49 protein-coding genes, 4 tRNA genes, 2 pseudogenes and 1 riboswitch (2 of these 56 running past the window's edge) are annotated in these 57,671 nt (G+C 71.6%); of the genes and pseudogenes, 22 read left to right on the top strand and 33 right to left on the bottom strand.

Annotated features, from left to right (window positions below; all coding sequences use genetic code 11):
• On the top strand, positions 1-913 hold the 3' portion of the coding sequence (gene pstA / locus H7A72_RS01405; RefSeq protein ID WP_185221396.1) for a phosphate ABC transporter permease PstA. The gene continues 152 nt to the left of window position 1, outside the view; the window shows 913 of its 1,065 coding nt (coding positions 153-1,065); the start codon falls outside the window, past its left edge; it ends in the stop codon at positions 911-913.
• Positions 914-936: 23 nt separating this feature from the next.
• A complete protein-coding gene (pstB, locus tag H7A72_RS01400) occupies positions 937-1,716 on the top strand; it encodes a phosphate ABC transporter ATP-binding protein PstB (protein ID WP_072623531.1) in 780 nt (259 codons plus the stop codon).
• A gap of 100 nt (positions 1,717-1,816) precedes the next feature.
• Here pstB and H7A72_RS01395 read toward each other — a convergent pair whose 3' ends face one another.
• The 7 genes from H7A72_RS01395 to H7A72_RS01365 all read right to left on the bottom strand — a co-directional run bounded on the left by H7A72_RS01395 (position 1,817) and on the right by H7A72_RS01365 (position 7,947).
• Entirely contained in the window at positions 1,817-2,818 is a 1,002-nt protein-coding gene (locus H7A72_RS01395; RefSeq protein WP_305066840.1) for an inorganic phosphate transporter, read from the bottom strand.
• 5 nt (positions 2,819-2,823) lie between these two features.
• A complete protein-coding gene (locus H7A72_RS01390) occupies positions 2,824-3,453 on the bottom strand; it encodes a DUF47 domain-containing protein (RefSeq protein WP_084451491.1) in 630 nt (209 codons plus the stop codon).
• A 231-nt stretch (positions 3,454-3,684) separates the two neighbouring features.
• Entirely contained in the window at positions 3,685-4,287 is a 603-nt protein-coding gene (locus H7A72_RS01385) for a hypothetical protein (protein WP_185221395.1), read from the bottom strand.
• Between the two features lie 2 nt (positions 4,288-4,289).
• Entirely contained in the window at positions 4,290-5,012 is a 723-nt protein-coding gene (locus H7A72_RS01380; protein ID WP_159451198.1) for an enoyl-CoA hydratase/isomerase family protein, read from the bottom strand.
• A gap of 24 nt (positions 5,013-5,036) precedes the next feature.
• Positions 5,037-6,095, bottom strand: coding sequence for an ABC transporter substrate-binding protein (locus H7A72_RS01375; protein ID WP_185221394.1), 1,059 nt, complete (start codon positions 6,093-6,095; stop codon positions 5,037-5,039).
• On the bottom strand, positions 6,092-6,892 hold the full coding sequence (locus H7A72_RS01370; RefSeq protein WP_185221393.1) for an ABC transporter ATP-binding protein: 801 nt from the start codon (positions 6,890-6,892) through the stop codon (positions 6,092-6,094). Before H7A72_RS01370 ends, H7A72_RS01375 begins: the two co-directional genes overlap by 4 nt.
• The gene (locus H7A72_RS01365) at positions 6,889-7,947 is read right to left on the bottom strand and encodes an iron ABC transporter permease (RefSeq protein ID WP_223277729.1); all 1,059 of its coding nucleotides are present in this window, start codon (positions 7,945-7,947) and stop codon (positions 6,889-6,891) included. The genes H7A72_RS01370 and H7A72_RS01365 overlap by 4 nt, the downstream gene beginning before the upstream one ends.
• Positions 7,948-7,986: 39 nt before the next feature.
• Positions 7,987-8,165, bottom strand: a riboswitch (cobalamin riboswitch).
• 71 nt (positions 8,166-8,236) lie between these two features.
• On the opposite strand from H7A72_RS01365, the gene H7A72_RS01360 reads away from it, so the two are divergent.
• On the top strand, positions 8,237-9,931 hold the full coding sequence (locus tag H7A72_RS01360; protein ID WP_185221392.1) for a S8 family serine peptidase: 1,695 nt from the start codon (positions 8,237-8,239) through the stop codon (positions 9,929-9,931).
• Between the two features lie 61 nt (positions 9,932-9,992).
• Here H7A72_RS01360 and H7A72_RS01355 read toward each other — a convergent pair whose 3' ends face one another.
• The 6 genes and pseudogenes from H7A72_RS01355 to H7A72_RS01330 form a co-directional block, all read right to left on the bottom strand.
• Entirely contained in the window at positions 9,993-10,292 is a 300-nt protein-coding gene (locus H7A72_RS01355; protein ID WP_084451238.1) for a hypothetical protein, read from the bottom strand.
• A pseudogene (locus H7A72_RS01350) lies at positions 10,289-11,192 on the bottom strand (IS5 family transposase). The gene H7A72_RS01355 and the pseudogene H7A72_RS01350 overlap by 4 nt, the downstream one beginning before the upstream one ends.
• A 47-nt stretch (positions 11,193-11,239) precedes the next feature.
• Positions 11,240-12,433: a MarP family serine protease gene (locus H7A72_RS01345; protein WP_185221391.1), complete on the bottom strand. Its 1,194-nt coding sequence runs from the start codon at positions 12,431-12,433 to the stop codon at positions 11,240-11,242.
• 24 nt (positions 12,434-12,457) lie between these two features.
• Positions 12,458-12,530: transfer RNA gene (locus H7A72_RS01340), tRNA-Lys, on the bottom strand.
• A 305-nt stretch (positions 12,531-12,835) separates the two neighbouring features.
• On the bottom strand, positions 12,836-14,098 hold the full coding sequence (locus H7A72_RS01335; protein WP_223277728.1) for an IS110 family transposase: 1,263 nt from the start codon (positions 14,096-14,098) through the stop codon (positions 12,836-12,838).
• A gap of 373 nt (positions 14,099-14,471) precedes the next feature.
• A protein-coding gene (locus tag H7A72_RS01330) for an IS3 family transposase (RefSeq protein ID WP_223277727.1) occupies positions 14,472-15,661 on the bottom strand; the annotation gives its coding sequence in 2 pieces (ribosomal slippage) (positions 14,472-15,380 and positions 15,383-15,661; 1,188 coding nt in all).
• 41 nt (positions 15,662-15,702) lie between these two features.
• Between H7A72_RS01330 and H7A72_RS01325 the strand changes: the two genes are divergently transcribed.
• Entirely contained in the window at positions 15,703-15,855 is a 153-nt protein-coding gene (locus H7A72_RS01325) for a hypothetical protein (protein WP_185222433.1), read from the top strand.
• Between the two features lie 5 nt (positions 15,856-15,860).
• Here the strand turns inward: H7A72_RS01325 and H7A72_RS01320 are convergent, their stop codons facing one another.
• Entirely contained in the window at positions 15,861-16,391 is a 531-nt protein-coding gene (locus H7A72_RS01320) for a glyoxalase superfamily protein (protein ID WP_185221390.1), read from the bottom strand.
• 595 nt (positions 16,392-16,986) lie between these two features.
• Here H7A72_RS01320 and H7A72_RS01315 point away from each other — a divergent pair.
• On the top strand, positions 16,987-18,243 hold the full coding sequence (locus H7A72_RS01315) for an FAD-binding oxidoreductase (protein WP_185221389.1): 1,257 nt from the start codon (positions 16,987-16,989) through the stop codon (positions 18,241-18,243).
• A 65-nt stretch (positions 18,244-18,308) separates the two neighbouring features.
• On the opposite strand, the gene H7A72_RS01310 is transcribed toward H7A72_RS01315, so the two are convergent.
• Entirely contained in the window at positions 18,309-19,565 is a 1,257-nt protein-coding gene (locus H7A72_RS01310) for a DUF445 domain-containing protein (protein WP_185221388.1), read from the bottom strand.
• Between the two features lie 41 nt (positions 19,566-19,606).
• Between H7A72_RS01310 and H7A72_RS01305 the strand changes: the two genes are divergently transcribed.
• The 8 genes from H7A72_RS01305 (at position 19,607) to H7A72_RS01270 (ending at position 27,117) form a co-directional block, all read left to right on the top strand.
• Positions 19,607-21,043 carry a GuaB1 family IMP dehydrogenase-related protein gene (locus tag H7A72_RS01305; protein WP_185221387.1) on the top strand — a complete coding sequence of 479 codons (1,437 nt, stop codon included), beginning with the start codon at positions 19,607-19,609 and terminating at the stop codon, positions 21,041-21,043.
• Between the two features lie 4 nt (positions 21,044-21,047).
• The gene (locus H7A72_RS01300) at positions 21,048-22,097 is read left to right on the top strand and encodes a PHP domain-containing protein (RefSeq protein ID WP_223277726.1); all 1,050 of its coding nucleotides are present in this window, start codon (positions 21,048-21,050) and stop codon (positions 22,095-22,097) included.
• A 97-nt stretch (positions 22,098-22,194) separates the two neighbouring features.
• Positions 22,195-22,267 (top strand) — tRNA-Glu (locus H7A72_RS01295).
• Between the two features lie 36 nt (positions 22,268-22,303).
• Positions 22,304-22,377: transfer RNA gene (locus H7A72_RS01290), tRNA-Asp, on the top strand.
• Positions 22,378-22,403: 26 nt separating this feature from the next.
• A tRNA-Phe gene (locus tag H7A72_RS01285) sits at positions 22,404-22,477 on the top strand.
• 36 nt (positions 22,478-22,513) lie between these two features.
• Positions 22,514-22,918, top strand: a complete 405-nt coding sequence (locus H7A72_RS01280; protein WP_185221385.1) for a hypothetical protein — start codon at positions 22,514-22,516, stop codon at positions 22,916-22,918.
• Between the two features lie 183 nt (positions 22,919-23,101).
• The gene (locus H7A72_RS16845) at positions 23,102-24,919 is read left to right on the top strand and encodes a glycosyltransferase (RefSeq protein WP_185221384.1); all 1,818 of its coding nucleotides are present in this window, start codon (positions 23,102-23,104) and stop codon (positions 24,917-24,919) included.
• Positions 24,920-24,960: 41 nt separating this feature from the next.
• Complete coding sequence (locus tag H7A72_RS01270; protein ID WP_223277725.1) at positions 24,961-27,117, top strand: glycosyltransferase family 4 protein; 2,157 nt, start codon at positions 24,961-24,963, stop codon at positions 27,115-27,117.
• Positions 27,118-27,187: 70 nt separating this feature from the next.
• Here H7A72_RS01270 and H7A72_RS01265 read toward each other — a convergent pair whose 3' ends face one another.
• From H7A72_RS01265 to H7A72_RS01255, 3 genes are all read right to left on the bottom strand, one after another.
• The gene (locus H7A72_RS01265; protein WP_185221383.1) at positions 27,188-29,305 is read right to left on the bottom strand and encodes an acyltransferase family protein; all 2,118 of its coding nucleotides are present in this window, start codon (positions 29,303-29,305) and stop codon (positions 27,188-27,190) included.
• A complete protein-coding gene (gene wecB, locus H7A72_RS01260; protein ID WP_185221382.1) occupies positions 29,302-30,402 on the bottom strand; it encodes a non-hydrolyzing UDP-N-acetylglucosamine 2-epimerase in 1,101 nt (366 codons plus the stop codon). The genes H7A72_RS01265 and wecB overlap by 4 nt, the downstream gene beginning before the upstream one ends.
• Before the next feature lie 86 nt (positions 30,403-30,488).
• Positions 30,489-31,625, bottom strand: a complete 1,137-nt coding sequence (locus H7A72_RS01255; protein WP_185221381.1) for a hypothetical protein — start codon at positions 31,623-31,625, stop codon at positions 30,489-30,491.
• A gap of 33 nt (positions 31,626-31,658) precedes the next feature.
• On the opposite strand from H7A72_RS01255, the gene H7A72_RS01250 reads away from it, so the two are divergent.
• The gene (locus tag H7A72_RS01250) at positions 31,659-32,201 is read left to right on the top strand and encodes a hypothetical protein (protein ID WP_185221380.1); all 543 of its coding nucleotides are present in this window, start codon (positions 31,659-31,661) and stop codon (positions 32,199-32,201) included.
• Here H7A72_RS01250 and H7A72_RS01245 read toward each other — a convergent pair.
• Positions 32,183-33,607 (bottom strand): hypothetical protein, encoded by a 1,425-nt coding sequence (locus H7A72_RS01245; protein ID WP_185221379.1) that lies wholly within the window; start codon positions 33,605-33,607, stop codon positions 32,183-32,185. The two genes, H7A72_RS01250 and H7A72_RS01245, sit on opposite strands and share 19 nt — an antisense overlap.
• A gap of 125 nt (positions 33,608-33,732) precedes the next feature.
• Here H7A72_RS01245 and H7A72_RS01240 point away from each other — a divergent pair, with 125 nt between their 5' ends.
• Genes H7A72_RS01240 through H7A72_RS17035 form a run of 3 tightly spaced genes read left to right on the top strand, consistent with a single transcriptional unit; the run spans position 33,733 to position 37,632 of the window.
• Positions 33,733-34,989 (top strand): nucleotide sugar dehydrogenase, encoded by a 1,257-nt coding sequence (locus tag H7A72_RS01240; protein ID WP_072623495.1) that lies wholly within the window; start codon positions 33,733-33,735, stop codon positions 34,987-34,989.
• Positions 34,986-35,891: an ABC transporter permease gene (locus H7A72_RS01235; protein ID WP_072623494.1), complete on the top strand. Its 906-nt coding sequence runs from the start codon at positions 34,986-34,988 to the stop codon at positions 35,889-35,891. Before H7A72_RS01240 ends, H7A72_RS01235 begins: the two co-directional genes overlap by 4 nt.
• Positions 35,884-37,632 carry an ATP-binding cassette domain-containing protein gene (locus H7A72_RS17035; protein WP_370543548.1) on the top strand — a complete coding sequence of 583 codons (1,749 nt, stop codon included), beginning with the start codon at positions 35,884-35,886 and terminating at the stop codon, positions 37,630-37,632. The genes H7A72_RS01235 and H7A72_RS17035 overlap by 8 nt, the downstream gene beginning before the upstream one ends.
• 75 nt (positions 37,633-37,707) lie before the next feature.
• Here H7A72_RS17035 and H7A72_RS01225 read toward each other — a convergent pair whose 3' ends face one another.
• Positions 37,708-38,850: a glycosyltransferase gene (locus tag H7A72_RS01225; protein WP_223277724.1), complete on the bottom strand. Its 1,143-nt coding sequence runs from the start codon at positions 38,848-38,850 to the stop codon at positions 37,708-37,710.
• 202 nt (positions 38,851-39,052) lie between these two features.
• Here H7A72_RS01225 and H7A72_RS01220 point away from each other — a divergent pair, with 202 nt between their 5' ends.
• Complete coding sequence (locus H7A72_RS01220) at positions 39,053-39,250, top strand: DUF3073 domain-containing protein (protein ID WP_185221378.1); 198 nt, start codon at positions 39,053-39,055, stop codon at positions 39,248-39,250.
• Positions 39,251-39,272: 22 nt separating this feature from the next.
• On the opposite strand, the gene H7A72_RS01215 is transcribed toward H7A72_RS01220, so the two are convergent.
• From H7A72_RS01215 to H7A72_RS01200, 4 genes are all read right to left on the bottom strand, one after another.
• Positions 39,273-39,872 (bottom strand): response regulator transcription factor, encoded by a 600-nt coding sequence (locus tag H7A72_RS01215; RefSeq protein ID WP_185221377.1) that lies wholly within the window; start codon positions 39,870-39,872, stop codon positions 39,273-39,275.
• An 8-nt stretch (positions 39,873-39,880) separates the two neighbouring features.
• On the bottom strand, positions 39,881-41,011 hold the full coding sequence (gene purM / locus H7A72_RS01210) for a phosphoribosylformylglycinamidine cyclo-ligase (protein ID WP_185221376.1): 1,131 nt from the start codon (positions 41,009-41,011) through the stop codon (positions 39,881-39,883).
• Positions 41,008-42,531, bottom strand: coding sequence for an amidophosphoribosyltransferase (purF, locus tag H7A72_RS01205; RefSeq protein ID WP_185221375.1), 1,524 nt, complete (start codon positions 42,529-42,531; stop codon positions 41,008-41,010). The genes purM and purF overlap by 4 nt, the downstream gene beginning before the upstream one ends.
• 85 nt (positions 42,532-42,616) lie before the next feature.
• Complete coding sequence (locus H7A72_RS01200; RefSeq protein WP_072623489.1) at positions 42,617-42,850, bottom strand: hypothetical protein; 234 nt, start codon at positions 42,848-42,850, stop codon at positions 42,617-42,619.
• Between the two features lie 22 nt (positions 42,851-42,872).
• On the opposite strand from H7A72_RS01200, the gene H7A72_RS01195 reads away from it, so the two are divergent.
• Positions 42,873-43,931, top strand: coding sequence for a Gfo/Idh/MocA family protein (locus H7A72_RS01195; RefSeq protein WP_223277723.1), 1,059 nt, complete (start codon positions 42,873-42,875; stop codon positions 43,929-43,931).
• A 58-nt stretch (positions 43,932-43,989) separates the two neighbouring features.
• Here the strand turns inward: H7A72_RS01195 and H7A72_RS01190 are convergent.
• Positions 43,990-44,368: pseudogene (locus H7A72_RS01190) on the bottom strand (sterol carrier family protein).
• A gap of 146 nt (positions 44,369-44,514) precedes the next feature.
• On the opposite strand from H7A72_RS01190, the gene H7A72_RS01185 reads away from it, so the two are divergent.
• Positions 44,515-46,869 carry a bifunctional UDP-sugar hydrolase/5'-nucleotidase gene (locus tag H7A72_RS01185; protein ID WP_185221374.1) on the top strand — a complete coding sequence of 785 codons (2,355 nt, stop codon included), beginning with the start codon at positions 44,515-44,517 and terminating at the stop codon, positions 46,867-46,869.
• A gap of 125 nt (positions 46,870-46,994) precedes the next feature.
• The gene (locus H7A72_RS01180) at positions 46,995-47,810 is read left to right on the top strand and encodes a spermidine synthase (RefSeq protein ID WP_185221373.1); all 816 of its coding nucleotides are present in this window, start codon (positions 46,995-46,997) and stop codon (positions 47,808-47,810) included.
• Positions 47,811-47,858: 48 nt separating this feature from the next.
• On the opposite strand, the gene purL is transcribed toward H7A72_RS01180, so the two are convergent.
• The 5 genes from purL to H7A72_RS01155 form a co-directional block, all read right to left on the bottom strand.
• Positions 47,859-50,132, bottom strand: a complete 2,274-nt coding sequence (gene purL / locus H7A72_RS01175) for a phosphoribosylformylglycinamidine synthase subunit PurL (protein ID WP_185221372.1) — start codon at positions 50,130-50,132, stop codon at positions 47,859-47,861.
• Positions 50,129-50,800, bottom strand: a complete 672-nt coding sequence (purQ, locus tag H7A72_RS01170) for a phosphoribosylformylglycinamidine synthase subunit PurQ (protein ID WP_185221371.1) — start codon at positions 50,798-50,800, stop codon at positions 50,129-50,131. The genes purL and purQ overlap by 4 nt, the downstream gene beginning before the upstream one ends.
• Positions 50,797-51,087, bottom strand: coding sequence for a phosphoribosylformylglycinamidine synthase subunit PurS (gene purS / locus H7A72_RS01165; protein WP_084452897.1), 291 nt, complete (start codon positions 51,085-51,087; stop codon positions 50,797-50,799). Before purS ends, purQ begins: the two co-directional genes overlap by 4 nt.
• Positions 51,088-51,601: 514 nt before the next feature.
• Positions 51,602-52,141 carry a DUF1697 domain-containing protein gene (locus H7A72_RS01160; RefSeq protein ID WP_084452895.1) on the bottom strand — a complete coding sequence of 180 codons (540 nt, stop codon included), beginning with the start codon at positions 52,139-52,141 and terminating at the stop codon, positions 51,602-51,604.
• Between the two features lie 185 nt (positions 52,142-52,326).
• A complete protein-coding gene (locus H7A72_RS01155; protein ID WP_185221370.1) occupies positions 52,327-53,889 on the bottom strand; it encodes a fatty acyl-CoA synthetase in 1,563 nt (520 codons plus the stop codon).
• Positions 53,890-53,991: 102 nt separating this feature from the next.
• On the opposite strand from H7A72_RS01155, the gene H7A72_RS01150 reads away from it, so the two are divergent.
• Positions 53,992-55,764: an alpha/beta hydrolase gene (locus H7A72_RS01150; protein ID WP_185221369.1), complete on the top strand. Its 1,773-nt coding sequence runs from the start codon at positions 53,992-53,994 to the stop codon at positions 55,762-55,764.
• 93 nt (positions 55,765-55,857) lie between these two features.
• On the opposite strand, the gene H7A72_RS01145 is transcribed toward H7A72_RS01150, so the two are convergent.
• From H7A72_RS01145 to soxR, 3 genes are all read right to left on the bottom strand, one after another.
• Positions 55,858-56,754 carry a phosphoribosylaminoimidazolesuccinocarboxamide synthase gene (locus H7A72_RS01145; RefSeq protein WP_072623478.1) on the bottom strand — a complete coding sequence of 299 codons (897 nt, stop codon included), beginning with the start codon at positions 56,752-56,754 and terminating at the stop codon, positions 55,858-55,860.
• 92 nt (positions 56,755-56,846) lie between these two features.
• The gene (locus H7A72_RS01140; RefSeq protein WP_185221368.1) at positions 56,847-57,341 is read right to left on the bottom strand and encodes a hypothetical protein; all 495 of its coding nucleotides are present in this window, start codon (positions 57,339-57,341) and stop codon (positions 56,847-56,849) included.
• 38 nt (positions 57,342-57,379) lie between these two features.
• Positions 57,380-57,671: the 3' portion of a redox-sensitive transcriptional activator SoxR gene (gene soxR, locus H7A72_RS01135; protein ID WP_185221367.1), read on the bottom strand. 164 nt of this gene lie beyond the right edge of the window; 292 of the gene's 456 nt are visible here — the last part of the coding sequence; the start codon falls outside the window, past its right edge; it ends in the stop codon at positions 57,380-57,382.

The raw sequence follows: 57,671 nt of genomic DNA, 5'->3' as shown, positions 1-57,671 counted from the left end.
GCTCTTCTACTGCATGGCCATCTACCTCGTCTCGCGCAGCATCGAGGGCTCCCGGCACGCCATGGACCGTCTGGTCACGGGCGTCGTCACGACGACCTTCCTGCTCGCCATGGTGCCGCTCGTCTCGGTGCTGTGGACGATCCTGTCCAAGGGCTTCGCCCGCTTCGACGTCGAGTTCTTCACCTACTCGATGCGCGGCGTGGCCGCCGGCGACACCGGCGGCGCCTACCACGCGATCATGGGCACGCTCATCACGACCGGGATCGCGACGCTGATCTCCGTACCGATCGGCCTCTTCGCCGCGATCTACCTCGTCGAGTACGGCAACAAGGGCCCGATGGCCCGGGGCCTGACCTTCTTCGTCGACGTCATGACCGGCATCCCGTCGATCGTCGCCGGTCTCTTCGCCATCGGCTTCTTCACGATGATCCTCGACGACGAGGCCTACCAGGCCGGCATCGTCGGCGCCGTCGCCCTGTCGGTGCTGATGATCCCGACCGTGGTGCGCTCCAGCGAGGAGATGCTGCGTCTGGTGCCCAACGAGCTGCGCGAGGCCAGCTACGCCCTGGGCGTCTCCAAGTGGCTGACGATCGTCAAGGTCGTTCTGCCCACCGCCATCGCCGGGCTCGCCACGGGCATCACCCTGGCCATCGCCCGCGTCATGGGTGAGACTGCTCCCCTGCTCATCACGATGGGTGCGGCCAAGGCCGTGAACTTCAACCCCTTCGACGGCTCGATGTCCGCCCTGCCGCTCTTCGCGTACAGCTCCTACGCCAACAACGGCAGCGACCCGACCGGCGGTCTGCTGGACGCCGCCTGGACCGCCGCACTGGTCCTCATGGTGATCGTCATGGTGCTCAACATCGTCGCCCGCCTCATCTCCAAGTTCTTCGCCCCCAAGACCGGTCGCTGACGCGACAGACAAGGAACCACGACGTGTCCAAGCGCATCGACGTCAAGAACCTCGACATCTACTACGGCGACTTCCTCGCCGTGAAGGACGTCTCCGTCACCATCGAGCCCCGGTCGGTCACCGCCCTCATCGGCCCCTCGGGCTGCGGCAAGTCGACCTTCCTCCGGTCGCTCAACCGCATGCACGAGGTCATCCCGGGCGCCCACGTCCAGGGCGAGGTCGTCATCGACGGGGAGAACCTCTACGGCAAGGGTGTCGACCCGGTCATGGTCCGCCGCAAGGTCGGCATGGTCTTCCAGAAGCCCAACCCCTTCCCCACCATGTCCATCCGCGAGAACGTCCTCGCCGGCGTCAAGCTCAACAACAAGCGGATCAAGAAGTCCGACGCCGACGAGCTGGTCGAGACCAGCCTGCGCGGCGCCAACCTGTGGAACGAGGTCAAGGACCGCCTCGACAAGCCCGGCTCGGGCCTCTCGGGTGGTCAGCAGCAGCGGCTGTGCATCGCCCGCACCATCGCGGTCCGGCCCGAGGTCGTCCTCATGGACGAGCCGTGCTCGGCCCTCGACCCGATCTCCACGCTCGCCGTCGAGGACCTCATCGCCGAGCTCAAGGAGAACTACACGATCGTGATCGTGACCCACAACATGCAGCAGGCGGCCCGGTGCTCGGACCGGACCGGCTTCTTCAACATCGAGGGCACCGGCAAGCCCGGCCAGCTCGTGGAGTTCGACGACACCCAGAAGATCTTCAACAACCCGAGCGAGAAGGCGACCGAGGACTACATCTCCGGCCGCTTCGGGTGAGAGACCTCCCCTTCGTCGGGGAGCGAAGGGGGAAACGGCGAGGCCGGCGGATCCGACAGGGGGGATCCGCCGGCCTTCGTCGTCCCGGGAGGGTGGGGCGTCAGACCCCGGTGAGCGGCCGCAGGACCCACATGAAGAGGACGGCCGTCAGGCCCGCACCGGGGAAGGTGAAGATCCACGCACCGACGATGCTCTTGGCCACGCCCCAGCGCACCGCCTTGAGCGAACGGGTCGAGCCCACGCCCATGATGGCTGCGGTGATCGCGTGCGTCGTCGAGATCGGGGCCTTGAGCATCGTCGCGACGTAGAGGATCGAGGCGGCGGTCAGCTCGGCCGCGAAGCCCTGCGGCGGGTCCAGGTGGATGATGCCGCGCCCGAGGGTGCGCATGATCCGCCAGCCGCCGGAGTAGGTGCCCATCGAGATGACGACGGCCGACATGACGAGGACCCACATCGGGATGTGGTGGTCGTCGGAGGACTGGTAGCCCGAGACCGTCAGGGCCAGGACGACGACGCCCGCGGTCTTGGCGGCGTCCTGCATGCCGTGGCCGAAGGCCATGGCGGCCGCCGAGGCGGTCTGCGCCATGCGGAAGCCGCGCTTGGTCCGGCCGGGGTTGGAGTCACGGAAGATCCGCAGGATGAGCTTCATGACGAGGTAGCCGACGAAGATGCCGACGATCGGCGAGACGACCATCGGCACGACGACCTTCTCGAGGATGCCCGTCCACTTCACCGTCGCGCCGGCCGCCAGCGCCGCCCCGCCCAGACCGCCGATCAGGGCGTGCGAGGACGAGGACGGCAGACCGAACCACCAGGTGAGCATGTTCCACCCGATGGCGCCGAGCAGGGCCGCGGCGCACAGGACGAGACCGAGGTGGCCGTCGGGCGCCTCGATGATGCCCTTGCCGACCGTCTCGGCGACCTTGGCACCGAAGAAGGCACCGACGAGGTTGGCCACGGCCGCCATGAGGAGCGCCGCCCGCGGCGTCAGGGCGCGGGTCGAGACCGACGTGGCGATCGCATTGGCCGCGTCGTGGAAGCCGTTGGTGTAGTTGAAGCCCATCGCCAGGAGGGTGACGACGGCCACGGGGAGCCACTCCACGAGGGTCAGGACTCCTTGATGGCGATGCTCTCGACGCGGTGCGCGACACCCTCGAAGGCGTCGGCCCCCTGCTCGAGGCGCTCGATGATGTCCTTGTGCTTGATGACCTCGATCGGGTCGGTCACCGCCCCGTCGAAGAGGTCACCGAGGAGGGTGCGGTAGATGACGTCGCCCTCGTTCTCGAGCCGGTTGATCTCGACCCAGTACTCGGGCAGGGACTTCATGCCGGCCAGCCGGGGCATCGCGTCGGCGGTCAGCTCGGCCATGCGCACGATGACGCCCATCTGCCGGGAGACGTCGGGCATCAGCCCCTCCATCCGGTAGAGGACGATGTGCTGCCCGACCGACTCGAGGATGTCGGTGCAGTCGTCGAGGGCTGCCGCCAGCTCGAGGATGTCGACGTGGTCGAAGGGGGTGACGAAGCTCGAGTTGACCTTGTGGATGATCGCGTGGGTCGCCTCGTCGGCCTCGTGCTCGATGTCCTTGAGCCGCGGGAGCATCTCGGCACGATCGGCCGGCGGTGCAGCGATGAGCTGGGTGAGCAGCTCGGCAGCGGTCACCGCATGGCGGGCGCTGTCGGCGAGGAGCTGGAAGAAGGCATCGTCCCGGGCAGAAGCCGGTCTGAAGAAGGCCACGGTGTGGGTCTCCGGATCAGGGGATGGAGTCAGTGGTCGGTGCACAGCCTAGAACCGACTCGCCACCTGTGCGTCATCGGGAGTTCACACGGCACCGTGGGGAGTGCGCCGGGTCGGGAGCGCCTCACGGCGCACGGCCGCTCGTAGCGGCGAATTTTGGGACCCGGGGCTACCGCGACCCGGCGCACCGACACAGCGTAACGGCGATGAAGGTCACGATGTTCCCGCGGCTCAGTCCAGGCTGCCGGCGCGCCACAGCCGGGCGCTCGCCTCGAGGTCCTCGGCCGTGCCCACCATGGCCGCCGCGGCGGTGACGTCACCGTCGTCGAGGCTCGCCCGACCGGTGGCCACGACGCGGCAGAAGGCCGCGGCGCGCTCGAGCGCCACGGCGAGGTCGCCGTCGAAGATGCCTCCGAGGATCCGGTCGGACAGGTCGCGCACCTCGTCGGCACCCGGTGGGTCGACGACGCCGGCGATCGCGTGGTTGACCTGCGCCACGGCCATGCCGGCCGCGTACTCGCGCGCCGCCACCTCGGGCCCGCGCTGGATCCAGGCGCGCAGCACGTAGACCCGCCACAGTGCGCCGGGCAGCGAGCGAGCCGGGCGGTCGGCCCACAGCTGGGCCAGGGTGTCGATGCCGACGTCCTCGACGAGGCGCACGAGGCGCGCGGTCGTCTCCGGCGAGGCACCGCCGCGTCCGGCCTCGACGACCGTCTGCGCCGCTGCGTGGGCCGCGGCGGCCGTCTCGGCGGGGTCGGGCAGGGTGCCGCCGTGCGCCTCCATGGCGTCGGGACCGAAGTGGAGCGGCCGGCGGGGACGGCCCGGCTCGCCCACGGTCAGGCCCGGTTGCGGTTGAGCAGGGCGCGCACGAGGGTCACGGCCTCGGACTGCGAGAGCTCGGTGCGTGAGGTCTCCCAGGACGCGTGCAGCAGGCGACGCATCTCGGAGTTGGCCCACAGGTGCTTGCCGCCGAGGTTGTCGGCGGCGTCCTCGAGCGCGGCCGGCACGTCGCCCTCGGGCGCGAGCTCGGCGATGCCCCAGTCGTCGGCGGTCGCCGCGTCGAGGGTGCGTCCACCGAGGCCGAAACTCAGAGCGCGCTGCTGCCCGATGGCCCGGGGCAGCAGCCAGGCCAGGCCCGGGTCGGGCGCACCGGTGCCGCCCTTGGGGGCGACGCAGAAGGTCGCGTCGTCGGCGCAGAAGGCGAGGTCACCGGCGAGGACGAGGCCCAGACCGGACCCCATGGCGCGGCCGTGGACACCCACGAGGACGAGCTTGCTCGAGGAGTTGAGCAGGGCGAAGAGCTCCTCGAGGGCGGCCGCGAGCTCGAAGACCGCGGTCGTCGGGTCGTCCGCCGACTCGGCATCGATCGTGTCGGACCCCAGGCAGAAGTCCGCGCCGTTGGCCGTGAGCGTCATGATGTCGACATAGGGGTCCCCGAGCGCCCGCTCGACGGCCTCGCGCAGGGCGCGGGCCATCTCGAGGTCGAGCGCGTTGCCGGCCTCGGGCCGGTCGAGGACGATGCGGGCAAGGCGGTCGGATGCTTCGTACGTGACTCCCACACCACGCACCTTAGTCACCACGGCTCAGTTCTTCGATGCCCTCGGCACGAGGTCGTGCTCGGGCTCGATGTCGCTGGCGGGCACGAGGCCATGCTCCTCGAGGGCCTTGCGCAGCTGCTCGGCGGAGTTGATGTTGAGCGGGCTGCTCGTCCACGCCGGGATCGGCAGGTTGAGGAAGCGCTCCTCCGTGACCGCCGGCAGGTCCTTGGTCGCCGGGTTGCTCTTGAGCACCTCGACCTTGTCCTCGAAGCTCTGCCCGTCGTAGTCGACGAAGGCGAAGAAGTCCGGGTCGGAGGAGACGAGCTGCTCCCACGAGACCTCGGTCCAGGTGTCCTCGACCTCGGCCGTGGCATTGCGCGCTCCCGCGGCCTCGATGATCGCCTGCGGGCCGCCGAAGGAGCCGGAGGTGAAGATCTGCTTGGTGCCGGAGTCGAAGAGGAAGACCGTCGGGGCCTTCGTGGGCTGCGGCGCGGCCTCGAGGGCCTTGAGCCGCGCATCGATGTCGGCGTTGACCTCCTCGGCCTCCTCCTCGTGGCCGGTGATCTTGCCGAGGTTGTCGATGTCGGCCGACAGTGCCTCCCACGGCGGCATCGTCCCCCGCTTGCCGTCGGCCTGGCGGCAGCTCTCGGACAGGACGTACGGGGCGATGCCGCGCTGCTCGAGCAGGTCGGGGGTGAGGTTCTTCTCCTCGGAGTAGCCGTAGTTCCAGCCGGCGAGCATGACGTCCGGCTCCTGCGCGATGACGTTCTCCATCGTCGGGTAGTCCTTCGTCGCCACGGGGAGTGCGTCGACGACGTCCGCGCCGTAGGCGGTGGAGAGCGCGGCCTTGGTGTCGCTCAGCGCGCTGACGCCGGCCACCTGGTCCTGTGCGCCGAGCGAGAGCACCATGGCGAGCAGGTTGCCGTCACCGCCGACGTACATCCGCTCCGCAGGCGAAGGGAGGGTCACGTCGGTGTCGCAGTTGGAGATCGTCACCTCGCCGTCGGCGGCGGTGGTGTCGGTGCCGCTGTCACCGCCGCAGGCGGCGAGCAGGCCCGCCGCGAGGACCGCGACGGTGGCGTGGGCAGGGCGAAGGGGGATCATGCGTGGGCCTTCCGGTGGGCGGGGACGGGCGCTCCTGCGCCCACGACGAGGTGGACCCGACTGGTGGCCGGGTCGGTGAGGTGCCGCGCCTCGACGTCGAAGACCTCGCGCAGGACCTCTGGGGTGAGCACGTCGGCGGGGTGACCGACGCCGTGCAGGCGGCCGTCGTGCAGGACCGCGACGGCGTCGAAGTGGGCGGCCGCGAGCTGCAGGTCGTGCACGGCGGCGATCACCGTGCACCCGAGCGAGCGCACCGTCTCGAGCAGCTGGATCTGGTGGTGCACGTCGAGGTGGTTGGTCGGCTCGTCGAGGACGAGCAGGTCGCTGCCCTGCGCGATGCCGCGGGCGAGCATCGCCCGGCGGCGCTCGCCACCGGACAGGTGCTGGCAGGGGTGGTCGACCTTGTCCGCGAGGTCGACGTGCTCGAGGGCGGCGAGGACGAGGTGACGCTCCCCCTTCGCGTCGAGGGCCCACGGCGGCCGGTGCGGGATGCGGCCCATGGCGACCATCTCGCCGACGAGGAGGTCCTCGGGCGGTCCGTCCTCCTGCGCGACGTGGGCCAGTCGGGTCGCCCGCTGCCGCGGGGTCAGGTCGGCCAGGTCGACACCGTCGACCTGCACGGTCCCGGCGACGGGGCGGCGCAGGCCGGTGAGGGCCCGCAGGAGCGTCGACTTGCCGCTGCCGTTGCGCCCGACGATCGCGAGCATCGAGCCGCGCGGCACGTCGAGATCGACGCCGGAGACGATGGTGCGCCCGCCGATCGCGGCGGCGAGCCCGTGGCAGGTCAGGTGGCTCATTCGCCGCCTCCCGAGTAGGTGTAGTGACGGCGGCCGAGCAGCAGGAGGAAGACGGGTGCCCCGACCAGACCGGTGACCACGCTGAGCGGGATCTCCTGGGGCGCGACGACGGTCCGGGCAGCGACGTCGACCCAGAGCATGAAGAGGGCGCCACCGACCGCGGCGACCGGCAGGACGACGCGGTGCCGTGCCCCGACGACGATCCGGGCCAGGTGCGGGACGACGAGACCGACGAAGCCGATCCCCCCGGACACCGCGACGAGCACGCCGACGAGCACGGAGACGAGGACGAAGAGGGCGATGCGCAGGCCCTTGACCGGCACGCCGAGCGCGGAGGCCACGTCGGCGCCGGCGGCGAGCGCGTCGAGCCACGAGTGCAGCGCGACGAGCAGGAGCGTCGCGAGCACGACGACGATGACCGACGGCAGGATCTGCTCCCACACCGAGCCGGAGAGGCTGCCGAGCAGCCAGAAGAGCACCGACTGGGTCGCCCGCGGGTCGGCGCTGAAGAAGACGAGGAAGCTCGAGACGGAGGAAAAGGCGGCCGACATGACCACGCCCGTGAGGACGAGCCGAAGGGGGGTGATCCCGCCCTGGGCCATGGAGATCCCGAAGACGAGGGCGGTCGCGAGCAGCGCGCCGCCGAGGGCGCCGGCGGACAGCGCCCAGATGCCCAGACCGCTGAAGACCCCGAGGACGATGACGAGCGTGGCGCCGACGCCGGCGCCCGAGGAGACCCCGAGCAGGTAGGGGTCGGCGAGCGGGTTTCGCACGAGCGTCTGCATGCACGCACCGGCGATGGACAGCCCCGCGCCGACGACGACGGCCATGATGACGCGCGGCGCGCGCAACTCCCAGACGATCGTGTCGTAGGTCGGGTCGCTGCCCCGGCCGCCGGCGAGCCGCGCGCGCAGCACGTCGACGACGCCGGAGACGCTGAGCGGCTCGGAGCCGAAGGCGAGCGAGACCACCGCGCTCACCGCCGTCGCCACGACGAGCGCGACGAGGAGCGGGACGGCGGGGACACGTCGTCCGCCGGGACGGTCGTGGGACACCGGGGTCTCCAGATGCATCGGGGGCCTGATCGCGAGGCCGGTCGGATGTGACGAGCCAGCAGGTCTTCGGACTCGGGGTCATCCCGACGGGGCGCCTTCCCGGGCTGGTTGCCCAGTGGCGTCGTACCCCGCCAGTCACCCTCACCGCTGCGCGACAGTCCCGGACTTGCACCGGGTTCCCTCTGCACTGGTGTGCGTCTGGCTCGCCCCCGACCCTACGGCACCGCCTGCCGCGACCTCCCTTCGCCTCCTAGACTCGGGGCACACCGCACGCACAGAGGGGACCACCATGCGCGGACGCAGGACCTGGGGTGCGCTCGTCGCGCTGACGCTGACGGTGGGCGGCTGCTCGCTCATCGAGGGCGACGACGACGCGACCTCGTCGCCCACCTCGAGCAGCGCCACGAGCCGGCCGAGCTCGACGCCGGCGCAGTCGAGCTTCGAGCTCTTCGACCCGCCGCGCGAGGGCCGCGACTGGGTGGTCCTCGTCGAGGACCCGGGCGACACCGACAGGGTCGCCGACGAGCTCGAGGCCGAGGGCCTCTCGCTCACCTCCGTCAACACCGCGGTGGGCATGGTGACCCTGCGCAGCGAGGACGACGACGTCGCCGAGCGGGCGAAGGGGGTCGACGGCGTCACCGACGCGGTGACCGACCGCAGCGCCTCCTGGACCCCCGAGCCGCCTGCCGAGCCCGACCCGGGCGACACGACTCCCGCAGCGGACCTCCCTTCGCCCCCGGACGTGCCGGAGGGTGGCGACCCCCTCGACGGCTGGCTCTGGGGCATGGAGGCGGTCAATGCGCGCGGCGCCCACGAGGTGACTCCCGGGCGCCCCGAGGTGCGCGTCGGGGTCATGGACACCGGCATCGACGCCAGCCACCCCGACCTGGCGCCCGTGCTCGACAGGGGCCTGTCCAAGAGCTTCGTCAGCGACATCCCCGACATCGACGGCGAGTGCGAGCACGAGAACTGCATCGACCCCGTCGGCGAGGACGACGGCGGGCACGGCACCCACGTGGCCGGCACGATCGCCGCCGCGGCCAACGACCTCGGCGTCACCGGCGTGGCCCCGGGCGTGACGCTCGTCGACCTGCGGGCCGGGCAGGACGCCGGGCTCTTCTTCCTCGGCCCCACGGTCAACGCCCTGACCCACGCCGCCGACCAGCGGCTCGACGTGGTCAACATGAGCTTCTACGTCGACCCGTGGCTCTACGCCTGCGAGGGCGGGGCGCCGGGCGACAGCCCGGAGCAGGCCGCCTTCCAGGACGTCATGCTCGAGCTCGTCCACCGGTCGCTCGACCTCACCCACGAGGCCGGCGTGACCCTCGTGACCTCCGCTGGCAACGACGGCGCCGACATGGGCGACCCGAGCCGCGACAGCTCGAGCCCCAACTACGGCGGCGACCCGCGCAACCGGACCATCGACCCAAAGACCTGCGAGCGACTGCCGCTGGCCGGCGAGCACGTCATCTCGGTCGCCTCGGTGGACGAGGGCAATGTGCGCTCGACCTTCAGCAACTGGACCTCGACGCCCGACGACGGCCTCGTCGACGTCGCCGCCCCCGGCGGCGAGGAGACCTCGGGCCGCGGCGGCATCCTCTCCGCGGCCTCGCGCTCCGTGGTCACGGCCGAGGGCCTCGTCGACGCCGAGGGCCGGGTCACCGAGACCGGCGCCGACATCGTCGTGCGCAGCTGCCCCGAGTCGATCAGCGGCAACGACCCCGACCCCGACGGCCGGTGCGGCCTCTACGTCTGGAACCAGGGCACCTCGATGGCCTCGCCCCACGCCTCGGGCGTCGCCGCGCTGATCATCAGCGCCCACGGCGACCGGATGGCCCCGGACGACGTGGCCGAGCGGCTCGGCGAGAGCGCCACCGAGATCCCCTGCCCCGGTGACGAAGGGAGCGTGCGTTGCGTCGGCGACGACCAGCGCAACGGCATCTTCGGCGAGGGCGTCGTCAACGCCGACCGGGCGGTGCGCTGAGCCGCTAGGGCGTGTTGCTATATCCGAGTTGGCGATGGAGTGGCAGGGACAGCGCGGCCGGTCAGCGAAGCGACACGGGGAACAGTTCGGTTCGGGCGATGGCCTGGTCTCGGTCGTTTGCGAGGGCCAGGCGTGCGGGATCGGCGAGGTACGCGTCAAGCGCGGTCTGATTCGGGAAGCGGTAGAGCTGGACCTCGTGCGGTCGACCATTCGATCCATCGCTCACAGCGCGGCGGATGACCTCTCCACCATGGGCGGGAACAAGGGCGAGCACCCGGTCCTCATAGGCAGAAAGGCTGAGGGCCTCGCCTTCGTGCGCCCATAGAAAGCAGCAGAGCTCGATCTCGATGTCGTTGGTCATTTGCCGATCCTAGGGTGCGACCCCCTGCCAGTGCAGATCCAGTGGAGCGTCGCGGCGAGGCAGAGTCCGGCGTGGTAGTTGCGGGCGGTCTTGTCTGAGCGCATCGCGATTCCGCGCCACTGCTTGAGTTTGTTGAAGCATCTCTCGACGACGTTGCGATCACGGTAGCGGTCCCGTTGCTGCTCGCCGAAGTCGATCGGTCGCCCGCGGCGCTTGCGGCGGCGAGCGATCTGATCGTCGCGCTCGGGTATTGTCGCCGCGATCCCGCGCTGACGCAGCCACGCCCGGTTCGCCTTGGACGGGTAGCCCTTATCCGCGAGCACCCGGTCCGGCCTTGACCGTGGCCTGCCCCTCGCGCCTGGGACGCGGATCTCGCTCAGCGTCGCGCTCAGCATGCTGGTGTCCGCAGCCTGCCCGGGAGTGAGGATGAACGCGAGGGCTCGGCCCTTCCCGTCGCAGACCAGGTGATTCTTCGTCGTCAGCCCACCGCGGGATCGGCCGATTGCGTGGTCGGGCGGTTCCTCACCGAACTTTTTGTAGTTCGACTGATCCCCCTGTGGTGCGCGGAAGTGTCGCACCGTGCTGGTGTACGCGCACGATCGTCGAATCGATCGACGCGACCCAGTCCAGATCCCCGGACTCGCGTGCGAGGGATTGCGTCTTCTCCAACACCCGCGCCCACACCCCCTGCTCGGACCACCGGTTGAAGTTCTTGTAGATCGTGTTCCAGTTGCCGAACCGTTCCGGCAGGTCCCGCCACGGAGCCCCTGTCCGGAACCGCCACGCCACCGCCTCCACCACGACCCGACGATCCGCCGGCGGACGCCCTCTCGGCTTCGCTCGCGGGAAGAGCGGCTCGATCTCAGCCCATGCATCATCGGAGACCACGTCACGCGACATGCCTCAAGCGTGACCGATCACTGCGATCGGACCTTTAGCAACACGCCCTAGGCCACGCACTCCCCCGTGTCGACGGCCGCCCCGGCCCGCAGGCCGGCCTCGACCACCGGGCGGGTCTCCTCGAGGGTGAGCACGTAGGCGGTGCGCTCGTCGGTGGGTGACTTCGCGAAGACCGTGCCCACGACCTGGCCCGTCGGGGACAGGAGCGGGCCACCCGAGTTGCCCTGCTGGACCTGCGCATTGATCGAGTAGATGTCGCGGGTGACGCCGAGGGACCCGTCGATGCCGGCCCCGCGGGCCTGCAGGACGTCGCGGACCCGGCCGGCCTCGAGGTCGTAGGGGCCGCCGAGCGGGAACCCGGCGACGACGACGTCGTCGCCGTGGGCCTGCCGCTCGCCGGTGGGCAGGGCCGGCGCCTCGAGGTCGGGCACGGCGAGGACCGCGACATCGCGCTTGGGGTCGAAGGCGACGGTCGTCGCGGCATAGGAGCGCCCGGTACCGCCGACCTGGACCCGGGGTCGGTCGACGCCGGCGACGACGTGCGCATTGGTCACCACCCGCTGGTCGGCGGCCACCCACCCGCTGCCGGTCTGGGTGCGACCGCAGGCGCCGCCGGCGACCCGGACGACCGACTGGCCGGCCGCCTCGATGCCGCGCCCCTGCGTCACCCCCTCGGCCGGGGCCTCGACGGGCCGGATCTCCTCGGGGGCCACGCCCGCGAAGACCCGCGGCAGCCCGCTGTCGAGCGAGCGGTAGGCGCCCGCGACGGCCCGGTCGGCCGACGCCGGCATCACGCGGTCGATGCCCTGCAGGACCCGGGAGTCGGAGACGGCCTGCGGCGTCGACGAGAGCCCGCCGACGACCGCGGACGCGGCCAGCCACACGAGCCCCGCCCCGACGACGAGGGCGCCGGCCGCACCGAGGAGGGAGTCGGTCACGCGCGCCGAGCGGCTCTCGAGCCGCGATCGCCAGCGCGCTCCCATCGCGGCCCCGAGCTGCTGGCCGAGCACCGCGGCGACGGCAGTACCGCCGACGAGGAGGGCGATCCGGGCGGCCGGGTCACCGTCGGCCGGCGACCACCGGTCGAGCAGGGTCGGCAGGCCCCAGAGGGCGAGCAGCCCACCGCCGAGCAGCCCCACCAAAGCCAGCGCCCCGGCGACCAGCCCGGCGCGGTACATGCCGATGACGTAGAGGCCGAGCGCGAGCACGAGGACCAGGTCGAGTGCGAGGGCTGAGGTCACAGTGCGCTCCCGGGTGCAGGTGGGTGGGCCCCGTGGGACTCGAACCCACAACCTACGGATTAAAAGTCCGCAGCTCTGCCAATTGAGCTAGAGGCCCGGGGGATGGGGACTTTAGTCGGGACATCCCTGGGAACTTTCATGGGGAGAATACGCGGATGTAGATGGTGGATCGCGACAGGGCGGCCCTTGGTCTCGCCTGGGACCGCCCTGTTGCTGCATTCCAACCGTGAAGCATCAGCTTCGCCGTGATCGGACTCCGACTGGCATCGTCAGGGATGTCTGCTCCGCTCACGCTGCAGCGACCGCATCAGAGGAGTCCCCAGCAACCAGTCCGCTGAGGTCAGTTCCGCAACTGGGGTCGCACCGAAGTTGAGTCCCGCATAGTGGATGCTCCTATTGCTGTCAAGCGTCCTGTGGTGGGCTGATCTTGTCCAGAGCGAGGGTGGCTAGGCGTTCGAGTTCGGGGTCGGCGCGGGTGCCGATCTCGAGTCGTCGTAGGCGCTGGTAGGGGACGCCAAGGCTTTGAGCCAGGACGCTGATCGGGGTGCCGATCGCCTGTCGCCGGGCTCGGAGCTCGTGTCCGGCCGGGTGGTCCTTGGCAGGGTTGAGCAGGGCGGCGTAGACCTCGTTCGCGACATGTCGTTTCAGGCACCGCATGATGTCGCGGTCCGTGAGTTGCTCTGCGCGACGCCGTTCGAAGTAGACCGTCGTGCGCGGCTCGCGGTGCCGCATGCGCAGCAGCACGATGCGGTGCAGGGCGGCGTTCGCGTGCCGGTTCCCGCCGCGAGAGAGCCGGTGCCGTGTGCGTTGCCCGGACGAGGCGGGGATCGGGGCGACGCCGGCGAGAGCGGCGAAGCTCGCCCGGGTGCCGAGCCGCTCGGGGTTGTCGCCGGCGGCGACCAGGAGCGTCGCGGCGGTGACCGGGCCGACTCCGCTCAGTGACAGCAGCGTGGGGTTGACTTGCCGGGCGAGGAAGTCCAGCTGCTGTTCAATGAGGTCGATCTCAGCTTGCATCGTGAGGTAGCGAAGCGCGAACCGCCGCAGTGTCTGCCGGGCGACCACGTCCGGGTCAGGAGACGGGATCGTCCCGGGCCTGGTCTTTGCGAGCGTGTTCACCAGTCGCTGCCCGCTGAGGTGTCGGAATGCTTGTCGCACCAGCTCGGGCGCGGTGATCAGCAGTGCATGGATCTGGTTCATTACCTGTGCTCGCGCCTTCGCTGCGGAGCGTCGCTCTGCCAGCAGGATCCGCATCGACTCGACTGCTCCGTCACCAGACTTCGGGATCGCGGTGTCGGTGCCGGCTAGGACCGCGACGGCTGCCTGGTGCGCGTCGAGCGGGTCGGACTTGCCTCGACGCCGTCGTGTTTGCCGGTCCTGGCGTGCGACTTCAATGACGGTCAGACCGGCGGCGTTCAGCGCTCGGACGAGACCGGCCCCGTAGGAACCAGTCCCCTCAACACCAACCCGTGCGACATCGCCGTGCTCGTGGAGGAACGCGATGACCTGCGCGTAGCCGCGGCCGTCTGCGCGGAACTCTCGGTCGGCGACAGGTCTGCCGACGAGATCGAGGATTGCGACGTGATGCGTGTTCTTGTGCGTGTCGACGCCTGCGACCAGCCCGGACGGTGGCGGTAGCGGGTTGGTGAGCGGCGCGTCGGGTGTCATGCTCGTCATTGACGGGAATCCCTTCCAACGGTGGGTGAACGTCACCGCGGGTCGGGTGAGTGCAGACAGCACAAAGGTGAGACGACTTCCCGGTCAGGCTCCTATCAAGTCATGTACCCGCCCGGCCCGCAGCGACCCCGGCGTCGACGGACAGATCCACAAAAAGACAGCCGCGAACGGCGTCCGTGTAATTTCGGGTCACGCCGGCGCCGGAGCCGAATCCATCATCTCTGTGTAGCGCATGGTGGCCACGTCGTCCGTTACGGACGTAGGCGCGGTCACCGTGTGATCCTTCGAGTGAACCTCTCACAGCACCCTCGAACGGAGTCATGGGTCTGCCCCCGATCTGGTTGACACTCGGGGTTTGCAGTAATCACGCCGCTTCTGCGGTCGCGTAGATCATCTCAAACTCGACAGGGGTGAGCTTCCCGAGGGCGCGTTGGCGCCGGCGTCGGTTGTACTTGGTCTCGATCCAGGTGACGATCGCGAGGCGGAGGTCTTCGCGGGTGTCCCAGCGCTGGGTGTCGAGGACGTTCTTCTGCAGCAGGGAGAAGAAGCTCTCCATGCTGGCGTTGTCGCCGGCGCCGTAGGAGCGGCCCATCGAGCCGATCAGGTCGTTGTTCGCGAGCAGCCGCTGGGTCTTCTTGGCCCTGAATTGACCGCCCCTGTCCGAGTGACAGATCGTCCCGGTCGGCGATCGGAGCGCGACGGCGTTGCGCATCGCGGCCCGGGCGAGCGATGACTTCATCCGTGAGTCGATGGAGTAGCCCACGATCCTGTTCGACCAGACGTCTTTGATCGCGCAGATGTAGAGCTTCCCCTCCCGCGTGGGGTGCTCCGAGATGTCCCACAGCCACACCTTGTTCGGCCCATCGGCCACGAACTCGTGACGGACCACGCCGTGCTCGTCGACCACTGCGAGGAGGTCGTCGTGCGGCGCCGGCCCGGTGGAGCCCGCCTTGCTGCGCTTCTTGTGGTGTGACGCGGTGATGCCCGCGATGCGGCAGAGCCGGTGCACGCGGTTCTCGCCGACTCTGATGCCGTGCTCGAGGTCGAGCTCGTCGGTGAGGAACCTGTAGCCGAGGGTGGCGTCGTCCTCATGAAGGTCGTAGAGAACGTCGATGAGGTGCGCGTCGTCCCAGTCCCGCTGACAGACCGGGTCTTTGAGCCACTTGTAGTACCCCTGGGTCGACAAGCCCAGGACCCTGCACGCCACCGCGACCGGCACCCTGATCAGGGCACCGGCCGCGGCCATCTCACGGACGAGCGGGAAGACTATTTTCCCGGCAGGTTGGCCTGCGACAGGTAGGCAGCTGCCCTGCGCAGGACCTCGTTCTCCTGCTCGAGGAGCCGGATCCTCTTGTTCGCCTCACGCAGCTGCTTGCGCTCGTCGTCGGTCAGGCCGGTGCGCTTGCCGTCCTCGATGTCGGCCTGCTTCATCCAGTTCGCCAGCGAGCCTTCGGAGATGCCGAAGTCCTTCGCGATCTGCGACAAGGGCGCCTGACCCTTGCGGGCCACGGCCACGACGTCGTCACGGAACTCTTTGGGGTAGGGCTTTGCCACGGGGACATCCTTCCGCCTAAGGCCGAAACCTCAGAGATCAGGTGTCAACCGAACTCGGGGCAGACCCCATCACGATGACCGCACCACACATTGTCGACCCTGCCGGCCTGCTTGGTGAAGCCCTGAGCGAAGCCAGTCCTGATCTGATGCGGCATCTGCTGCAGACGATGATCAACACCGCACGCTTGATCTGAGGGTCCTACTGAAGCGGCTGGCAGAGCCGCAACGTGTTGCCGAACGGGTCCGGGACCACGATGGTTGGGCCGCCCGGGAAGGATGGGTCAATGCCCGGGCGGAGCTTGGGGTGTGGGCGTGATCGAAGGTCAGCCAGCAGGGCGTCGATGTCGAGTACCGGTATCCAGGTCACGGATCCGGGCACTCCATCACCGTGGTGCTCCGAGAGGTCTATGACTGCGTCGTCGCGACGTGCCCTGACGTACAGGGGAAACCCCGGTTCGAACCGGTGCTCCCACTCTGGCGTGAAGCCGAGGTAGTTGAGGTAGAACTCCCGCGCGAGTTGCTCGTCTTGCACTCGGATCACGGGTATTGCCCCGCCAAGGCCAGCTGAAGAGGGCGTAAGTGCGGCGTGCGCGGTGTTCCAGTCTCTGTACCCAAGTTGTTGGGCGACCACCTCGAGCGCCTGGCTGTACGTGACCGACACGTCCAGCGTGGCGAGTGAGGTGCGCAGCGCCCGGGCGGAAGCCTTGGCCTGGTCGAGGGTCGTCGTCATGTCGAGTCGCTCTCTGGGTGTGCAGTACAGCCGGTGCTCGCGTTACCGACCAAGACACCCTTGGAGGGAGCGCACGGACGGAAAGGATGTCCCGATCACTTCACCTCACCGATGACCGGCGCGAGCGGCGGGCGTGATCGTCAGCCCCCAGCAATGTACCGGGAGCTGATCCGCCAGCGCCGGTCGCAGCTGAGCATCGAATGAGATACGCCAGCAGCACTGTGCGGAATCGCTCCATCGTCTTATGGGAGGAGCGCCACCATCGAACTGGCCCCGGCTGATACGGCGGCGGTGATGACGGCTCAACGCTCGCATGTCGTTCCGCTCCACGACCTTGGGCGTCCGAGGGTTGATGCCGATCGCGTCCCAAACGGACGCGACCTCGCCCCCAGCAAACCTGGGACTTTCCGCGCCACCAGCTAAAGTCCCCATCCCCCAGAGGCCCGGCGCGCACAGCGTAGTGGCCCGGACGAGGGCCGGCGGCGGCGCTCCCTTCGCCCCGCCCTCAGGTGCCCCTTTGCCCATCCGACGTGATCTGCGGCACAGTGACCTGATGCCCCGCGGAGACCCTGCGGGCCGAGCCCGAGAGGACGCGATGAGCACCCTGGATCCCGCGCCGAAGAAGGTCGCCGTCATCGGCGCCGGCATGGTCGGACTGTCCACCGCCTGGTTCCTGCAGGAGCACGGTGTCGAGGTCGAGGTCCTCGACCGGGACGGCGTCGCCGCCGGCTCCTCGTGGGGCAATGCCGGCTGGATCACCCCCGGCATCTCCACGCCGCTGCCGGACCCGGCCGTCCTCTCCTACGGGATCAAGGCGGTCATCTCCCCCGCGTCCCCGGTCTACGTGCCGGTGACGGCCGACCCGCGGCTGCTGCGCTTCCTCGCGACCTTCACCCGCAACAGCACGATGCGGCGGTGGAGCCGCTCGATGCGTGCCCTCGTGCCGATCAACGGTCACGCGATCAGTGCCTTCGAGGACCTCGCCGCTGGCGGCGTGGACTCCCCTGCGCGAGAGGCGCGCTCGTTCATCGCGGGCTACGAGACCAAGGAGCAGACCGAGTTCCTGCTCACCGAGCTCGAGCACATCGCCGCCTCCGGTCAGGACGTCGGCTTCGAGGAGCTCACCGGCGACGAGGTCCGCGCCGCCGAGCCGACCTTCTCCGACCGGATCGGCGCCGGCATCCGACTGCTCGGCCAGCGTTACCTCAACCCCGGCGAGTACGTCGCGGCCCTCGCCGACTCGGTGCGGGCGCGTGGCGGCACGATACGCGAGGGCGCCGAGGTCACCGGCATCACCGACGAGACGAAGGGAGTGCGCCTGGCCGTCCGCGGCGGCGGCGACGAGCGCTTCGACCGGGTCGCCGTCGCCACCGGCACCTGGCTCGACCACCTCGCCCGCCCCTTCGGCGTGCGCATGCACGTCCAGGCCGGCCGCGGCTACAGCTTCAGCGTCCCGATCGACCACACCCCGCAGGGCCCGGTCTACCTGCCCGCCCAGCGCGTCGCCTGCACGCCTCTGGGCGACCGGCTCCGGGTCGCCGGGATGATGGAGTTCCGCAAGCCCGACGCGGCGCTCGACCCGCGCCGGATCACCGCGATCGTCGACGCGGCCCGCCCCTACCTCACCGGCGTCGACCTCGACGACCGGCAGGACGAGTGGGTCGGCTCGCGCCCGTGCACCTCCGACGGGCTGCCGCTCATCGGCGTGACGAGCTCCCCGCGGGTGTGCGTCGCCGGCGGCCACGGCATGTGGGGCATCACGCTCGGCCCGGCCACCGGCCGCCTGCTCGCCGAGGCGATGGTCACCGGTCGTCCGGCGGCGGAGCTGACCCCCTTCGACCCCCTGCGCTGAGCGACGGGTCGGTGTACGAGGGTGAGCCCCGGCGCACCGCGATACATCAACTCGGCTGCGAGAGGTCAGGCGATGAGCACCGCGACGGTGTGAATCGCCAGACCGGCGAGCGCGCCGACGACGGTGCCGTTGATCCGGATGAACTGCAGGTCCCGACCGACGAAGAGCTCGATCCGCTCGCTCGCCTCGTCGGCGTCCCAGCGCTCGACGGTCACCGAGATGACCTCGGCGAGCTCGTCGCCGTAGGTGTTGACGAAGAAGGCCACGATCTCGCCGAGGTGAGCCTCGAGGCGCTGCTGCCAGGCCTCGTCGTGCGCGAGGTGGTCCCCCAGGTGGGCGAGCAGCTCGTCGCCGCGCCGCCAGAAGTAGGAGTCGCGGTCGGCCATCGCGCCCATGAGCGAGGTGCGCAGCGACTGCCACACGGCCACCGCGCTCGTCGAGACCTGCGGGTGGGCGAGCAGCCGCTCCTTGAGCGCCTCGGCGCTCGCCATGACCTCGGGGTCGTGCTGCAGGTCGGCGGCGAGTCGGCGGAGCAGGTCGTCGAGGGCGGAGCGGGCTGGGTGCCGCGCGTCGGAGCGCATCTCGTCGAGCCAGGTCAGCGCCTGACGGTAGGTCCAGTCGATGACCTTGTCGTCGACCCACTCGGGGGTCCACCACGGCGCCTTGTCGCCGACGACCTGCTTGAAGAGCTCGGGGTTGTCCCGCAGCCAGCGGCTGATCTCGTCGATGCCGAGGTCGACGAGCCCGGTGTGGCTGCCCCCGTCGACGACGCCCTCGAGGAGCGATCCCGCGATCGGGCTGATCGGCTCCTGCGACAGCCGCGGCAGGAGGAGCTGCTCGAGGAAGTCACGGACGTCGTCGTCGTCGACCCGCTCGAGCGCACGCGTGCCCCCACGCGCGACCTCCGTGAGCACCCGCTGCCGGTGGTCGGCACCGCCGAGCCAGGCGCCGAGGCGCTGCGCGACGTGCGCCGAGGCCAGGCGGTCGCGGGCGATCTCCTCGGTGAGGAAGTTGTCGGCGACGAACTCCTGCAGGCTGCGCCCGAGCTCGTCCTTGCGCTTCTTGACGAGCGCCGTGTGCGGCACGGGCAGACCGAGCGGGTGGCGGAAGAGCGCGGTCACGGCGAACCAGTCGGCGAGGGCGCCGACCATCGCCGCCTCGGCGGCGGTGTTGACGAAGCCCCACACCCCGCCGTGGTCGAGGCGCAGGGTGGCGACGAAGACGATCGCAGCGAGGAAGAGCAGGCCGGTGGCGACGAGGCGCATGCGGCGCAGGCCGGCCCGGCGCCGCTCGTCCGCCGGGGACTCTTGGAGGAAGCTCACGCCCCGATGATCCCCCATCGCGCGGCCTACACTGGACTCCCGTGGAGTTCCTCAACGGCCTGATGCCTCAGTTCGACCTGACCTACGACGACGTCTTCATGGTGCCGCGGCGCAGCGAGATCGCCAGCCGCCACGAGGTCGGCCTGACCACTGCCGACGGCACCGGCACGACCATCCCGCTCGTCGTCGCCAACATGACGGCCATCGCCGGGCGCCGCATGGCCGAGACGACCGCCCGCCGCGGCGGCCTGACGGTCATCCCCCAGGACATCCCCGTCGAGGTCGTCGCCGAGGTCATCTCCTGGGTCAAGAGCCGTGACCTCGTCCACGACACCGCGATCACCTTCGAGCCGACGGTGACCGCCGGCGAGGCGCTGGCGCTCATCACCAAGCGCGCACACGGCGCCGGCATCGTCGTCGAGGACGGTCGCCCGGTGGGCGTCGTCACCGAGCGCGACCTCGACCGCGTCGACCGCTTCACCCAGGTCCGTGACGTCATGTCGCCCGAGCCGATGACACTGCCGGCCGACGCCGACCCGCGCGCCGCCTACGAGGAGCTGCACCGGGCCCGCCGCCGCGTGGCGCCTGTCGTCGACGCCGACGGCCGCCTCGTCGGCATCCAGACGAGGAAGGGGGCGGTCCGCGCGAGCATGTACACCCCCGCCGTCGACGCACAGGGCCGGCTGCGCGTCGCCGCAGCCGTCGGCATCAACGGCGACGTCGGCGGCAAGGCCGCCGCGCTGCTCGACGCGGGCGCCGACGTCCTCGTCGTCGACACCGCCCACGGGCACCAGACCAAGATGCTGGACGCGCTCGCCGCGGTCCGCGCCCTCGACCCGCAGGTCCCCGTCGTCGCGGGCAACATCGTCTCGGCCGCCGGCACCCGCGAGCTCATCGAGGCGGGCGCCGACATCGTCAAGGTCGGCGTGGGCCCGGGGGCGATGTGCACGACGCGGATGATGACCGCCGTCGGCCGCCCGCAGTTCTCCGCGGTCCTCGAGTGCGCGGGCGCTGCCCGCGAGCTCGGCAAGCACGTGTGGGCCGACGGTGGCGTCCGCCACCCCCGCGACGTCGCCCTCGCCCTGGCCGCCGGCGCGAGCAATGTCATGATCGGCTCGTGGTTCGCCGGGACCCTCGAGTCCCCCGGCGAGCTCGTCACCGACCCCGACGGGCGCAGCTACAAGGAGTCCTTCGGCATGGCCTCCGCGCGGGCGGTGCAGAACCGCACGGCGAGCGATTCCCCCTTCGACCGCGCCCGCAAGTCCCTCTTCGAAGAGGGCATCTCCAACTCCCGGATGTACATCGACCCGGCCGGGCCCGGCGTCGAGGACGTCATCGACGAGATCATCGGCGGCGTGCGCAGCTCGTGCACCTATGCCGGCGCCACGTCGCTCGAGGAGTTCCGCGAACGGGCGCTCGTCGGGCTCCAGTCGACGGCCGGCTTCGCCGAGGGCCGACCGCTGCACACCTCCTGGTGACGTCGTGAGGTCCCTCGAGCCGCTGCAGGCGCCCGTCGACCCGGTCGAGGCGCTGCGCCGGGTCGGCTTCCTCCTCGAGCGCTCCCGGCAGCACAGCCGGCGGGTCGAGGCCTTCCGCGGGGCCGTGGCCGTCCTGCGCGACCTCGACGAAGGGGAGGTCCGCCAGCGGGTCGAGGACGGCACCGTCACCGAGCTCGCCGGCATCGGTAAGTCCACCGCCGGCGTCATCGAGCAGGCCGTGCGCGGCGAGCTGCCCGACTACCTCGCCCGGCAGCAGGAGGAGCACGGCGGGCCGCTCGTCGAGGGCGGCGAGGACTACGCCGCGGCGATCATCGGCGACTGCCACCTGCACTCCGACTGGTCCGACGGCGGCAGCCCGATCGACGAGATGGTCCTCACCGCCGTCGAGCTGGGCCAGGAGTGGATGGTGCTCACCGACCACTCGCCGCGGCTGCGGATTGCGGGCGGCCTGTCGGCGCAGCGCCTCGGTCAGCAGCTGCAGCTCCTCGCGGCGATCGACGACTCGCTCGGCGACTCCTTCACCCTCATGTCCGGCATCGAGGTCGACATCCTCGACGACGGCGACCTCGACCAGACGCCCGAGATGCTCGACCGGCTCGACCTCGTCACCGCCTCGGTCCACTCGAAGCTCAAGATGGCCAGGGCCCCGATGACCCGGCGCATGGTCGCGGCCGTGAGCAACCCGCGGGTCAACGTCCTCGGCCACTGCACCGGCCGCCTCGTCACCGGTTCCCGGGGGACGCGGCCGCAGAGCGACTTCGACGCCCGCGCGGTCTTCGAGGCGTGCGCCGAGCACGACGTCGCCGTCGAGATCAACTCCCGGCCCGAGCGCTGCGACCCGCCGGACGAGCTCGTCGCCCTGGCCCTCGAGATCGGCTGCCTCTTCGCCGTCGACTCCGACGCGCACGCCCCCGGGCAGCTGGAGATGAAGGCCTACGGGGCCGAGCGCGCCGAGCGCCTCGGGGTGCCCCTGGACCGCATCGTCACGACGTGGGACGCCGACCGTCTGCGGGCCTGGGCACGGCCCGGATGACTCGTTTTGGCGATCCGGCTCGAGTCTGCGTATGCTTTCCGAGTCCTCGACGGATTCGGGTGCTGCCTGCTGCGTAGCGAGGGGTTCTCGGAGACGGGTCCCCATCGTCTAGCGGCCTAGGACCCCGCCCTTTCACGGCGGTAGCACGGGTTCGAATCCCGTTGGGGATACGCACAGCAGTATCGTGCACATGCCTTGCACACCAAGGCCCTGTAGCGCAGTTGGTTAGCGCGCCGCCCTGTCACGGCGGAGGTCGCGGGTTCGAGTCCCGTCAGGGTCGCTCGCTGGTCCGGTTCGGACCGGCTCGGCCAGGTAGCTCAGTTGGTACGAGCGTCCGACTGAAAATCGGAAGGTCGGCGGTTCGACCCCGCCCCTGGCCACCGGAGTTTCGTCTCGAAGGGCGCCACCGCACAGCGGTGGCGCCCTTCGACGTTCTCGGCCGCGGCCAACGAGTGCCCCCGACGTCATCACCGCCACCGCCGCGCCGACGCCCTCGGGCGACGGACTGCGACCGGCCCCAGAGGAGGCCTTCGACGACCGCCCGGACGCCTACGACCGGGGCTGCCACACGGAGCCTCGTCAGCCGGTGGGACGAGCTCGCCGACGCCGGGATCCCCGTCGCGGCCCTCACCGACACCCCCACCGTCGACCGGGGCGGCAACGCCCCCGAGTGCGTCGCGAAGCACCGCGACGACACCGACGCCTGCATCCTCGACTCGGCCGAGGGCATGGGGACACCGGCGATGCGCGTCGCGGCCGAGCGCGCCCGGGCCGCCACCCTCGTCGACCTCACCGACGTCGTGTGCCCCGGCGGTACCTGACGACCGGTCTTCGGCAACGTCCTCGTGCAGCGCGACGGGTCGCACCTCACCGACACCTTCGTGCGGGCCGCGGCACCTGCGCTCGAGGCACCGCTGCGCGACCTCGTCACCGGCTCGCGCTGACCACGCCGGGCCGTCGCGCCCTTCGTCGACCGGGCCGGTGACGTGGAAGACTGACCGCTCGTGACCCGATCGACGACAGCTGCCATCCCCCTCCGCGTGCGGCGGGCGGCACGTGCCGCACTGGCCGAGCTCCGCCCGGCCGCGTCACCGCAGACACCGACGGAGCCGGCCGCCGCACCGAAGCCCCGACCGAGCGCGCCGACGGCGACCGAGCCGGAGCCCGCCAGCGAGCCCGCGACCACCGCGACCGCGCCGCACTCCCCCGTGCCGACCCTCGCGCTCACCGTCGCCGTCGCCGCCAGCCCACGCCTGGCCGACCTGCTGGCGCCCGAGTGGGACCAGCGCCCCGTCGAGCGCCGCAGCCACGCCGAGGCGCTCGAGGGCGCCGACCTGCTCCTCCTCGAGGGCCTCGAGGGCTCCGTCCCCGGCTGGGGTGACGGCAGCGCCCTCACCGACCTGCTCACCGCGGCGAAGGGGGCCGGCGTCCCGTCGGTCCTGTGGGTCACCGACGACACCGCCCCCGGCCCGTGGGTCGCGGACGTCGACGTCGTCGGCACCTCCACGACCGCCGCCCGCGAAGCCTTGGCCGCCACCGGCCGCGAGGTCCACGACTGGGCCCCCGCAGCCCAGCCACGCGCCCTCGGCCCGGCCCGTGAGGACGCGACGACCCGCCGCCGCTCGGGCGCCCTCGTCGTCGTCGACGGTCTGTCCCGACTGGGTGACGACTCCTCCCTTCGTCTCGTGGCGGACGCCCTCACGCCGATGCAGCGCTCGGCCACGCACCTCACCCGCCGACCCGGCAAGTCCTCCGTCGTCACCCTTCCACCGGCCCTGGCCGAGCGCGCCGGCGACGACCACCCGCTCGGCGACGCCCGGGTGCTGCTCGACCTGTCGGCCACCACCCCGGCCGCCGCGTGGACCACCGTCGCCGCCGCCGCGGCGCAGACCCCCGTCGTCGGCACCACCACGCACGCCGACCTGCCCGCCGAGGTCGACGCGCTCGTCCCCCGCGTCGAGGACGCCAAGTCGCTGCGGAGCGAGCTCGTCGCCCGGGTCAACCAGGAGGAGCTCGTCGCCCGCGAGGGGCGGCGCCTGCAGCGCGCCGTCCTCGCCGGGCACACCGGCGCCCACCGCGCCCGTGCCCTCGCGAGCGCCGCCGGGCTCGACGTGCCCGCCATCGCCCCCGCGACCATCTCCGCGGTGGTGCCGACCAACCGCACCCACGAGCTCGACAACGTCTTCGCCAACCTCGGCCGTCAGGACCACCCGGCGACCGAGCTCGTCCTCGTGCTGCACGGCCTCGACACCGACGACGCCGAGCTGCGCCGCCGGGCCACCGAGGCGGGCGTGCGCGACCTGCAGATCGTCCACGCCGACGGCTCGCTCACCCTCGGCGCGTGCATGAACCTCGGCGTCGACGCCGCCGGCGGGCAGTACATCGCCAAGATGGACGACGACAACATCTACGGACCGCGCTACCTGTCGGACCTGCTCGCCGCCTTCGCCTACACCGACGCCGGGATCGTCGGGAAGTGGGCGCACTACGTGTGGCTGCGCTCCACCGGCGCCGTCGTCCTGCGCTACCCCGACTCCGAGCACCGCTACGAGCGGCGCATCCAGGGCGGCTCGATGCTCTTCGCCGGTGACGTCGCCCGCGAGGTGCGGTTCAGCGACATCCCGCGCGCCGTCGACTCCGACATCCTCGACCGCTCGATGGAGCAGGGCGTGCGCGTCTACTCCGGCGACCGCTACAACTACGTGTCGGTGCGCGGCGACGACCGGCACTCGCACACCTGGACGGTCACCGACTCGACCTTCCTCACCGCGACCGGGCGTCTGCTCTTCTACGGTGACCCGACGACCCACGTGAGCCTCTGACCCGCGGCGACCCCGCGCCCCGACGACGACAAGGACCCCCATTGGCCCCCATCGACAAGAATGCTGCGAAGTCCCAGGGCAAGCGCGCCGCCCGCGCGGTCGTGCGCCGGATGCGTCTCGACCCGCTGGCGACCCTGCCCAACCAGGGCGGCTCCGTCGGCAAGCGGGCGATCTTCGCCCAGGCCCGGTTGCTCGTGCTGTCGGGGCGGCAGTTCGAGCAGGGGCTGCGCCTGCTGGCCCGGGTCCCCGAGTCGGCCCTCGGCGCCACCGGGCACGGCCTGCGCGCCTGGTCGCACCTGTCCCTCGGCCAGCTCGACGAGGCCGTCGAGGAGGCCTGGGCGGCCGTGCGCCTGGAGCCCGACGCCGAGGCGATCGGCCTGTCGATGGCCGTGGCCCAGCGGGCCAACCACAAGGACCTCATCACCCGGGTCAACGAGCTCGCGGCGACGACGACCCCGCGCACGACCAAGGACGCCGAGCGGCTCCTCGGGTGGTACACCTCCAAGGACGTCGACCAGGCCGAGGCCTTCCTCGCCAATGTCGACAGGTGGAAGGTCAGCCACTCCTCGCACTCGCTGGAGCTGATCCGCACCGAGACCGCGATCCGTGCCGCGGGCGAGCCCGACGACCAGCGGGCCACGGCCCTCGAGGTCGGGCGCAGCGGCAAGGCCGGCTTCCGCTCGGCCACCCGCGCCCTGGGCAACCTCAAGGGCTGGGACGAGCTGCGCGAGCTCTACCGCGAGCACGACCTCGAGACCATCGCCGTCGTGCCCAACAAGACCTCGCTCTCGCTGGCCCAGCGGGCCGCCCGCGCCGGCTGGCTGGACACCGCCCAGGTCATCACCGGGCGGCTCATCGAGCTCGGCCACAAGAAATCGCGCGCCACCCACGACCAGGTCTCCGACCAGATCCACATCGGCCGCACCGGCTGGCCCGTCGACGAGGCCCACGAGCGCTCCTACGAGCCCCGCCCGCGCGCCGTCCTGTCGGTCCTGGCCCAGTCGCTGCCGCACCGCTCCGGCGGCTACGCCACCCGCAGCCACGGCATCCTCACCGGGCTGCAGGGCCTGGGCTGGGACATGCTCGCCGCGACCCGTCTGGGCTTCCCCTACGACTTCTGGGGCCAGGGCGACACCCGCGAGGTCGAGCCCTTCGACGTCGTCGACACGATGACCTACCGCCGCCTGCTCGAGCCGGGCGAGCGCGAGTACCGGACCACCCCGATGGCCGGCTACATCGAGCGCTTCGCCGAGCGCCTCGAGGAGGTCGCCCGCGAGCACCGCGCCGGCCTGATCCACGCGAGCAGCTTCCAGAACAACGGCCTCGCCGGGCTGCGGGCCGCCCGCCGGCTCGGCATCCCCTTCGTCTACGAGATGCGCGGTCTCGAGGACCTGATGAAGATCTCGCGCAACCCCGAGTTCGGCCGGACCGACGCCTACCGCTACATGACCGGCCTCGAGCTGCACATCGTGCAGCAGGCCGACCTCACCTTCGTCATCACCGAGGCGCTGCGCGAGGAGATGATCCGTCGTGGCGGCCCCGCCGACCGGATCGCCCTGCTGCCCAACGGCGTGCACACCGCGCAGTTCGAGCCCCGTGAGCCCGACCAGGAGCTGCTCGACGAGCTCGGCCTGCGCGACAAGACGGTCATCGGCTACGCCGGCGGGCTCGTCGACTACGAGGGCCTTGACCTGCTGCTGCTCGCCGCCGCGGAGCTGAAGAAGACCCGCGACGACTTCGCCGTGATCATCGTCGGCGACGGGCACTTCGAGGGGCAGCTGCACCGTATGGCCCGCGAGCTCGACGTCCTCGACGTCGTCACCTTCACCGGGCGCGTCCCGCACGAGCAGGTCGCCCGCTACCTGTCGATCTTCCAGATCACCCCCTTCCCGCGGCTGCCGCTGCCGGTGTGCGAGCTGATCAGCCCGATCAAGCCCTTCGAGTCGATGGCGATGGGCAAGGCCTGCATCTCCAGCTCGGTCGCGGCCCTCACCGAGATCGTCAAGCCCGACGAGCGCGGCCTGGTCTTCGCCAAGGGCGACGCCCAGGACTTCGCCCGGCAGATCGCGCGCTACCTCGACGACCCGGCGCTGCGTGAGCGGATGGGCCGGCAGGCCCGCGAGTGGGTCCTCGCCGAGCGCGACTGGAGCGATGTCACCAAGATCGCCGACGAGGCCTACCACCGCCTCCTCGGCTGACCGCCCGTGCCCATGACGAAGGGGGGCGCTCACCTCGCGGTGAGCGCCCCCCTTCGCCGTGCTGGTGCTGCTAGGGGATGTCGTCGACGGAGATCTCGCTCGAGTTCTTCGCCGTGAGGTCCTCGGCAGCGAGGGCCCGGTAGAGCATCGGGGTGAGCGTGCGGATGTAGGTCGCCGTCACGTGGCTGCCCTGGCGGTAGACGAGCGAGTCGCCGATGACCGGCGGGCAGGTCTCGCCCGGCGGGCAGATCCACTGGTTGAGGTCGACGAAGGGGGTGTCCGTCGACTCGGCGGCGGCCTCCAGCGGCTTGGAGCCGCGGCCCTTGCGGCCATTGCCCTCCGCGGGGAAGTCGCACGCCGAGTAGTCCTCGGGGTTGTCCTCCACGCAGGTGTAGACCTGCCCCTGCGGGCGGGGACTGTCGGCGAGGACGACGACCTCGGTGCCCTTGGCACGCAGCTCCTTGATCGCCTCGGTCATGCCGGCGCGCAGCTCGGGCGAGCTGCCCGCGCCCTGGGAGACCAGAGCGATGTCGGGAGCGCCCTCGGCGTCGAAGTGCGCGTTGGCGTTCTTGCCGAACTCCTCGCAGTCGTCCTTGGCGCCGTCAAAGGTGAAGGCGCAGGCCGACTTGAGGTAGAGCTCGAGGCGCCACCCCTCGTCCTTGGCGATGGCCTCGACCGCGGGGAACCACTGCCCCATCTTGGAGTCACCGAGCATGGCGATCGTCTGGTCGCCGTCGGTCTCGCCGTAGACGCAGGTCGTGTCGACCTCGGTGTCGCCGGGCTGGACCTGGCAGTCGTCGTCGTAGTAGCGCGGGACGTCCTCGGGGGCGACGGCCGGGTCCGGGGTGGTCTTGCCCGATGTCGCCACGACGTCGCCGAGGTCCTCGCGCACCGTCCACGCGTCGCTGTCGGGGTCGGCCACGAGCGCGGTGGCGCCCCGGACCTGGGCGTCCTCGTCGAGCTTGGGCACGGTCGCCCAGACCGCACCGCCGACGAGGGCGGTGACGAGCATGGACGCGCCGCCGAAGAGCAGACCGCGGGAGGCCTTGGCGCTCAGCCCGGGGTGGAAGCGCACCGGGTCCTCGACGAGGTGCTTGGTCATCCAGGCCAGGACGATCGAGAGCAGGCCGATGAGCACGAGGTGGCGGATGCGCACCTCTGGCCAGGTCTGCTTGGCGATGGTGATGAGCGGCCAGTGCCACAGGTAGATCGCATAGGAGATGCCGCCGATCCACACCATGGGCTTCAGGCTCAGCAGACGCGCGGTGACCGTGCTCTGCGAGGCGCAGCCGGCGGCGATGATCAGGGCCGCACCGACGGTCGGGGCGAGCGCCCACGAGCCGGGCCACGGCGTCTTGCCGGTGAGGAAGAAGGCCGACCACAGCACGAGCAGCAGGCCCACGCCGGCGAGGACCTCGGCGGCGATGCGCGGCAGCGCGGTGAGCCGCAGCACGAGGAAGGCGAGGAGTGCACCGATCGCCAGCTCCCACACGCGGGTCGTCGTGTAGAAGTAGGCCGTCGCCGGGTCGCTCTTGGTGTGCACGACCGAGTAGGCGAGCGAGGCCGCGGCGATGACCGCGAGCACGCCGAAGAGCAGCGGCTTGGGCCGCAGCCGGGTGCGCCGGGCGACGAAGAGCCCGAGGATGATGATCAGCGGCCAGACGACGTAGAACTGCTCCTCGACCGACAGCGACCAGTAGTGCTGCAGGGCCGAGGGGGCGGCGTCCTCCGCCAGGTAGTCGACCGACCTGATGGCCAGCGCCCAGTTGATGACGTAGAAGGTCGCGGCGATGACGTCGGTGCCGAGGTTGAGCCGGTCTGGCCCGGGCAGCAGCGCCCACCCGAGGACTGCGGTCACGATGAGCACGAGCGAGGCCGCGGGCAGCAGACGCCGGGCCCGCCGGGCGTAGAAGTCGGCGATCGAGATGCCGCCGGTCTTGACGCTCTCGCGCAGCAGCAGCGAGGTGATGAGGAAGCCGGAGATGACGAAGAAGATGTCGACGCCGACGAAGCCACCGGGCATGAAGGGGATGCCGACGTGGTAGATCAGGACGGTGCCGACGGCGACCGCCCGCAGACCCTCGATGTCACCCCGGAGGTTCTTCTTCCCCTTCGCCCCGTGGTGCGCCTCCGCCGCGGCCTCCTTGGCCTCGGCCGTGGCCGTGGTGTCCCCTGGTCCTGCGGTCACGCCTCGCCTCGTCGGCCTGCGGACACGGACGCCGCGAGCACCTTGGCGATGCGCTCACCCGCGTGGCCGTCCCACAGCGGCGGGGTGTCCCACTCGCTGAGGGGACCGACCGCGAGGACCTCGCGGACCCGCTCGGCGAGGACCTCGCGGGTGACGAGCTGGTTGGTGCCGTGCGTGATGGTCACGGGACGCTCGGTGTTGGGGCGCAGCGTGAGGCAGGGGACGCCGAGGATCGTCGTCTCCTCCTGGACGCCACCGGAGTCGGTGACGACCGCGGCGGCTCCGCGGACGAGGCCCATGAACTCGATGTAGCCGAGCGGGTCGATGACGCGCATGCCCGGGTGGTCGAGGAAGCCGGCCTCCTCGAGGCGGGCACGACCGCGCGGGTGCAGCGGGATGACGACCTGCGCCTGGTCGGCGACGGCGTGCATCGCGGCGACGAGCGCCTTGACGTCCTGCGGGTCGTCGACATTGCCCGGGCGGTGCAGCGTGGCGACGATGTAGTCGCCCTCGATGCCGACCTCCTGACGCACGGCGTCGGCGTCGAAGCGGGGCTTGTTCTTGAGCAGCGTGTCGATCATCGGGTTGCCGACGAAGTGGATCTTGTCGGGATCGGTGCCCTCGTTGCCCAGGTGGCCGATCGCGTCGGTGCTCGTCGTGAGGAGCAGGTCCGAGAGCTTGTCGGTAACGAGGCGGTTGATCTCCTCGGGCATCGTCATGTCGAAGGAGCGCAGGCCGGCCTCGACGTGGGCGAAGGTGATGCCGAGCTTGCTCGCCACGAGGGCAGCGGCCACGGTGGAGTTGACGTCGCCGTAGACGACGACGAGGTCGGGGCGGCGCTCGGTGAAGAGCTCCTCGAGGGCGATCATCACCTTGGCCGTCTGGGCGCCGTGCGCGCCCGAACCGACACCGAGATTGACGTCGGGCTTGGGGATGCCCAGTTGGCGGAAGAAGACGTCCGACATCTTGTCGTCGTAGTGCTGGCCGGTGTGCACGAGCAGCTGCTCGACGTCGTATCCGGCCAGGGCCTCGAGGACCGGGGCGGCCTTGGGGAAGTTGGGACGCGCACCGGTGACGTGCACAACAAGGGGAGCCATGTCAGCCCTTCGCTCTCGGGTGGGACGTACAGCCAGTCAGTGTGTCACGGGCGCCCGGGGCCCTCTGCCGCCACACGCCGGACCGCTCAGGTGCCGAAGTCGGGGTGGCGCAGCAGCCCGAGCCACTGCTCGCGGGCATTGGCGAGGAAGTGCCCGGCGTCGGCCGACCACGTGTGGCCGTCGCCGGCGTGCCGCACGTAGACATAGCCGATGTCGTGCGGGCGGTAGATCATCGCGCCGGCGGCGGTCGCCGCCCGCATGAGCGCGCTGTCGACGGCGCGGGGGACGTCGGCCCAGCCACCGAGGTCGCGCAGCTCGTCGGCGCCGACGAGGATCGTGCCGCCGGCCACCCGGTGGACCGCCGACTCGGGGGTCCCGATGACCCGGCGCACGGTCGTGTCGAGGGACTCGACGTGCACGACGGTGCTGCTCTTGCCGACGATCGGCGCCCCCGACACGTGGCGGGCGATCGCCAGGTCGAGCAGGTGGTCGGGGCCGTAGTGGTCGTCGTCGTCCATCTTGGTGAGCAGCTGCCCGTCGGCGGCGTCGGCCGCGAGCTGCAGGGCGTGGCCGAGGCTGCGGTCGCCCGGTGCGGCGACGACCGTGACCCCGATGTCGCCGAGGTCGGGCACGGGCAGCGCATCGGGGTCTCCACCGTGGACGGCGACGACGACCTCGTGCGGGGGCAGGGTCTGCGCCCGGATCATCGCCGTGATCGCGCCGAGCAGCTGCGGGCGGCGGGTCGCGAGCAGGACGGAGATCGTCGGGGTCAGCGCGTGGTGCACGAGCGGCGCGAGGACCTGACGTCGCTGCCGCACCGCGGCGACGTCGAAGGCGAGGTCGCCGGGCCGCCCGTGGGCCGTGCCCGGCACGACCGCGTGCACCCGACGGGCCACGACGGCGGGCAGGTCGCCGACGACGAAGGTGCCGCGGGCGACGGCGCGCGTGACGAAGTCGGCGAGCGCCGCGGTCGTCCCGGCGTCGGGCGCCGGCCCCGAGGGCTCGGCTTCGACGGACAGGGCGTGGACGTGGTCGAGCCGGGAGAGCCCGTCGACGAGTCCGCCGGCCTGCGCCCACGCACCGCGAAGGGGGCGACGCCACGGGCTGGTGAGGGACCAGCCGTCGCCGGTCAGGTCGAGGTGGGCGCGCCGGTCGCTGTCGGGGCCGGGAACCCGGCCGACGGGGGTGTCCCCGGCCGCCGGTGTCGTCGCGCGCGTGGTCATGGACCCCACGCTAGCCGTCACTATCCTGCTGGCATGCCCACTCACGCCGCGCCGTCCACCGTCGTCGTCGACGGTGACGCCCCCGACGCCGTCGACCGGCTCGAGGAGGCGATCGCCTCGGCCGAGACCGTCCTCGTCCACCGGGCGGGCACGACCCTCGTCGACGGGGCCCTCGAGCGGCTCGTGCGGGTGCTGCACCGACCGCACCGCCGCTTGGTCCGGGTGCACAGCGACGCCGGGCCCTGCTACCTCGCGCGGACCGAGCTGCTCGTGGCCGCGATGCGGCACGGCGTCGAGGTCGACGAGCTCGTCGCCGACGCCCCGGGTCTCGACCGCCGCCTCGCCGAAGCCTCCGGCGCCGTGCACCTCGACGGCCCGACGCCGCTGCACGACCCGGCCGCCGGCCGGTGGCGGGTGTGGGTCGACGGTGCCGTCGTGGGCGTCGGCGCCTCGCCCGATGCCCGCGAGGCCGCGCGGCGCCACAGCACGCCGACCGTGCTCCTCGGGCTGGCGCGCCGCCGCGCCGGGCGGCTGCGCCGCGAGACCGTGCGCCTGCGTCAGCGGCCGGGGCGGTAGATCCAGCCCGCGATCTCGGTCCGCACCCGCCGGTACTCCGGCGAGGCGCCCTCGACGAGGTGCTCGACGGGCTCGTCGCCGACCCGCTGCGGCGGCAGGTCCTCGGTGACGTGCAGGGGGCGGGCCCCCCTTCGCGTCGCCGGCGCACTCCCGGCGACGAGGTCGACGCGGGTGCGCGGGTCGGGCAGGGCGCGGCGCCAGGCGGGCGGCCCCCACGGGGCACCGGCGGCCAGGCCCTGCGGCGCCGGGGCGCCCTGTGCGAGGTCGACGAGCAGGCGCGCGGTCTCGGCGCCACCGGTGGTGTCCGGCAGCTCGCGGCAGGCCGCGCGCAGCCGGTCGGCCACGTCGGGGTCGACCAGCTGCGTCACGGCCGAGCGCATGCCGTCGGCGTCACCCGGGTCGACGCTCAGGCAGGCACCCGCGGCCGCGAGCGTCGCGGCCCGGCCGGGCTGGTCGTCGGTGCCGAGCGACTGGCCGGGCACGAGCACCGTCGGCACGCCGGTCCCGAGGAGCTCGTGCACCGAGTTGTAGCCGGCGGCGCTCACCGCGCCGTCGAAGGCGGCGAGCGAGCGTGCCAGCGGGTAGGTGTCGGTGAGGAGGTGCACGTCCTCGCCGTCGCGGCCGATGCCGTGGCGGGCCAGGGCCGGGCTGGTCACCGCGACCTGCCAGTCGGGAGCCTGCCGCCGCAGCACGTCGAGCGCCACCCGCACCGGTGAGGCGACGTCCTCGAGCGCCCCGGTGCCCGGCGTGAGCAGCAGCGCCGGCCGGTCGGGGTCGAGCCCGAGCGCCTGCCGCGCCGCCCGCCGGTCGTGGCGGCGGATCGCGCTCGCGATGGAGATCGGGGCGACCCGCGTGGCATCGGCGCGGCTCGCCGTGGGACCGCGGTCCCCGGCCGCCGCGAAGTCACCGGGCTCGACGACGAGGTCGAAGGCGCCGGCGTGGGCCAGCCACTGCTCCCCCACCCCCGGCCGCCACATGCCGCGCCGCATCCAGACGAAGGGGGTCCCCTCCAGTCGTCGCCGCGCGGCCAGCAGACCGGCGTAGGGCACGACCCCGTCGAAGAGCACGAGGCGGGCACCGGTCTCGGCGACGAGCGCCCGGAGGCGGTCGGCGAAGTACGGCTCCCAGTTGTAGGCGGGGTGCAGCTCCCGCAGCCGCCGGGCCGCTCCCCCCTTCGGCAGCCATCCGCTCTTGCGGCTGGGGCAGTACTCCGTGCGCACCCCCGCCAGCTCGGGCAGGGCGCCGGACGCCACGGCCGAGCGGACCGTCGGCAGCGCGCCGGAGAGGGACATCAGGACGGGGTCGATGTCGTCGGGGGCGCTCAGGGCGACGGTGAGCTGTCGGGTGAGGTGGCCCATGCCGACGCCGTTGCTCGTCGCCAGCAGGACAGGGAGGCGGTCCGACATGCCGCCCACTGTATGGCGGTGATGGTCAGCGCCCCGACAGGATCGGCCGGTATGATCGCGCCAGCCACCGGGGACCCGGTTGCACCCCGGGACCCCGGGGAGCACGACTACGAGAAGGATGCACAGTGGCGGACGTCGCGATCATCGGCCAGGGATATGTCGGTCTTCCCCTGGCCCAGGAGGCCTCCAAGGTCGGGGTCAAGGTCCTCGGCTTCGACATCAACCAGGGTGTCGTCGACGCACTCAACTCCGGTGTCTCGCACATCGACGACCTGTCCGACGACGACATCCGCGCGATGCTCGACGCCGGCTTCGAGGCGACGACGGACCCCTCCCGCCTCGACGAGGTCAAGACCATCGTCATCTGCGTCCCGACCCCGCTGTCCGAGGACGGCGGCCCGGACCTCGGCCCGATCAACTCGGCCGTGGGGACGATCGCCGAGCACCTGCAGCCCGGCCAGACGATCATCCTCGAGTCCACGACCTACCCGGGCACGACCGACGAGGTCGTCCGTCCGGCCCTCGAGGCCGGCGGCCTCGAGGCGGGCAAGGACTTCTTCCTCGCCTTCTCGCCCGAGCGCATCGACCCGGGCAACGAGCAGTTCGGCGCCAAGAACACCCCCAAGGTCGTCGGCGGCCACACCCCCGCGTGCGGTGACGCCGCGGCGGCCTTCTACGGCCAGTTCGTCGACACCGTCGTGCGGGCCAAGGGCACGCGCGAAGCAGAGACGGCCAAGCTCCTCGAAAACACCTACCGCCACATCAACATCGCCCTGGTCAACGAGATGGCGCGCTTCTGCCACGACCTCGACATCGACCTGTGGGACGTCATCGCGGCGGCCAAGACCAAGCCCTTCGGCTTCCAGGCCTTCTACCCCGGCCCGGGCGTCGGCGGTCACTGCATCCCGATCGACCCCAACTACCTGTCGTACAACGTGCGCGCCAAGCTGGGCTACCCCTTCCGCTTCGTCGAGCTGGCCCAGGAGATCAACGCGACGATGCCGGCCTACGTCGTGCAGCGGGCCCAGAACATCCTCAACGAGGACAGCAAGTCGCTGCGCGGCTCGACCGTCCTCTTGCTCGGCGTGACCTACAAGCCCGACATCGCCGACCAGCGCGAGTCGCCGGCGGTCCCGCTGGCCCAGCAGCTCATCGCGAAGGGGGCCACCGTCCAGTACTTCGACGCCAAGGTCGCCGACTGGCGCGCCGTGCCCGAGGCGGAGCGGGTCGACGACCTCGACGCCGCCGTGGCCGCTGCGGACCTCACCGTCCTGGTGCAGAACCACAAGTCCTTCGACGTCGAGGCCCTCGCGTCCACGGCCCAGCGCTTCTTCGACACCCGCGGCGTGGCCGAGGACAGCGACAAGGTCGAGCGCCTGTGACGGAGGCCCCCTCGCGGGCCCCCCTCCCACCGGCTCTCTCCACCGAGGAGGCCGCGGAGCTCGCGGCCAGGCACGGGCTGCGGACGCTCAGCGAGCGTCCGCCGCTCGGCCGCTACCTCGCCGACATCTGGCAGCGACGCTCCTTCGTCTGGACGCTCGCCTCCGCCGAGTCCTACGCCAAGAACGAGGACAACCGCCTCGGGCAGGTGTGGGCGGTGCTCAACCCTCTGGTGCTCATCGCCAGCTACTACGCGATCTTCGGCCTGCTGCTGCGCACCGATCGGGGCATCGACAACTTCGTCGGCTTCCTCGCCATCGGCGTGGTGATGTTCACCTTCACCTCGTCGGTCATCACCCGCGGCGCCAAGGCGATCACCGGCAACCTGTCGATCGTGCGGGCGCTGCACTTCCCGCGCGCGATCCTGCCGATCTCGATCATGGTGACCGAGCTGCTCGCCTCGATCCCGGCCTTCCTGCTGCTCGGCGCGCTCATGCTGCTCACCGGCGAGACCCCCGACTGGGAGTGGCTGCTCTTCCCCGTCGCGATCCTCCTGCAGGGCCTGGCCCTGCTCGGCTGCGCCTTCATCGGGGCGCGCCTGGTCAACGCCTCCCGTGACCTGGGCAACCTCATCCCGGTCATCGTCCGGCTGCTGCGCTACGCGTCCGGGGTCTTCTTCCCGGTGATCCACTACGCCGAGAACCTGCCCGCGACGATCGCCACCGGCGTCGTCTACCAGCCCTTCGCGCTCATGCTCAACCTCGGCCGCCAGGCCCTGCTCACCGGCCCGGGCAACGACGTCGTCCTGCGCGACTGGCTGATGATGGGCGGCTGGGCGCTCGGCCTGTCCGCGATCGGGCTGGTGCTCTTCTGGTGGGACGAGGCGAGGTACGGCCGTGGCTGAGCACACCCCCGACGTGACGATCGGCGACCCGACGGTCATCGTGAGCCACCTCGACGTCAAGTACGCCGTCTACGGCGGCGGCCGCAAGGGCAGCCCCTCGGCCCAGGGCGAGTCCCGCTCCCTCAAGAACGCCCTCGGGCGCCGCGAGCCGCGCGTGCGCGAGGTCCACGCGGTCAAGGACGTCAGCTTCGTCGCCCGGCACGGCGAGTCGATCGGCATCATCGGCCGCAACGGCTCCGGCAAGTCGACCCTGCTGCGCGCCGTCGCCGGGCTCATCCCCCCTTCGGCCGGACGGCTGTGGGTCTCCGGCGAGCCCTCGCTCCTCGGCGTCAACGCCGTGCTCATGAGCAAGCTCAGCGGCGAGCGCAACATCTACGTCGGTGCCCAGGCCCTCGGCCTCACCAAGGAGCAGATCCGCGAGCGCTTCGACGACATCGTCGAGTTCTCCGGCATCGGCGACGCGGTCTACCTGCCGATGAACACCTACTCCTCCGGCATGGGCGCCCGGCTGCGCTTCGCCATCAGCACGGCCGCCGCACCCGACGTGCTGATGATCGACGAGGCCCTCGCGACCGGTGACGCCGACTTCCGCGCCAAGAGCGCCGAGCGGATCACCCGCATCCGCGAGCAGGCCGGCACGGTCTTCCTCGTCTCGCACTCCAACGGCAACATCCGTCAGATCTGCGACCGCGTGCTGTGGATGGACCACGGCCGGCTCATCGCCGACGGGCCGACCGAGGAGGTCCTGCCCCTCTACGAGGCCACCCTGCCCAAGCGGTCGAAGAAGAAGGCAGCGCCGCTCGCCGAGCCCGAGGTCCCCGGCACCCGGCGCTTCGGTGGCGAGTCCCGCGTCGACGTGGCGACCTCGCTCAGCCGGCACACCTGGGAGCCCGGCGTCGAGGGCGCCTTCGTCGTCAGCGTCCACAAGGTCGCGACGGCTCGCGTCGTCGCGCCGATCGCCGCCCGGCTCGGCTGGCCGCTGCTGTGGGTGCGCCCCGGCTCGGTGCCCTCGGCCACCCGTGACGAGCTGCGGCGGCTCGAGCCGCAGCGGGTCGTGGTCGTCGGCGGCGACGAGCTGGTCAACCCCAGCACCCGCGAGCGCCTCGAGGACCTCTCCGACGCCCCGGTCGAGTCGATCGGCGACGAGGACCCCGGCGTCACCTCGGCCGCGCTGCTGCGCGCCTTCCCCCCGCAGGACCGCTCGGTCGTGCACGTCACGCTCCCGCACAGCGGTGGTCGGGCACCGGCCATCTCGCAGATGGCCGCGCAGACCGGGCGCGCCGTCGTCGTCTGCGAGGAGACCCACGTCCCCGACGAGCTCGTCGACGCGCTGACCGAGCTCGCTCCCGGCCGGCTCATGCTCGACGGCAACGAGGAGGACTGGTCGCTCGACATCGTCCAGCGGCTGCAGTCGGCCACAGGCGCCGAGATCACCTTCGGCCCCACGGGCGGCCCGATGGCCCTCGCGGCCGACCTGAGCGCCGACGCCCCGGAGGGCGGCCGGGTGCTCGTCTCGGCCCACACGACCGGCGTCGAGACCCTCTCCGCGATCGTCGCCTCGGCCCACTCCGACAGCCCGCTGCTGCTCCTGCGCAGCGACCGGGTCCCAGCGGCGGTGGGGCGCGCCATCGAGCGGCTGGCACCCCGCGAGATCGGTCTCGTCGGCACGACCGAGGGCCTCTCCCCCGCCCTGCGGGCCGAGCTCGGCGCCCTCGTGCCCTCGTCGACCTCCGAGGCCTGACTCCCACGCCGGGTCGATGTACGACGGTGCGCTGGGACGCACCCGCCGACATCGAGCCGCGGCGCAGGCTCCGCGTCAGAGGCGCGGGGAGCGGGCGGCGGCGACCTCGGTGAGGGCCGCGACGAAGGCGGGCCCTCCCTTCGCCCAGTCGTAGCGCTCGCGCACGAGATCGCGACCGCGCTCCCCCATCGCCGCGGCCTCGTCGGGGGTACGCCACAGCCGCACGGCCGCGTCAGCCGCCGCCTGCGGGTCGTCGAAGGGCACGACGACCCCGCCGCGGCACTCCTCCACCAGGTCACGGGCCAGGGGCAGCGGGGTGGTGATGGCGGGGACGCCGTGGGCGAGGTACTCGACGACCTTGGTCGGCATCGAGCCGCGGTAGTTGGGCAGGTCGCGCAGGAGGGCGAGCCCGGCGAGGGCACCGTCGACCATCGCCATCGCCCGGTCGGCGGGCTGGAACCCGTGCCACACGAGGACTCCCTCTGCGGCCCCGGCCGCCATCGCCGATCGCGAGGCCTCGTCGCGGGCCGGACCGACGACGTCGAGCGTGATGGCGCCGTCGGAGGCGGCGTGAGCCAGCCGCGCGACCTCCACCATGGTCTCGCTGCCGCGGGCGAGCGTGAGGTTGCCGACGTGCACCAGCCGGGCCCCGCCTGCCGGGGGCACGTGCGGGGGCACGACGACCGCATTGGGGACGACCGCGTGATCGCGGCGGAACCGCCCGGCGTAGGCGTGCTCCGCGAGCAGCAGGGGGTGCCGACGCTCGACGACCCGCTCGGCCCCGCGCCAGGCGGCGGCCACCGGGCGCCGCAGCGCCGCCGGGAGCCAGTCCTTGACGACGAGCGCGCCGGCCGGGTCCTCGTGGACGTCCCAGACGAGGTGCCGCACCCCCAGGCCCGCCAGCGCGGGTACGAGCTCGGGGTCGTGGACGAGGACGACGTCGTGGTCGGGGGCCAGCTGCCGCACGCTGGCGCGGGCGGCCCGGGCGGCGCCCAGCCGATCACGTCCGGCGGCCCGGGGCAGGTCGAGGCACGTCAGCCCGTCGGCGGCCTCGGGGACGGGCAGGTCGTGGGCGGCGAAGGGGGCGAGATAGGTCACCTGCCACCCCGCCGCGAGCAGCGCGGAGATCTCGCGGTGCCGGATCCGGGAGTCCTCCGGGTGGTGCACCACGGTGACGACGAGGGCGCGAAGGGAGGCCCCCAGCGGCGTCGTGCCCACATCAGCTCCCGTCGTCGTGCGTCCGGGGGCGATCCTACGGTCTCCCGGGCCGGACCGATGGGACGGAACAGCCGCGGACCCTGTACCGTTGGCCCCACGAGAAAGCACACAGATCCGGGTCCGCTCTGGTAGTTCTGCCGTCCCCTCGGGGCGGCGGGAGGATCAGCGCCGACCCGCACGAGCGCAATGAGGGGGTCACGCCATGGGGCGCGGCCGAGCAAAGGCGAAGCAGACCAAGGTTGCCCGCGAGCTGAAGTACTACTCGCCGGACACCGACCTGCGAGCGCTGGAGGCGGAACTTCACGGTCAGCCGAATCAGCAGACGACGCGCGGTTCACGCGACGACGTCGACGAGGCGGACGACGACGACTACGACGCCTGGACCTCGCGCGAGCGCTGATCGCGCGACGAGCCACCTCTCGTCAGATCAATCCCTGACGCCGCGCTTCTGCGGCCGCCGCCTCGCGGCGCCGCACCCCGAGTCGGCCATAGGTGTGCGACAGGTGTGACTTCACGCTCGACGGACTGAGGTAGAGCCGCTCGGCGATCTCCTGGTTGCCCAGCCCCGCGGCGACGAGCCGCAGGACCTCGACCTCGCGGCCGGTCAGGGGCGGGACCTCCCTCCGCACCCGCTGCACGAGGGGTCCGGTCGTCGGCTGGTCGATCTCGGCGACGTCACCTCGAGCAGCAGCCCGGATCGCGGCGCCGATCTGCACCGGGGTGCTCGATGCCGCGAGGCAGCCATGGGCTCCCGCGGTGATGACCTCGTCCGTCAGGTCCACGTCGTCGGTGAGCACCACCCAGGCGGGCCCTCGGGCCACGCGCATCGCGCGCACGACGTCGATCGGGCCGTGTCCCCGGTCGAGGCCCCCGTGCAGGAGGACGACGTCGACCCCGGGTGTCGAGATGACCTCACCGACGGTCGCGGCCGGCGGGCACGGCTCGAGGTCGGGCTCCGCCGCGAGCACGGCCACGAGAGCCTCCCGGCGCCACTCGTCGGCATCGGCGACGAGCACCCGCACCGCGGGTGTCAGGCGTGCTCCCCGACGACCTGCACGGCGCCACCGTGCACACCCTTGGCGCCCTGGACGACCTCGACCCCGGCGACCGGGTCGGTCGTGGCGGCGTCGGCGACCTCGCCGAGGACCCAGGCGTCGATGCCCGCCGCCCGCGACCGGGCGATGGCGGCGTCGACGCCGGCCTGCGGCAGCGCGGCGACGAGGCCGATGCCCATGTTGAGGGTGCGCTCGAGGTCTGCGCGGGGCACCGCGCCGAGCTCACCGACGAGGGAGAAGATCGGCGGCGGGGTCCACGACGCCCGGTCGACACGGGCGATCGTGCCCTGCGGCAGCACGCGGGCGAGGTTGGCGGCCAGCCCACCGCCGGTGACGTGGCTCAGGGCGTGCACGTCGATGCCGTCGGCCCGCACGAGGTCGAGCAGGGCTCGCGAGTAGATGCGGGTGGGCTCGAGCAGCTCGTCACCGAGGGTGCGACCGAGCTCGTCGACGTGCCGGTCGAGCTCCCACCCGGCGGCGGCGATGACCCGGCGCACGAGGGAATAGCCGTTGGAGTGCAGACCGGAGGAGGCGAGGGCGACGACGACGTCACCGGCGGCGACGCGGTCGGGCCCGAGGACCTCGTCGTGCTCGACGACGCCGGTCGCGGCGCCGGCGACGTCGTACTCGTCGGGGTCGAGCAGGCCCGGGTGCTCGGCGGTCTCGCCGCCGACCAGCGCGACACCGGCGAGCTCGCACCCCTTCGCGATGCCTCCGACGATCGCGGCGATGCGCTCGGGCACGACCTTGCCGGTCGCGATGTAGTCGGTCATGAAGAGCGGCTCCGCGCCGCACACGACGATGTCGTCGACGACCATGCCGACGAGGTCCTGACCGATGGTGTCGTGGCGGTCCATCGCCTGGGCGATGGCGACCTTGGTCCCCACGCCGTCGGTGGAGGTGGCGAGGACCGGGCGACGCATGCCCTGCAGGGCGCTGGCGTCGAACATGCCGGCGAAGCCCCCGAGCCCGCCGAGCACCTCGGGGCGGGTGGCCCGGCGGATCGACTCCTTCATCAGGTCGACGGCCTTGTCGCCGGCCTCGACGTCGACGCCGGCATCGGCGTAGGTGATCGGGGTCTGCTGCGTGGTCTCTGGGGTCGTCACGGGCGTCGCACGGCTTCCTGGGTCGGGGTGAACTCGAGCTCGAGCAGGGACTTGCCGAGGCGGTCCTCGCTCGGCAGCTCCATCGGGTAGGTGCCGGAGAAGCACGCGGTGCACAGCTCGTCGCGCGGCTGGTCGGTCGCGGCGATCATGCCGTCCTCGCTGATGTAGCCGAGCGAGTCGGCCCCGAGCGAGGTGCAGATCTCGTCGACGCCGAGCCCGGTGGCGATGAGCTCGGCGCGGGTGGCGAAGTCGATGCCGAAGAAGCAGGGCCACTTGATCGGCGGCGACGAGATGCGCACGTGGACCTCGGCGGCCCCGGCCTCGCGCAGCATCCGCACCACGGCGCGCTGGGTGTTGCCGCGGACGATCGAGTCGTCGACGATGACCAGCCGCTTTCCCTTGATGACGTGGTGCAGGGGGTTGAGCTTGAGCCGGATGCCGAGCAGTCGGATCGTCTGGCTCGGCTGGATGAAGGTGCGCCCGACGTAGGCGTTCTTGACCAGGCCCTGCCCGAAGGGGATGCCCGACTCCTGGGCGTAGCCGATGGCGGCCGGGGTCCCGGACTCGGGGGTCGCGATGACCAGGTCGGCCTCGACCGGGTGCTCGCGGGCCAGCGCGCGGCCCATCTCGACGCGCGCCTCGTGCACCGTGCGGCCGTGGATCGTCGTGTCGGGGCGGGCGAGGTAGACGTACTCGAAGACGCACCCCTTGCGCCGCGCGGGAGCGAAGCGCTGCGTGCGCAGGCCGTCCTCGTCGATGGTGACGAGCTCGCCGGGCTCGACCTCGCGGACGAAGGAGGCGCCGACGATGTCGAGGGCAGCGGTCTCGGAGGCGACGACCCAGCCGCGCTCGAGCCGACCGATGACGAGCGGGCGCAGGCCCTGCGGGTCACGGGCGGCGTAGAGGGTGTCCTCGTTCATGAAGACGAAGCAGAAGGCGCCCTGCAGCTTGGGCAGCAGCTCCATGGCCGCCGACTCGAGGGACTGGTCCTGCTCGTCGGCGAGCAGGGCGGTGACCAGCGCGGTGTCGGTCGTGTTGCCGCGGCGCAGCTCTCCCTTCGACACCCCCCGCCAGGTGCCGTCGACCTCGGGGGTCGCGGCGCGGTCCTCCACCATCTCGAGGAGCTCGGCGGAGTTGATGAGGTTGCCGTTGTGCGCGAGCGCGACCGTGCCGGCGTCGTGGCCACCGAGGGTGGGCTGCGCGTTTTCCCACGTGGACCCGCCGGTCGTCGAGTAGCGGCAGTGGCCGACGGCGATGTGCCCGCGCAGTGTCGACAGGCTGCGCTCGTCGAAGACCTGGGAGACCAGCCCCATGTCCTTGTAGACGAGGATCTGCTGGCCGTTGCTCGTGGCGATGCCCGCGGACTCCTGGCCGCGGTGCTGCAGGGCGTAGAGGCCGTAGTAGGTCAGCTTGGCGACATCCTCGCCCGGCGCCCAGACACCGAAGACACCGCAGGCGTCCTGGGGTCCCTTTTCACCGGGGAGCAGGTCGTGGGACAGGGTTCCGTCTCCGCGTGGCACGAGGACCAGTCTCCCACAGGGCCGACCCGCGGTGATCCCCTGCTCACCCGTCGTACCTCCGCGAGGGCCTGCCGGGCGAAGGGAGTTACTTGCGATAGGTGAAGAGGGCGGCGACGACCGCGCCGAGGAGTCCTCCGACGCACAGACCCAGGACGCTCATGTAGCCGAGGGTCGCGCTGGGGTCGTAGGTGATGTCGAAGCCCTCGTTGCGGTTGGGGCCGAAGTACGAGATCAGCCCGAAGACGATGAAGCCGATGATCGCCCCCGTCACGATGAAGGGGATCGGCTTGGGGTTGCTCCGGGGACGCTGCGCACTCACCCCACCATCGTAGGTTGGTGACATGAGCAGCCAGCGCCCGCATGCCGACGTCCCCGGGATGAAGCTCCCCACCCCGCGTACCCCCGACCCGGCATCGGCGCCCGCGCTGCGGTGGGGTCTGCTCGGCGCCGGCTGGATCGCCTCGCAGCTGGCGATCTCCCTGCGGGGCACCGCCCAGACCGTCGTGGCGGTCGGGTCGCGCGACCTGCAGCGAGCCCAGGGGTTCGTCGACGAGCACGTGCCCGATGCCCGGGCCCACGGCAGCTATGCCGACCTCGTCGCCGACCCCGATGTCGACGCGATCCACGTGGCCAGCCCGCACAGCGAGCACCTCGAGCACGCGCTGCTGGCGATCCGCGCCGGCAAGCACGTCCTCGTCGAGAAGCCCCTCGCGCCCACCGCCGACGAGGCGGCTCAGATCGTCGCCGCGGCGCGCGAGGCCGGCGTCTTCTGCATGGAGGCGATGTGGACCCGCTTCCTCCCGCACGTCGACGTCCTGCGCCAGGTGCTCGACGCCGGCCTGCTCGGCGAGGTGAGCACCGTGCTCGCCGACCACTCGATCCCGCTGTGGCCCGACGGCCCCGAGCGCCTGGCGAGCCCCGACCTCGCGGGCGGCGCCATGCTCGACCTGGGCATCTACCCGCTGTCCTTCGCCTCGCTGTGCCTCGGCGGCGTCACCTCGGCCGCCGGTGTGGGCTCGCTCACCGACCGCGGGGTCGACCGTCGGGTCGCCTTCGTCGTCCAGGGCCCGAGCGGTGCCGTCGCCTCGTGCGCCACCGACATGTCGGTCTCGTCGCCGACGACCGCCTCGGTCAACGGCACCTGGGCGCGGCTGGAGCTGGAGACGCAGTTCTACACGCCGACGACGATGCGGCTCGTCGGCGCCGACGGGGTCGTCCTCGACACGATGGAGGGCGACCCGGTCGAGAAGCACCGCGGTCTGAGGCACGAGGCCACCGAGGTGGCGCTGCGGGTCGCCGCCGGCGAGACGGAGTCGCCGATCATGCCGCTCGACGAGAGCGTACGGATCCTGCAGGTCGCCGGGGAGCTGCTCGGCTCCCTTCGGCCCGCATTGCCGTAGGGCAATGCAGAGAGTGCCCGCATTGCCGTAGGGCAATGCAGACGGTGACCGCATTGCCCTACGGCAATGCGGCGAGGGGGAGGTGGGCGGACAGGTCGGTGCGCTGGCCGCTGACCCGCACCCGGCCCGAGGACACCGCCTCGGCCCACCCGAGGTCGCCGACGACGAGCTCCAGCCAGCTCTGCGCGTCGGTCTCGACGACGGCCGGCGGGGTGCCGCGGGTGTGCACCGGCCCCTCGACGCACTGCACCGCAGCGAAGGGGGGGGACCCGCACCTCGACGCTGCGCCCGGGAGCGGCGTCGCCGAGGTCGGCGACGGTGTGCCGCACCGCGGTCGCGAGGGTCGTGCGGTCGACCGCCGACCGGTCGTCGCTGGCGGCCCACGCCCGCAGCGCGGCCCGGCCCTGCTCCACGGGGATGCGTCGTCGTCCTGCCACGACCCCAGTCTCGCACCGCCCAAGGTTCACCGAACGGTCAGGGAACCTTCCCCCTTCGTCCTGCAGATGTATCCCGGGTACGGCAGCATCTGACCCGGTGTGCCCGATGTCGGGCTCGTCACACACCCTGCCCCGGAGGAACCCTCATGTCCCTGAAGAAGAGAGGCGCGTCGCTGCTCGTCGGCGCGGGTGCGATCACCGCACTCGTCGCCACGTCCGGCACCGCCCACGCCGCCGACCCCGTCGAGCCGGGCGGGATCGACCCGTCGCTGACGACGATCAACCTGCTCAACATCAACGACTTCCACGGTCGCATCGACACCGACGGCACGGGCGCCTCGGGCAAGGCCTTCGCCTGCACCGTCGTCGAGACCCGGGCCCAGCTCGGCGAGGACTCGACGGCGCTGCTGTCGGCCGGGGACAACATCGGGGCCTCCCCCTTCACCTCCGCCTCCCAGGAGGACCTGCCGACGATCCAGTTCCTCAACACCCTCGGCCTCGAGGCCAGCGCCGTCGGCAACCACGAGTTCGACCGCGGCTTCTCCGACCTCACCGGCCGCGTCAGCCAGGCCGCGGACTTCGACCTGCTCGGCGCCAACGTCTACGAGCGCGGCACGACCACCCCGGCGCTCGACGAGTACTCGATCGTCGAGGTCGGCGGGCTCAAGGTCGGCGTCGTCGGCGCGGTCACCCAGCAGACCCCGTCGCTCGTCTCGCCGCAGGGCGTCTCGGGTCTCGACTTCGGCGACCCGGTCGAGGCGGTCAACCGCGTCGCGGCCCAGCTCAAGGACGGTGACGCGACCAACGGCGAGGCCGACATCGTCGTCGCCGAGTACCACGAGGGCGCGACCGAGGGCGACGACCTCACGACGCTCGACGCGCAGGTCGCCGCGGGCGGCGCCTTCGCCGACATCGTCAACGACACGGCGGGCGAGGTCGACGCGATCTTCACCGGCCACACCCACAAGGGCTACGCCTGGGACGCCCCGGCGCCCGACGGCGGCACCCGGCCGATCATCCAGTCCAACTCCTACGGCGACACCCTCGGCCAGCTGCAGCTCGGCTTCGACGAGGAGACCGGCGAGGTGACGCAGTACTCGGCGACCAACGTCGAGGTCGCCGACCCGACCGACTCGTGCGCCAGCAACCCGACCTACACCTCCGCCAGCGCGATCGTCGACGAGGCCGTCGCCACCGCCGGCGAGCTCGGCAAGAAGGTCATCGGGACGGTGAGCGACGACATCACCACCGCCCACAACGACGGCGCCCGGGACAACCGCCAGCGCGAGTCGACCCTGGGCAACCTCACCGCCGACATCTGGCTCGACGCACTCAACCAGCCCGGCCGCGGCGGCGCCGACATCGGCATCATGAACCCCGGCGGCCTGCGCGACGAGCTGCTCTACGAGCCCACCGGCGACGAGGAGCCCGGCGAGGTCACCTACGCCGAGGCCGCGTCGATCAACCCCTTCGCCAACACGCTGATGACCGTCGACCTCACGGGCGCACAGGTCGTCACGCTCCTGGAGCAGCAGTGGCAGCCGGAGGGTTCCTCGCGACCCTTCCTCAAGCTCGGGCTCTCCGACAACGTCACCTACACCTACGACCCGGACGCCGCCGCCGGCAGCCGGATCTCGTCGGTGAGCATCGACGGCGAGCCGCTCGACGAGGGCGCCACCTACACGATCGCCTCGGGCTCCTTCCTCATCGGCGGCGGTGACAACTTCACCGTCCTCGCCGAGGGCAGCAACGCCAAGGACACCGGCCTCATCGACACCGACGCCTTCGTCAACTACTTCGGCGCGCGTGACGAGGTCAGCCCCGACCACCGCAAGCAGGCCGTCGCGATCACCGACCAGCCGAGCGAGCTCACGGCCGGCGACGAGGTCTCCTTCACCGCCTCCGGCTTCGACCTGACGTCGCTCGGCTCGCCGACCAACTCCGAGGTCGAGGTCTTCGTCGGCGACGACTCGGTCGGCACCTTCCCGATCACGGCCGGCCTGATCCAGGGCGTCCCGACGCGCAACGGCACCGCGGACATCAGCTTCACCGTCCCGGAGCAGGCGGGCGCCCCGGCCGGCATCGCTGCTGCCGCCGACGACGACACCTCGCAGGTCCGTCTCGTCGCCTCGCCGAGCGACACCGAGGTCAGCTTCCCCGTGACGATCACGGCGGACGAGCCGACCTCGACGACGACCGACCCGACGACCTCGACGACGAGCGACCCGACGACCTCGACGTCGAGCGACCCGTCCACCTCCACGTCCACGTCCACGTCGACGAGCGGGACGGGCACGCGCACCGGCACGCCGACGGCCACGTCGACCTCCGGCACCGCGCCGGGCACCGATGGCGACGTCACCGGCCCGGTCGTCGAGACCGACGACACGACCCCCGGCCCCGGCGCGGGTGTCGTGGGCTCGGGTCTGGGGCTGCTCCTCGCAGCCGGCGCGGCCCTGGCGATCGCCGGCGCACGCCGCACCGCGGGTCGTCGTCACTGACCCACCGCACCACCGACGAAGGGGGTCACGCACCGGCGAGGTGCGTGACCCCCTTCGCGTCTCGAGGGCCTCGCAGAGCTCGGCCACCTCGACGACCGCGGTGGCACGTGTGTGAGGGTTGGCGCATGGCCGAGGTGGAGTTCGTGGCGGACGAGCACAGGGGCGTCACGGTGATGCGTGACGGGCATCCGCAGAGCCACGTCGACGTCGATGACCCGGAGCACCTGGTCTTCGAGTACGTGCAGCACATGGCGGCCGTCCTCGACGCGGTCCACCCCGCCCCCGACCCGATCGGCGTCACGCACGTCGGCGGTGCCGGCCTGACCCTGCCGCGCTGGGTGCACGCCACCCGCCCCGGCTCCCCGCAGATCGTCCTCGAGCCCGACGAGACCCTCACCGCCGCCGTCCGCGAGCAGCTGCCGCTGCCCCGTGGCCACCGGATCCGCGTGCGGCCACAGCTCGGCCGGCCGGGGGTCGAGGCGCTCAAGGACGCCTCGGCCCATGCGGTCGTCGTCGACGCCTTCGACGAAGGGAGGGTCCCGGCGGACCTGCAGACGGTCGAGTTCTTCGGGCACGTGGCGCGGGTGCTGCGGCCCGACGGCGTGCTCGTCATGAACTCCCCCGACGAGCCGGGCTGGCGGCACCTCGCCGGTGTCGTGGCGGGGGCGCGGGCCGCCTTCGGCCACGACGGGTCGCTTGCGCTCGTCGCGATGCGTGACGTCATCAAGGGGCGCCGCTACGGCAATGCCGTGCTCGTCGCGGCCCACCGACCGCTCGATGTCGACGAGATCCGGCGGCAGGTGGGGCGCTGGCCCTTCCCGTCCGGGCTGCTCGGCGCCGCAGAGCTCGCCCGCCGCACGGCCGGCGGCCGGGTGATCACCGATGGGGAGGCGCGGCCGGCGCCGACCGCTCCCGACCCGGGCGCCTGGCGGGTGCGCTGACGAGGCCGCGGGACGACCTGGGGCATATCAGGTGGACGCGCGACGCCGTCAGCCGAAGTAGCGCGCCATCGTGCCGGTGTGCGCGGCCCCCATCTCCTCCAGGCCGAGGTCGAGGACGTCCTTGACCTTGAGCCGGTCGGCATCGGTCGTGCCGAGGCGCGCGACGGGGACGCCGTGCGCCTCGGCGATGCCGACGACGGTGACCAGGTCGCTCTCGCTGCGCACGGTGACCAGCGCCCTGGCCGTCGACTCGGAGTACAGCGCCGTGAAGGCGTCGATCCCGTCGCGGTCGAGGACCGGCGACAGGTCGACCGAGGCCCCGGTGCCACCGGTGAGGACCGACTCGGCGAGCGCCACGGCCAGACCGCCGTCGGACAGATCGTGCGAGCTGGCGAGGACGCCGCGACGCACCGCGTCGACGAAGAAGGAGGCGAGCGCCTTCTCGGCGGCGAGGTCGACGACGGGCGGCTGCCCGCCGAGGTGGCCGTGCAGCGCGTGGGCCCACTCGCCACCGTCGAGCTCGTCGCGGGTCTCGCCGAGGAGCAGGACGATCTCGCCCTTCGCCCGGAAGCCGGAGGCGACGGACGTGGCGACGTCGTCGATGACCCCGAGCACGCCGACGACGGGCGTCGGGTGGATCGCCGTCTCACCGGTCTGGTTGTAGAAGGAGACGTTGCCGCCGGTCACCGGGATGCCGAGCTCGAGGCAGGCGTCGAAGAGGCCGCCGATGGCCTGCTGGAACTGCCACATGACGCCCGGGTCCTCCGGCGAGCCGAAGTTGAGGCAGTCGGTGACGGCCAGCGGCAGGGCACCGGAGGTCGCGACATTGCGGTAGGACTCGGCGAGCGCGAGCTGGGCCCCGGCGTAGGGGTCGAGGCGGCCGAAGCGGCCGTTGCAGTCGGTCGAGACCGCGACGCCCAGACCGGACTCCTCGTCGACGCGGACCACGCCGGAGTCGTGCGGCATGGCGCGCTTGGTGTTGCCCAGGACGTAGCGGTCGTACTGGTCGGTGACCCACGTCTTGTCGCAGATGTTGGGCGAGGCGAGCAGCGCCAGCAGGTCGGCACCCGGGTCCGCGGGACGGGGAAGGGAGGAGCTGCTGTCGGCCTGCACCGCGTCGAGCCACTCCGGGCGGGCGATCGGACGCTCGTAGACCGGGCCGTCGTGGGCGACGGACCGCGGCGGCACGTCGACGATGGTCTCGCCGTGCCAGGTGATGACGAGCCGGTCGCCGTCGGTGACCTCGCCGAGCACGGCGGCCTCGACGTCCCACCGGCCGGTGATCTCGAGGAAGGCGTCGAGCTTGTCGGGCGCGACGACGGCCATCATCCGCTCCTGCGACTCCGACATGAGGATCTCCTCCGCGCGGAGGGTCGAGTCGCGCAGCGGCACCTTGTCGAGCTCGATCTGCATGCCGCCGTCGCCGGCGGAGGCCAGCTCGGACGTCGCGCAGGACAGGCCGGCGCCACCGAGGTCCTGGATGCCCTCGACGACGCCCGCGGCGTAGAGGTCGAGGCAGCACTCGATGAGCACCTTCTCGGCGAAGGGGTCACCGACCTGGACGGCGGGCCGCTTGGCGGGGCCGCCCTCCTCGAAGGTCTCCGAGGCGAGGACGGAGACGCCGCCGATACCGTCACCGCCCGTCTTGGCGCCGAAGAGCACGATCTTGTTGCCGGTGCCGGACGCGTTGGCGAGGTGGAGGTCCTCGTGGCGCAGCGAGCCGACGCACAGCGCGTTGACGAGCGGGTTGCCCTGGTAGCACTCGTCGAAGACGATCTCGCCGCCGATGTTGGGCAGGCCGAGGGAGTTGCCGTAGCCGCCGATGCCCTTGACGACGCCCGGCAGGACGCGCGCGGTGTCGGGGTGGTCGATGGCGCCAAAGCGAAGGGGGTCCATCACCGCGATCGGGCGGGCGCCCATCGCCATGATGTCGCGGACGATGCCGCCGATGCCGGTCGCGGCACCCTGGTAGGGCTCGACATAGCTCGGGTGGTTGTGCGACTCGACCTTGAAGGTCACCGCCCAACCCTGGCCGATGTCGATGACGCCGGCGTTCTCGCCGATGCCGGCGAGGGTCTTGCCCAGGGGGGTCTCGGAGGGCAGGTCGCCGAAGCGCTTGAGGTGGACCTTGGAGGACTTGTAGCTGCAGTGCTCGGACCACATGACCGAGTACATCGCCAGCTCGGCGCTCGTCGGGCGGCGGTCGAGGATCTCGCGGATGCGCTCGTACTCGTCGGGCTTGAGACCGAGCTCGGCCCACGGCTGCTCGGTGTCGGGGCTGCCCTGCGCGACGGCCACGGTGTCGAGGTTGCTGACGGTCACGCGGACACCACCTGCTCGAGGACGGACGTGAAGAAGGTGCGGCCGTCGAGGCTCGGGCCGAAGCCCTCCTCGACGGCGTGCTCGGGGTGCGGCATGAGGCCGACGACGTTGCCCCGCTCGTTGGTGATGCCGGCGATGCCGCGGGAGGAGCCGTTGGGGTTGTCGCCGACGTAGCGGAAGGCGACCTGTCCCTCCCCTTCGAGCCGGTCGAGGGTGGCCTCGTCGGCGACGAACTGGCCGTCCTGGTTCTTCAGGACGATGCTGATCTCCTGGCCGGCCTCGAAACCGCTGGTCCAGGCGCTCTCGGCGTTGTCGACGCGCAGGACCTGGTCCGTGCACAGGAACTTGCGGTGGTCATTTTGGATCATCGACCCGGGGAGCAGGTGCGACTCGGTGAGGATCTGGAAGCCGTTGCAGATCCCGAGGACCGGCATCCCTCCCTTCGCCGCGGTGATGACCTCGCCCATGACCGGGGCGAAGCGTGCGATGGCCCCGGCGCGCAGGTAGTCGCCGTAGGAGAAACCGCCGGGGACGACGACGGCATCGACGCCGTGCAGGTCGGCGTCGCCGTGCCACAGGGCGATGGCCTCGCCGCCGCACAGGGTGACGGCGCGGCGGGCGTCGGAGTCGTCGAGGCTGCCGGGGAAGGTGATGACGCCGATCTTCACGCGCCGGCCCCGGTGATCGGCGCCTGCTCCGGCTCGTCGCTCGTCAGCTCGTGGACGCTCACGACGTCCTCGATGACGGGGTTGGACAGGAGGGTCTCGGCGGCCTCGCGGGCCTGCGCGAGGTGGGCCTCGGTGACGTCACCGTCGACGGACAGCACGAAGCGCTTGCCCTGCCGCACGTCGGTGAACTGGTCGATCCCGAGCCGGGGCAGCGCCCCCCGGACCGCCTGGCCCTGGGGGTCGAGGATCTCGGGCTTGAGCATGACGTCGACGACGATGCGTCCCACAGGTGTCTCCTGGTGCGAAGGGGGTGGTCCGCCCGTGAGTCTAGTTGGCGGGGTCGCCGCCCCTCTCCCTCGCCCACGTTCGCCGAGCCCTTCCAACGTTCGTCGAGGTGCGAAGCCGCCCGCGGCTGAGCCTCGAGACGCGGCGAGGACGAAGTCCCCTCCTCCGCTCCCTGAGGAGGAGGCCGCCCGCGGCCGACGTCTCGAAGGGACGAGCCCACCCCTCTCACACCCCGCTCCCTGAGGAGGTCGCGCAGCGACCGTCTCGAAGGGAGCGACATTACCGTTGTCACATGGCACCACACCCACCCTTGGATGAGGGCTCGGCCGAGACGTCGGAGATCGTGGCGGACACCCACCTCCTTCGCGAGATCACCGTGGCCCTGGACGATCTCCGCCGAGGAGACGTGCTGACAACCGAGGATGTCTTGCAGAGCCTGAGGGACGCGGGGCGAGGATGACCGCGTGCCGGTGCTGATCCTGACGCACCGCCGCGGCGCCTACCGCAGCTGACCCCTCACCCCCATCGCTCGGCCAGATCACGGACGACCGTGAGGTTGCGGTTGGTCCACACCCCCATCGCCCGGTCGTGCGCGGCGGGCAGCTTGACCTGGTGGTAGCGGTCCTTGCCGTCGAGCAGGAGGTGGACGGCGCGGCCGCGGACGGTGGTGGCCTCCCCTTCGCCGACGTGGGTGAGCAGCTCGACGGCCTCCGTCGACGGCACCTCCCGCATGAAGGTCACGTAGTGCGCCGCCACGTCGAAGGGCACCTGCCCCGCCACCTCGCCCGCATCCGCGACGACGGCCACCAGCTCGGCCGGCGTGAGCACCACCGTCGGCACCTCGAAGCCCCGGTCGGCGAGGAAGGCCGCCTCGAGCGTCGCCTCGACGGCAGCGGTCGAGCGCTGCCGGCTCTTCAGCCGCACGTTGCCGGTGTTGAGGTGCACCGCGACGTCGCTCGCACCGGTCTCCTCGACGACCCGCTGCAGGTCCGCCTTGGGGAACCTGCGCTTGGCGCCGAGGTTGATCGCGCGGAGGAAGGCGACGTAGGTGGCCATGCGCCCATCATGGCGTGCACAAGAGGTCGTTCTGGTGCATCTCGCGGCAATGGATGGGCGTCAATCGCAGCAGGACTACCTGTTGTGCACGGGCGCGGCTTCGAGGCTCGGCCGCGGACGGCCTCACACCTCAGCCAGCGGGGTGAGGACAGGCTTCGAGGCTCGGCCGCGGACGGCCTCACACCTCAGCCAGCGGAGGCGAAGCGCTCGCGCAGCTCCCGCTTGAGGATCTTGCCGCTCGGGTTCTTGGGCAGGGCGTCGAGGATCTCGATGCGCTTGGGCCGCTTGTAGCTCGCGAGCACCTGCGCGCAGTGCTCCTGAACCGACTCTGCGGTGAGCCCCGAGCCCTCCTTCGGCACGATCGTCGCGGTGACCGCCTCGACCCACGTCGGGTCGGGCAGGGCGAAGACCGCGACCTCGGCGACGTCGGGGTGGGCGTAGATCGCCTCCTCGACCTCGCGGGAGGCAACGTTCTCCCCACCGGTCTTGATCATGTCCTTCTTGCGGTCGACGATCGTGATCCGCCCGTCGTCGTCCGCGATGCCGAGGTCACCGGAGTGGAACCACCCTCCGGCGAAGGCTTCGGCCGTCTTCTCCTCGTTGCGCCAGTAGCCGGCCGCGATGTGCGGGCTGCGGTGGACCACCTCGCCGACCTCGCCGACGGGCACCTCGTTGCCGTCGTCGTCGACGAGCCGCGTCTCGACCATGAGCACCGGCCGCCCCGCGGAGCCGGCGTGCGACAGCTGCTCGTGCGGCGGCAGGATCGTCGCGACGGGTGCAAGCTCGGTCTGGCCGTAGAAGTTCCACAGGTCGACATCGGGCAACCGCTCCTGGATCTCCCCCAGCACCTCGACGGGCATCGGCGAGGCCCCGTAGTACCCCTTGCGCAGGCTGCTCAGGTCGGTGCTGTCGAAGTCGGCGTGCCGCAGCAGCGAGATCCACACGGTCGGCGGCGCGAAGTACTTCGTCACCCCGTGCTCGGCGATGTTGGCCAGCACGGTGGCCGGGTCGGGCGCCGGCAGGATGATGCTCGTGGCGCCGAGCATGATGTCCGGCCCGAGGGAGCAGTCGAGCTGCGCGCAGTGGTAGAGCGGCAGCGTGTGCAGGTCGACGTCGTCACCGGTCATGCCGCCGTCGACGATCGCACTGAGGTACTCCGCCTGCAGCGCGCGGGAGGTGAGCAGCGCTCCCTTGGGTCGGGACTCGGTGCCAGAGGTGTACATGAGGCGGATCGGGTCGTCGTCGGCGACGATCGGCTGCTCCCAGCCCGTGGCGTCGGTGGCGACGAGGTCGGCGAAGGGGGTCCACCCCCCGCTCGCGTCGCCGGTCACCACCCGGGTCGCGATCTCCAGCCCGCTCGCGTCGATCGCCTCGTCGGCGGTCACGAGGAACTCCGGCTGGGTGACCATGGCCACCGGCTCGCTGTTGCCGAGGATGAAGCCGACCTCGTCCGCGGTGAGCATGAAGTTGATCGGGACGAGGATCGCGCCGAGCCGTGCCGCGCCCCAGGCGAGGGCGGCGAAGTCCGCGCTGTTGCGGCTGAGCAGGGCGACGCGGTCCCCCTTCGTCACGCCGCGCTGGGCGAGGCCGGCGGCCACGGAGGTGACGATCGCGTCGAGCTCACGGAAGGACCAGCGGACGTCACCGTCGATGATCGCGACCTTGTCCCGGTGGCGAGCAGCACTGCGGCGCAACACCTCCCCGAGACCGTTGGCGCGGGCGATGGCCATCTCCGTCTGCGTCGACATGAGCCCGAGTCTGCCAGCGTGTCGAGTCGCGGAGTGATGCGAGTCACCCTAGGTTGTGAGCGGCCCGGTGCGCAGGGCACGGGGCAGACAGGGGAACACATGATGAAGAACGTCCGCACGCGCCTGCTCGCGCTGACCGCCACGGCCGGCCTGGCCGTCAGCCTCGGCTCGGTGACGGCGTCGGCCGCACCCACGCCGGCCGCCGCGCCCGCCGCACCGACGAAGGCCACCACCACGACCTCGACCGAGGACGCCAAGCTCGACAAGGTGGCCACCCCCAGGCTCGGGTGGTTCAGCTGTTACGGCGGCGCGGAGTGCGCCACCGTGAAGCTTCCGCTCGACTACGACAACCCGAAGGGCGCGAAGACCAACGTCGCCGTGCTGCGCCAGAAGGCGACCGGCAAGCGCATCGGCACGCTCTTCGTCAACCCCGGCGGTCCCGGCGGCTCCTCGACGGAGATGGCCTACGCCGCCGACCAGTGGCTCTCGCCCGAGGTCCGCGAGAAGTTCGACGTCGTCGGCGTCGACCCGCGCGGCATCGGCTTCAGCGACCAGGTCCAGTGTCTGCCGGTCGAGCGCCAGGACGAGGTGATGAAGGACCTGCGCGTCGCCTTCCCGGTGGGGACCACCGAGCAGCGGCGCTTCATCACCGCGACCGAGAAGGTCACTCGCGCCTGCTCGAAGAACTCGCTCGCCACGTCGATGTCGACGGCCGAGGTGGCCCGTGACATGGAGATGGTCCGGCGCGCGCTCGGCAGCGACAAGCTGAGCTACATCGGCTTCTCCTACGGCAGCCACCTCGGGACGACCTACGCCAACATGTTCCCGAAGAACTTCCGCAGCCTGGTCATCGACGGCGTGCTCAGCCCGACGGCGTGGTCCGGCACCCGCAGCACCCAGTCGTCGCCCCTCGAGGAGCGCCTCAAGTCCGGCCGCGGCGCCTCCAAGGCTCTCGACAAGATCCTTCAGGAGTGCGGCAAGGTCGGCCCGTCGAGGTGCGGCTATGCCGAAGGGGGCGACCCCAAGGCGAAGTTCGCGGCCCTGACCGCCGAGCTGAAGAAGAAGCCCGTCGAGGTCAACGACCCCTTCGAGGGAGGGACATTCACGCTCACCTACGCCGACGTCATCGGCACCCTGCTGGGGACCCTCTACGACCCCGAGGCACCCTCGATCGTCGACTTCACCCTGACCGACATCGAGTCGATGATCGAGGCGTCCGAGGCGCCCCAGAGCCGCACCGCCACGTCCCAGCGCACGACGCTGCACCGGGAGGTCGTCGCCGAGCTGAAGAAGGACCGCATCGCCCCGCGGCGCGGCTTCGTCTACGACAACTCGCTCGACGCCTTCCTGTCGGTGACCTGCACCGACAGCCGCGAGACGACCAGGATCGACGACTTCCCCGCGTACGCCACCAAGAGCGACGCCGCCGCGCCGCACTTCGGTCCCGCGTGGCTGTGGGGCTCGGCCGGCTGCGCCGGTGACGCCTTCACCGGCCAGGACGAGGACGCCTACGTCGGGCCGTACAACCGGGTCACCCCCAAGGGTGTGCTCGTCGTCGGCAACTACTGGGACCCGGCGACCAACTACGACGGCGCGGTCCGCACCCGCTCGATCCTCGGGCGCTCCCGCTTGATCTCGAGCGACTCGTGGGGCCACACCGCCTACGGCGTCTCGGCCTGCGTGACCCAGCGGGTCGACAGCTACCTGCTGCGCGGCATCTCGCCGCGCATCGACGCCACCTGCCCCGCCGAGACCGAGATGTTCCCCGACTGGGGCGCCCAGTCCACCCCGGAGAGCGTCCCGCAGCTGCTCGAGCGCACCAGCCTGCCGAAGGGGAAGGGCAAGGGCTTCCCGGCCCCGACGGTCGTGCGCTGACGCGTCACGCCGCCTGAGGCACGAGGGGCGAAGGGGGTCACCCCCTTCGCCCCTCGTGCTTCTCCCGGGTGGGGCACGCGTGAACGCTCCCGATCAGGAGCGGAAGGTCTGCCCCGTCAGCCGCTCGTAGGCCTCGACGTACTTCGCGCGGGTCTGCGCGACGACGTCCTCCGGGAGCGAAGGGGGCGCCTCGCCCGAGGTCTTGTCCCAGCCGCTCGCCGGCGAGGTCAGCCAGTCGCGGACATATTGCTTGTCGAAGCTCGGCTGCTGCCGGCCGGGCTGCCACTCGTCAGCCGGCCAGAAGCGGGAGGAGTCGGGCGTGAGCACCTCGTCCGCCAGGACGATCTCGTCGCCCCGCATGCCGAACTCGACCTTGGTGTCGGCGAGGATGATGCCGCGCTCGGTGGCGATCTCGTTGCCGCGCTGGAGAATCCGCACCGTGAGGTCACGCACCCGCGAGGCGAGGTCCTCGCCGATCTCGGCGACGACGCCGGAGTAGGGGATCGGCTCGTCGTGCTCGCCGACGGGCGCCTTGGTCGAGGGGGTGAAGATCGGCTCCGGCAGGGGCGAGCCGTCGACCAGACCGGCCGGCAGCTCGATGCCGCTCACGGCACCACTCGCCCGGTACTCCCCGAGCCCGCCACCGGTGAGGTAGGCGCGGGCGACGCACTCGACGGGCAGCATCTCGAGTCGCTCGACGAGCACCGCCCGGCCGGCGACGGCCGCAGGGACGTCGGTCGAGACGACGTGGTGCGGCACGAGGTCGGCGAGCTGGTCGAACCACCACAGCGACATCTGCGTGAGCACCGCGCCCTTGTCGGGGATCGGGGTGTCGAGCACGAAGTCGTAGGCCGACATCCGGTCACTCGCGACGAGCAGCAGCTGGTCCTCGCGCGGCTGCCCGTCGGTACCGACCGGCGCGTAGAGGTCGCGCACCTTGCCGGAGTAGACGTGGGCGTAGCCGGGCAGCTGCAGCGGGGTCTCGCTCATGGGCACATCCTCGCAGCAGGCCGACGGGAGCCGCCGCGCGCCTCAGCCTCCGGTCACCGCCGCGAGATGCGTCGAGCCCGGGATCGGTCGGGTCAGGCCCGGCGGCGCCCCAGTCGGCGGGCTCCGGCGGCACCGAGCCCGGCCGCGAGAAGCAGACTGCCGAAGAGCAGGAAGTTCATCGGGGTGAGGATGACGTAGGCGTCACGACCGACGCTCGTCGGCACGAGGTCGTAGATCGAGCGGGCGAGCTGGAGGTCGCCGAGGGCCACGCCGAGGGCCAGGGTGCACAGCCCTGCCACCGTCGTGCCGACGGACGACCACGCCGTGACCGCTGCCCAGAGGAGCGCCGCCAGGACGAGAACCGCGGCACCGGCGAACGTCGCGCCCCACTGGGTTTGGAACTGTTCTGCGTAGGAACGCCATCCCCGCGCGAGCACCCACAGCCCGCCGATCGTCACCCACCACGGCAGCACGGCGACCAGCGGGGTGAGGAGCCACGGGAGGAGGCGACTCGACCCGCCTTCGGTCCGGTCCTCGGCGCGCTGCGCGGCCGTCGTGGCGGTCGTGGTCTCGGGCTCCCCTGTCATGCGGCCATGCTCCCACCGACGGGAGGCCGAAGGGGGTTTCAGCCGTCCCGCAGACCGGCCGGCCAGCGCCGGGCACCGGGGCCTTCGGCACCCCGCTCGTCGCCGGGGTTGTAGATCGGGCAGCTCGACGTCGACAGGCAGCCGCAGCCGATGCACCCGCTCGTCGTGTCACGCAGCTCGACGAGCGCGTCGATGCGCTCCTGGAGGGCGTCGTGCCAGCGCCGGGAGAGCCGCGCCCAGTCACGTGCGGTCGGGGGCCGCTGCGCCGGAAGGGAGTCGAGCGCCTCGCGGATCTCGTCCAGGGAGAGGCCGAAGCGCTGCGCCGCGCGG

The organism is Janibacter sp. YB324 (assembly GCF_014217915.1).
Lineage (GTDB): Bacteria > Actinomycetota > Actinomycetes > Actinomycetales > Dermatophilaceae > Janibacter > Janibacter indicus.
The sequence above is the reverse complement of the archived record's forward strand: the minus strand, read 5'-3'. Positions and strand labels throughout refer to the sequence as shown.

Bases quoted from the DNA above. Each gene is read 5' to 3' on its own strand.
- H7A72_RS01375 (WP_185221394.1), bottom strand. From the start codon at position 6,095: ATGATCCCCCTTCGCCCTGCCCACGCCACCGTCGCGGTCCTCGCGGCG.
- H7A72_RS01370 (WP_185221393.1), bottom strand. From the start codon at position 6,892: ATGAGCCACCTGACCTGCCACGGGCTCGCCGCCGCGATCGGCGGGCGC.
- H7A72_RS01360 (WP_185221392.1), top strand. From the start codon at position 8,237: ATGCGCGGACGCAGGACCTGGGGTGCGCTCGTCGCGCTGACGCTGACG.
- H7A72_RS01355 (WP_084451238.1), bottom strand. From the start codon at position 10,292: ATGACCAACGACATCGAGATCGAGCTCTGCTGCTTTCTATGGGCGCAC.
- H7A72_RS01335 (WP_223277728.1), bottom strand. From the start codon at position 14,098: ATGACACCCGACGCGCCGCTCACCAACCCGCTACCGCCACCGTCCGGG.
- H7A72_RS01320 (WP_185221390.1), bottom strand. From the start codon at position 16,391: ATGACGACGACCCTCGACCAGGCCAAGGCTTCCGCCCGGGCGCTGCGC.
- H7A72_RS01315 (WP_185221389.1), top strand. From the start codon at position 16,987: ATGAGCACCCTGGATCCCGCGCCGAAGAAGGTCGCCGTCATCGGCGCC.
- wecB (WP_185221382.1), bottom strand. From the start codon at position 30,402: ATGGCTCCCCTTGTTGTGCACGTCACCGGTGCGCGTCCCAACTTCCCC.
- H7A72_RS01255 (WP_185221381.1), bottom strand. From the start codon at position 31,625: ATGACCACGCGCGCGACGACACCGGCGGCCGGGGACACCCCCGTCGGC.
- H7A72_RS01250 (WP_185221380.1), top strand. From the start codon at position 31,659: ATGCCCACTCACGCCGCGCCGTCCACCGTCGTCGTCGACGGTGACGCC.
- H7A72_RS01245 (WP_185221379.1), bottom strand. From the start codon at position 33,607: ATGTCGGACCGCCTCCCTGTCCTGCTGGCGACGAGCAACGGCGTCGGC.
- H7A72_RS01220 (WP_185221378.1), top strand. From the start codon at position 39,053: ATGGGGCGCGGCCGAGCAAAGGCGAAGCAGACCAAGGTTGCCCGCGAG.
- H7A72_RS01195 (WP_223277723.1), top strand. From the start codon at position 42,873: ATGAGCAGCCAGCGCCCGCATGCCGACGTCCCCGGGATGAAGCTCCCC.
- H7A72_RS01185 (WP_185221374.1), top strand. From the start codon at position 44,515: ATGTCCCTGAAGAAGAGAGGCGCGTCGCTGCTCGTCGGCGCGGGTGCG.
- H7A72_RS01180 (WP_185221373.1), top strand. From the start codon at position 46,995: ATGGCCGAGGTGGAGTTCGTGGCGGACGAGCACAGGGGCGTCACGGTG.
- H7A72_RS01160 (WP_084452895.1), bottom strand. From the start codon at position 52,141: ATGGCCACCTACGTCGCCTTCCTCCGCGCGATCAACCTCGGCGCCAAG.
- H7A72_RS01155 (WP_185221370.1), bottom strand. From the start codon at position 53,889: ATGTCGACGCAGACGGAGATGGCCATCGCCCGCGCCAACGGTCTCGGG.
- H7A72_RS01150 (WP_185221369.1), top strand. From the start codon at position 53,992: ATGAAGAACGTCCGCACGCGCCTGCTCGCGCTGACCGCCACGGCCGGC.
- H7A72_RS01145 (WP_072623478.1), bottom strand. From the start codon at position 56,754: ATGAGCGAGACCCCGCTGCAGCTGCCCGGCTACGCCCACGTCTACTCC.
- H7A72_RS01140 (WP_185221368.1), bottom strand. From the start codon at position 57,341: ATGACAGGGGAGCCCGAGACCACGACCGCCACGACGGCCGCGCAGCGC.